59 protein-coding genes and 1 tRNA gene (1 of these 60 running past the window's edge) are annotated in these 54,206 nt (G+C 67.2%); 27 read left to right on the forward strand and 33 right to left on the reverse strand.

Features of this window, described 5'->3' with window-relative positions; translation table 11 throughout:
• Window positions 1-98 precede the first annotated feature (98 nt).
• The 3 genes from ASF81_RS08085 to ASF81_RS08095 all read left to right on the forward strand — a co-directional run bounded on the left by ASF81_RS08085 (window position 99) and on the right by ASF81_RS08095 (window position 2,952).
• Window positions 99-905, forward strand: a complete 807-nt coding sequence (locus tag ASF81_RS08085; protein WP_055807862.1) for a class I SAM-dependent methyltransferase — start codon at window positions 99-101, stop codon at window positions 903-905.
• A gap of 95 nt (window positions 906-1,000) precedes the next feature.
• Window positions 1,001-1,921, forward strand: a complete 921-nt coding sequence (locus ASF81_RS08090; protein WP_055807430.1) for a class I SAM-dependent methyltransferase — start codon at window positions 1,001-1,003, stop codon at window positions 1,919-1,921.
• Entirely contained in the window at window positions 1,918-2,952 is a 1,035-nt protein-coding gene (locus ASF81_RS08095; RefSeq protein ID WP_055807434.1) for an alpha/beta fold hydrolase, read from the forward strand. Before ASF81_RS08090 ends, ASF81_RS08095 begins: the two co-directional genes overlap by 4 nt.
• A gap of 4 nt (window positions 2,953-2,956) precedes the next feature.
• Here ASF81_RS08095 and ASF81_RS08100 read toward each other — a convergent pair whose 3' ends face one another.
• The 3 genes from ASF81_RS08100 to ASF81_RS08110 form a co-directional block, all read right to left on the reverse strand.
• A complete protein-coding gene (locus ASF81_RS08100) occupies window positions 2,957-3,526 on the reverse strand; it encodes a hypothetical protein (RefSeq protein WP_055807438.1) in 570 nt (189 codons plus the stop codon).
• A gap of 75 nt (window positions 3,527-3,601) precedes the next feature.
• Window positions 3,602-4,387 (reverse strand): histidinol-phosphatase, encoded by a 786-nt coding sequence (gene hisN, locus ASF81_RS08105; protein ID WP_055807442.1) that lies wholly within the window; start codon window positions 4,385-4,387, stop codon window positions 3,602-3,604.
• Window positions 4,388-4,458: 71 nt separating this feature from the next.
• On the reverse strand, window positions 4,459-4,839 hold the full coding sequence (locus ASF81_RS08110) for a helix-turn-helix domain-containing protein (protein ID WP_055807445.1): 381 nt from the start codon (window positions 4,837-4,839) through the stop codon (window positions 4,459-4,461).
• A 188-nt stretch (window positions 4,840-5,027) separates the two neighbouring features.
• Between ASF81_RS08110 and ASF81_RS08115 the strand changes: the two genes are divergently transcribed.
• Window positions 5,028-5,282 (forward strand): GlsB/YeaQ/YmgE family stress response membrane protein, encoded by a 255-nt coding sequence (locus ASF81_RS08115; RefSeq protein ID WP_039243891.1) that lies wholly within the window; start codon window positions 5,028-5,030, stop codon window positions 5,280-5,282.
• A 142-nt stretch (window positions 5,283-5,424) separates the two neighbouring features.
• On the opposite strand, the gene ASF81_RS08120 is transcribed toward ASF81_RS08115, so the two are convergent.
• The gene (locus ASF81_RS08120; protein ID WP_055807447.1) at window positions 5,425-5,916 is read right to left on the reverse strand and encodes a hypothetical protein; all 492 of its coding nucleotides are present in this window, start codon (window positions 5,914-5,916) and stop codon (window positions 5,425-5,427) included.
• Window positions 5,917-6,069: 153 nt separating this feature from the next.
• On the opposite strand from ASF81_RS08120, the gene ASF81_RS08125 reads away from it, so the two are divergent.
• A complete protein-coding gene (locus ASF81_RS08125; protein ID WP_055807450.1) occupies window positions 6,070-7,725 on the forward strand; it encodes a GNAT family N-acetyltransferase in 1,656 nt (551 codons plus the stop codon).
• Here ASF81_RS08125 and hemW read toward each other — a convergent pair.
• Window positions 7,722-8,882 carry a radical SAM family heme chaperone HemW gene (hemW, locus tag ASF81_RS08130; RefSeq protein ID WP_055807453.1) on the reverse strand — a complete coding sequence of 387 codons (1,161 nt, stop codon included), beginning with the start codon at window positions 8,880-8,882 and terminating at the stop codon, window positions 7,722-7,724. The two genes, ASF81_RS08125 and hemW, sit on opposite strands and share 4 nt — an antisense overlap.
• On the reverse strand, window positions 8,875-9,477 hold the full coding sequence (gene rdgB / locus ASF81_RS08135) for an RdgB/HAM1 family non-canonical purine NTP pyrophosphatase (protein ID WP_055807458.1): 603 nt from the start codon (window positions 9,475-9,477) through the stop codon (window positions 8,875-8,877). Before rdgB ends, hemW begins: the two co-directional genes overlap by 8 nt.
• Before the next feature lie 453 nt (window positions 9,478-9,930).
• Between rdgB and ASF81_RS08140 the strand changes: the two genes are divergently transcribed.
• The 3 genes from ASF81_RS08140 to ASF81_RS08150 are packed head-to-tail and all read left to right on the forward strand — an operon-like array spanning window position 9,931 to window position 11,378.
• Entirely contained in the window at window positions 9,931-10,536 is a 606-nt protein-coding gene (locus tag ASF81_RS08140; protein ID WP_055807460.1) for a DUF2975 domain-containing protein, read from the forward strand.
• Between the two features lie 24 nt (window positions 10,537-10,560).
• On the forward strand, window positions 10,561-10,800 hold the full coding sequence (locus ASF81_RS08145) for a helix-turn-helix transcriptional regulator (RefSeq protein ID WP_017504942.1): 240 nt from the start codon (window positions 10,561-10,563) through the stop codon (window positions 10,798-10,800).
• The gene (locus tag ASF81_RS08150; protein ID WP_055807463.1) at window positions 10,797-11,378 is read left to right on the forward strand and encodes a Smr/MutS family protein; all 582 of its coding nucleotides are present in this window, start codon (window positions 10,797-10,799) and stop codon (window positions 11,376-11,378) included. Before ASF81_RS08145 ends, ASF81_RS08150 begins: the two co-directional genes overlap by 4 nt.
• 66 nt (window positions 11,379-11,444) lie before the next feature.
• Here ASF81_RS08150 and ASF81_RS08155 read toward each other — a convergent pair whose 3' ends face one another.
• Window positions 11,445-12,086, reverse strand: a complete 642-nt coding sequence (locus tag ASF81_RS08155) for a TetR/AcrR family transcriptional regulator (protein ID WP_055807466.1) — start codon at window positions 12,084-12,086, stop codon at window positions 11,445-11,447.
• Window positions 12,087-12,277: 191 nt separating this feature from the next.
• A complete protein-coding gene (locus tag ASF81_RS08160; RefSeq protein WP_055807470.1) occupies window positions 12,278-14,113 on the reverse strand; it encodes a cation:proton antiporter in 1,836 nt (611 codons plus the stop codon).
• 156 nt (window positions 14,114-14,269) lie between these two features.
• On the opposite strand from ASF81_RS08160, the gene ASF81_RS08165 reads away from it, so the two are divergent.
• Window positions 14,270-16,393: a M13 family metallopeptidase gene (locus ASF81_RS08165; protein WP_055807474.1), complete on the forward strand. Its 2,124-nt coding sequence runs from the start codon at window positions 14,270-14,272 to the stop codon at window positions 16,391-16,393.
• Between the two features lie 364 nt (window positions 16,394-16,757).
• Here the strand turns inward: ASF81_RS08165 and hisS are convergent, their stop codons facing one another.
• Window positions 16,758-18,248: a histidine--tRNA ligase gene (gene hisS / locus ASF81_RS08170; RefSeq protein ID WP_055807476.1), complete on the reverse strand. Its 1,491-nt coding sequence runs from the start codon at window positions 18,246-18,248 to the stop codon at window positions 16,758-16,760.
• 152 nt (window positions 18,249-18,400) lie between these two features.
• Here hisS and ASF81_RS08175 point away from each other — a divergent pair, with 152 nt between their 5' ends.
• Window positions 18,401-18,607 carry a hypothetical protein gene (locus ASF81_RS08175; RefSeq protein ID WP_055807478.1) on the forward strand — a complete coding sequence of 69 codons (207 nt, stop codon included), beginning with the start codon at window positions 18,401-18,403 and terminating at the stop codon, window positions 18,605-18,607.
• Entirely contained in the window at window positions 18,607-19,188 is a 582-nt protein-coding gene (locus tag ASF81_RS08180) for a ClpP family protease (protein ID WP_055807481.1), read from the forward strand. Before ASF81_RS08175 ends, ASF81_RS08180 begins: the two co-directional genes overlap by 1 nt.
• Before the next feature lie 13 nt (window positions 19,189-19,201).
• Here ASF81_RS08180 and hslV read toward each other — a convergent pair whose 3' ends face one another.
• Complete coding sequence (gene hslV / locus ASF81_RS08185; protein ID WP_055807483.1) at window positions 19,202-19,762, reverse strand: ATP-dependent protease subunit HslV; 561 nt, start codon at window positions 19,760-19,762, stop codon at window positions 19,202-19,204.
• Between the two features lie 134 nt (window positions 19,763-19,896).
• On the opposite strand from hslV, the gene ASF81_RS08190 reads away from it, so the two are divergent.
• Together ASF81_RS08190 and ASF81_RS08195 are read left to right on the forward strand one after the other, a co-directional pair.
• Entirely contained in the window at window positions 19,897-20,298 is a 402-nt protein-coding gene (locus tag ASF81_RS08190; protein WP_055807485.1) for a BLUF domain-containing protein, read from the forward strand.
• 54 nt (window positions 20,299-20,352) lie between these two features.
• On the forward strand, window positions 20,353-21,087 hold the full coding sequence (locus ASF81_RS08195) for a molybdopterin-synthase adenylyltransferase MoeB (protein WP_055807487.1): 735 nt from the start codon (window positions 20,353-20,355) through the stop codon (window positions 21,085-21,087).
• A 3-nt stretch (window positions 21,088-21,090) separates the two neighbouring features.
• On the opposite strand, the gene ASF81_RS08200 is transcribed toward ASF81_RS08195, so the two are convergent.
• Window positions 21,091-21,342, reverse strand: coding sequence for a hypothetical protein (locus ASF81_RS08200; protein ID WP_055807490.1), 252 nt, complete (start codon window positions 21,340-21,342; stop codon window positions 21,091-21,093).
• A gap of 119 nt (window positions 21,343-21,461) precedes the next feature.
• On the opposite strand from ASF81_RS08200, the gene ASF81_RS08205 reads away from it, so the two are divergent.
• Window positions 21,462-22,670 (forward strand): DUF6880 family protein, encoded by a 1,209-nt coding sequence (locus tag ASF81_RS08205; RefSeq protein WP_055807495.1) that lies wholly within the window; start codon window positions 21,462-21,464, stop codon window positions 22,668-22,670.
• Here the strand turns inward: ASF81_RS08205 and ASF81_RS08210 are convergent.
• Window positions 22,667-23,653, reverse strand: coding sequence for a D-glycerate dehydrogenase (locus tag ASF81_RS08210; protein ID WP_026108384.1), 987 nt, complete (start codon window positions 23,651-23,653; stop codon window positions 22,667-22,669). The genes ASF81_RS08205 and ASF81_RS08210 overlap by 4 nt on opposite strands.
• Window positions 23,654-23,720: 67 nt before the next feature.
• Between ASF81_RS08210 and ASF81_RS08215 the strand changes: the two genes are divergently transcribed.
• The 4 genes from ASF81_RS08215 (at window position 23,721) to ASF81_RS08230 (ending at window position 27,552) form a co-directional block, all read left to right on the forward strand.
• Window positions 23,721-24,293, forward strand: a complete 573-nt coding sequence (locus ASF81_RS08215; RefSeq protein WP_235551295.1) for an SH3 domain-containing protein — start codon at window positions 23,721-23,723, stop codon at window positions 24,291-24,293.
• 69 nt (window positions 24,294-24,362) lie between these two features.
• Complete coding sequence (gene fabA / locus ASF81_RS08220) at window positions 24,363-24,896, forward strand: 3-hydroxyacyl-[acyl-carrier-protein] dehydratase FabA (protein WP_055754351.1); 534 nt, start codon at window positions 24,363-24,365, stop codon at window positions 24,894-24,896.
• Window positions 24,897-24,962: 66 nt separating this feature from the next.
• The gene (fabB, locus tag ASF81_RS08225) at window positions 24,963-26,180 is read left to right on the forward strand and encodes a beta-ketoacyl-ACP synthase I (RefSeq protein ID WP_055807497.1); all 1,218 of its coding nucleotides are present in this window, start codon (window positions 24,963-24,965) and stop codon (window positions 26,178-26,180) included.
• 328 nt (window positions 26,181-26,508) lie between these two features.
• Window positions 26,509-27,552: an aspartate-semialdehyde dehydrogenase gene (locus ASF81_RS08230; RefSeq protein WP_055807864.1), complete on the forward strand. Its 1,044-nt coding sequence runs from the start codon at window positions 26,509-26,511 to the stop codon at window positions 27,550-27,552.
• 9 nt (window positions 27,553-27,561) lie between these two features.
• Here ASF81_RS08230 and truA read toward each other — a convergent pair whose 3' ends face one another.
• From truA to ASF81_RS08265, 7 genes are all read right to left on the reverse strand, one after another.
• Entirely contained in the window at window positions 27,562-28,305 is a 744-nt protein-coding gene (gene truA, locus ASF81_RS08235; protein WP_055807501.1) for a tRNA pseudouridine(38-40) synthase TruA, read from the reverse strand.
• On the reverse strand, window positions 28,305-29,228 hold the full coding sequence (gene fmt / locus ASF81_RS08240; RefSeq protein ID WP_055807504.1) for a methionyl-tRNA formyltransferase: 924 nt from the start codon (window positions 29,226-29,228) through the stop codon (window positions 28,305-28,307). Before fmt ends, truA begins: the two co-directional genes overlap by 1 nt.
• Before the next feature lie 27 nt (window positions 29,229-29,255).
• Complete coding sequence (locus tag ASF81_RS08245) at window positions 29,256-29,534, reverse strand: hypothetical protein (protein ID WP_017504962.1); 279 nt, start codon at window positions 29,532-29,534, stop codon at window positions 29,256-29,258.
• Window positions 29,534-30,109: a peptide deformylase gene (gene def, locus ASF81_RS08250; RefSeq protein ID WP_055807508.1), complete on the reverse strand. Its 576-nt coding sequence runs from the start codon at window positions 30,107-30,109 to the stop codon at window positions 29,534-29,536. The genes ASF81_RS08245 and def overlap by 1 nt, the downstream gene beginning before the upstream one ends.
• A 57-nt stretch (window positions 30,110-30,166) precedes the next feature.
• Entirely contained in the window at window positions 30,167-30,568 is a 402-nt protein-coding gene (locus tag ASF81_RS08255) for an acyl-CoA thioesterase (RefSeq protein WP_055807512.1), read from the reverse strand.
• 828 nt (window positions 30,569-31,396) lie between these two features.
• Window positions 31,397-31,780 (reverse strand): hypothetical protein, encoded by a 384-nt coding sequence (locus tag ASF81_RS08260; protein WP_055807515.1) that lies wholly within the window; start codon window positions 31,778-31,780, stop codon window positions 31,397-31,399.
• A gap of 1 nt (window position 31,781) precedes the next feature.
• On the reverse strand, window positions 31,782-32,774 hold the full coding sequence (locus tag ASF81_RS08265; RefSeq protein ID WP_055807518.1) for an SIS domain-containing protein: 993 nt from the start codon (window positions 32,772-32,774) through the stop codon (window positions 31,782-31,784).
• Window positions 32,775-32,942: 168 nt separating this feature from the next.
• Here ASF81_RS08265 and otsB point away from each other — a divergent pair, with 168 nt between their 5' ends.
• The 3 genes from otsB to ASF81_RS08280 are packed head-to-tail and all read left to right on the forward strand — an operon-like array spanning window position 32,943 to window position 36,945.
• A complete protein-coding gene (gene otsB, locus ASF81_RS08270) occupies window positions 32,943-33,701 on the forward strand; it encodes a trehalose-phosphatase (RefSeq protein ID WP_235559277.1) in 759 nt (252 codons plus the stop codon).
• Window positions 33,702-33,705: 4 nt separating this feature from the next.
• Window positions 33,706-35,490, forward strand: a complete 1,785-nt coding sequence (locus ASF81_RS08275) for a glycoside hydrolase family 15 protein (RefSeq protein WP_055807524.1) — start codon at window positions 33,706-33,708, stop codon at window positions 35,488-35,490.
• Between the two features lie 42 nt (window positions 35,491-35,532).
• Entirely contained in the window at window positions 35,533-36,945 is a 1,413-nt protein-coding gene (locus ASF81_RS08280) for a trehalose-6-phosphate synthase (RefSeq protein ID WP_055807528.1), read from the forward strand.
• 3 nt (window positions 36,946-36,948) lie between these two features.
• Here the strand turns inward: ASF81_RS08280 and ASF81_RS08285 are convergent, their stop codons facing one another.
• From ASF81_RS08285 to ASF81_RS08310, 6 genes are all read right to left on the reverse strand, one after another.
• Window positions 36,949-37,923 (reverse strand): esterase-like activity of phytase family protein, encoded by a 975-nt coding sequence (locus tag ASF81_RS08285; RefSeq protein WP_055807531.1) that lies wholly within the window; start codon window positions 37,921-37,923, stop codon window positions 36,949-36,951.
• The gene (cobT, locus tag ASF81_RS08290) at window positions 37,920-39,803 is read right to left on the reverse strand and encodes a cobaltochelatase subunit CobT (RefSeq protein WP_055807534.1); all 1,884 of its coding nucleotides are present in this window, start codon (window positions 39,801-39,803) and stop codon (window positions 37,920-37,922) included. Before cobT ends, ASF81_RS08285 begins: the two co-directional genes overlap by 4 nt.
• 41 nt (window positions 39,804-39,844) lie before the next feature.
• The gene (locus ASF81_RS08295) at window positions 39,845-41,089 is read right to left on the reverse strand and encodes a DUF418 domain-containing protein (protein WP_055807537.1); all 1,245 of its coding nucleotides are present in this window, start codon (window positions 41,087-41,089) and stop codon (window positions 39,845-39,847) included.
• A 57-nt stretch (window positions 41,090-41,146) separates the two neighbouring features.
• Window positions 41,147-41,704, reverse strand: coding sequence for a hypothetical protein (locus tag ASF81_RS08300; protein WP_055807539.1), 558 nt, complete (start codon window positions 41,702-41,704; stop codon window positions 41,147-41,149).
• The gene (locus ASF81_RS08305) at window positions 41,701-42,582 is read right to left on the reverse strand and encodes a 3-hydroxybutyryl-CoA dehydrogenase (protein ID WP_055807542.1); all 882 of its coding nucleotides are present in this window, start codon (window positions 42,580-42,582) and stop codon (window positions 41,701-41,703) included. Before ASF81_RS08305 ends, ASF81_RS08300 begins: the two co-directional genes overlap by 4 nt.
• 104 nt (window positions 42,583-42,686) lie before the next feature.
• Window positions 42,687-42,992 carry a YggT family protein gene (locus ASF81_RS08310; RefSeq protein ID WP_017504977.1) on the reverse strand — a complete coding sequence of 102 codons (306 nt, stop codon included), beginning with the start codon at window positions 42,990-42,992 and terminating at the stop codon, window positions 42,687-42,689.
• A gap of 163 nt (window positions 42,993-43,155) precedes the next feature.
• On the opposite strand from ASF81_RS08310, the gene ASF81_RS08315 reads away from it, so the two are divergent.
• Window positions 43,156-43,231: transfer RNA gene (locus tag ASF81_RS08315), tRNA-Ala, on the forward strand.
• Window positions 43,232-43,279: 48 nt separating this feature from the next.
• Here ASF81_RS08315 and uraH read toward each other — a convergent pair.
• From uraH to ASF81_RS08330, 3 genes are read right to left on the reverse strand one after another with little or no spacing between them, the layout of a single operon-like run.
• Window positions 43,280-43,678, reverse strand: a complete 399-nt coding sequence (gene uraH / locus ASF81_RS08320) for a hydroxyisourate hydrolase (protein WP_055807545.1) — start codon at window positions 43,676-43,678, stop codon at window positions 43,280-43,282.
• A 49-nt stretch (window positions 43,679-43,727) separates the two neighbouring features.
• Window positions 43,728-44,282, reverse strand: a complete 555-nt coding sequence (locus ASF81_RS08325; RefSeq protein WP_055807547.1) for a lipocalin family protein — start codon at window positions 44,280-44,282, stop codon at window positions 43,728-43,730.
• 53 nt (window positions 44,283-44,335) lie between these two features.
• Complete coding sequence (locus ASF81_RS08330; RefSeq protein ID WP_055807550.1) at window positions 44,336-44,713, reverse strand: hypothetical protein; 378 nt, start codon at window positions 44,711-44,713, stop codon at window positions 44,336-44,338.
• A gap of 135 nt (window positions 44,714-44,848) precedes the next feature.
• On the opposite strand from ASF81_RS08330, the gene ASF81_RS08335 reads away from it, so the two are divergent.
• Window positions 44,849-45,640, forward strand: coding sequence for an SDR family oxidoreductase (locus ASF81_RS08335; protein WP_055807553.1), 792 nt, complete (start codon window positions 44,849-44,851; stop codon window positions 45,638-45,640).
• Here the strand turns inward: ASF81_RS08335 and ASF81_RS08340 are convergent, their stop codons facing one another.
• Window positions 45,641-46,588, reverse strand: a complete 948-nt coding sequence (locus ASF81_RS08340; RefSeq protein WP_055807555.1) for an aspartyl protease family protein — start codon at window positions 46,586-46,588, stop codon at window positions 45,641-45,643.
• A gap of 211 nt (window positions 46,589-46,799) precedes the next feature.
• Between ASF81_RS08340 and ASF81_RS08345 the strand changes: the two genes are divergently transcribed.
• A complete protein-coding gene (locus ASF81_RS08345) occupies window positions 46,800-47,141 on the forward strand; it encodes a hypothetical protein (protein ID WP_055807558.1) in 342 nt (113 codons plus the stop codon).
• On the opposite strand, the gene ASF81_RS08350 is transcribed toward ASF81_RS08345, so the two are convergent.
• The 3 genes from ASF81_RS08350 to fsa are packed head-to-tail and all read right to left on the reverse strand — an operon-like array spanning window position 47,138 to window position 49,468.
• Window positions 47,138-48,082, reverse strand: a complete 945-nt coding sequence (locus tag ASF81_RS08350) for a tyrosine recombinase XerC (RefSeq protein ID WP_055807561.1) — start codon at window positions 48,080-48,082, stop codon at window positions 47,138-47,140. The two genes, ASF81_RS08345 and ASF81_RS08350, sit on opposite strands and share 4 nt — an antisense overlap.
• Complete coding sequence (locus ASF81_RS08355; protein WP_039243945.1) at window positions 48,064-48,777, reverse strand: DUF484 family protein; 714 nt, start codon at window positions 48,775-48,777, stop codon at window positions 48,064-48,066. The genes ASF81_RS08350 and ASF81_RS08355 overlap by 19 nt, the downstream gene beginning before the upstream one ends.
• Window positions 48,778-48,814: 37 nt before the next feature.
• On the reverse strand, window positions 48,815-49,468 hold the full coding sequence (gene fsa, locus ASF81_RS08360) for a fructose-6-phosphate aldolase (RefSeq protein WP_055807867.1): 654 nt from the start codon (window positions 49,466-49,468) through the stop codon (window positions 48,815-48,817).
• A gap of 168 nt (window positions 49,469-49,636) precedes the next feature.
• On the opposite strand from fsa, the gene ASF81_RS08365 reads away from it, so the two are divergent.
• Window positions 49,637-51,814 (forward strand): primosomal protein N', encoded by a 2,178-nt coding sequence (locus ASF81_RS08365; protein WP_055807565.1) that lies wholly within the window; start codon window positions 49,637-49,639, stop codon window positions 51,812-51,814.
• A gap of 9 nt (window positions 51,815-51,823) precedes the next feature.
• Here ASF81_RS08365 and ASF81_RS08370 read toward each other — a convergent pair whose 3' ends face one another.
• A complete protein-coding gene (locus tag ASF81_RS08370; protein ID WP_055807568.1) occupies window positions 51,824-52,222 on the reverse strand; it encodes a hypothetical protein in 399 nt (132 codons plus the stop codon).
• 135 nt (window positions 52,223-52,357) lie between these two features.
• Between ASF81_RS08370 and ahcY the strand changes: the two genes are divergently transcribed.
• Together ahcY and ASF81_RS08380 are read left to right on the forward strand one after the other, a co-directional pair.
• Complete coding sequence (gene ahcY, locus ASF81_RS08375) at window positions 52,358-53,749, forward strand: adenosylhomocysteinase (RefSeq protein WP_017506126.1); 1,392 nt, start codon at window positions 52,358-52,360, stop codon at window positions 53,747-53,749.
• A 33-nt stretch (window positions 53,750-53,782) separates the two neighbouring features.
• Window positions 53,783-54,206, forward strand: partial view of an NAD(P)/FAD-dependent oxidoreductase gene (locus ASF81_RS08380; protein ID WP_082503503.1) — the start only. Its footprint extends 797 nt past the window's final position; the window shows 424 of its 1,221 coding nt (coding positions 1-424); its start codon is at window positions 53,783-53,785; its stop codon lies off the right edge, out of view.

The following is a 54,206-nucleotide window of genomic DNA, read 5'->3' on the forward strand; positions in this document are numbered from 1 at the left end:
ATTTTGCTTGCGTCAAATCCGCCTGTGTCTCGCGAAGTTCATTTGCGCGGGCGGTCCGCCTGCCTATGGAGAACGACCTGAACCTGGAGCCCTCGATCATGCGCCTTGCCGTCTACGGCCTCGCCGCCGTCCTGCTGTCCGCCGCCCCCGCCCTGGCCCAACAGTCGCCCCAGACCCAGGGCGCGTGGACGCCGCCGCGTTCGGCCCTGTCCAGCGCCATGCCGACCTTCTCCGACGACACGGCCTTGCAGAGCGCCATCGCCGCCGAGACCCGCCCCGCCGCCGACCGGGCGCGCGACGTCTATCGTCATCCGTATGAATCCCTGACCTTCTGGGGGCTGACGCCAGGCATGACGGTGGTGGAGATCGAGCCGGGCGGCGCCAGCTGGTGGCGGCACATCCTCGAACCCTATGCGGCGGCGACCGGCGGGCGTTATGTGCCGGTCAATCGCCCGCTGGAAAGCATGGGCGTGGCGGACGGAACCGCCGACTTCATCCTGGTGGCCCGCGCCTTCCACAACTGGTCACGCGACGGCCGGACCCAGCCGTATCTGCAGGCCTTCTTCAAGGCCTTGAAGCCCGGCGGCGTGCTGGCCGTCGAACAGCACCGCAGCGCGGAGGGGCTGAATGTCGCTGACGTCGCCTCCACCGGCTATGTGCCTGAAAGCTATGTGATCCATGAGGCGCGCAACGCCGGCTTCGTGCTGGAGGCGCGCAGCGAACTGAACGCCAATCCCAAGGACGACCACGATCACCCGTTCGGGGTCTGGACCCTGCCGCCGATCCGCCAGTCGGCCGCGCGCAACGATCCGTCCGGCCGCACCCTGACGCCCGAGGAACGCGCCGCCTTCGACGCCATCGGCGAGAGCGATCGGATGACCCTGCGTTTCCGCAAGCCCGAATAGGCCGTCTTGCGTTTTGACCGGACCTGCGAACCCGATTAAGCCCAAGGCGTCAGGGTGCGTCGGACGCGGGTCCCGGCGTCCTGCGGAGGTTTTGAATGGCTGATCGTCTGGCGAGCGCGAGCGGATTGTCGCGTCGGTTCCTGCTGAGCGGCGCTGCGGCGCTGGGGCTGACCGGCGTGGCGGCTTGCGGGCGCAAGGACGAGGCCGCAAAGGCGCCCGCCGCGCCGCCCACACCCGCAGGGCCGCCGGAAGGCTCGCTGGAATGGGCGGTCGAGGGGTCGTGGCGCTCGGCCCAGGACAAGGCGCGCGACGCCTTCCGTCACCCGATGGAGACGCTGCGGTTCTTCGGACTTCAACCCAAGATGACGGTGGTGGAGTTCTGGCCCGGCAGCGGCTGGTACACCGAAATCCTCGCGCCCTATCTGGCCAAGGGGGCGGGGACTTATGTCGCCGCCCTGTTCCCCGAGGGACCGACCGCCGATCCGGCGCAGGCCATGCTGAACACCGCCTTCCGCACGCGCTTCTCCAGCGACAAGAAGCTTTATGGCGAGCCGCAGTTTTCGGTCTTCGGCGCGGGGTCCGGCCCGGTGACCGCAGCGGGTACGGCCGAGATGTGCCTGTTCATGCGAACCTTGCATGGTTGGATGGCGGCGGGCATTGCGGAGAAGGCCTTCGCCGACGCCTTCGCCGCCCTGCGCCCAGGTGGCATCCTGGGTGTCGAGCAACATCGACTGTCCCCCGCGGAGGATCAGGATCCGGTCGCGGCCAACGGCTATGTGCAGGAAGCCTTCGTGCGCCAGTTGGCGGCCGAGGCCGGCTTCGTTTTCGTCGAGGCGTCCGAGATCAACGCCAATCCGGAAGACACCAAGGATCACCCGTTCGGCGTCGACACCCTGGCGCCCACGCGCCTGACGGCGCCGCGCGGCGAACCGGCGGACCCCGCCTTCGACCGATCCAAATATGACGCGATCGGCGAGAGCGATCGCATGACCTTGAAGTTCAGGAAGCCCGAGTGAACCGCGCCCAAGCCTTCGCCGCCAACGCTCCGTTGATGGGGGTTCCCGGCGCCGCCCCGCCGCCCGGCGGAAAGGGCGACTGGTTTCGCGGCGCGGGCGGAATGCGCCTGCGCGCCGGGCTGTGGAAGCCGTCGCATCTCGCTGCGGACAAGGTGCGCGGCACCGTGGTGCTCAGCCCCGGCCGCACAGAGCCGATCGAGAAATACTATGAGGTGATCGGCAACTTCCTGGCGCGCGGTTGGTGCGTGCTGACCCACGACTGGCGCGGCCAGGGGCTGTCGGCCCGTCTGCTGCCCGACCGGCTGAAGGGTCACGCCCGTGCGGTCGAGGAGTTTCTGGACGACTACAACCGCCTGCTGAACGCCTATGAGGACCAGTGCCCCAAGCCCTGGATCATGGTCGGTCACTCGATGGGCGCGTGCCTGAACCTGTTGTCGCTGGAAAGCGGCGAGGACCGGTTCGCCGGCGCGGTTCTGTCCAGCCCCATGCTGCGCATCAAGACCGGCAAACGGTCGATGTGGTCGGTCAAGCTGGTGGTGCGCTGGAACATTCGCCACGGCCAGGCGGGCGACTATATTCTGGGCGACCCCGACGATCCGTTCGATCACAACTTCGCCGAAGACGCCCTGACCTCGGACGAGACCCGCTATGAGATGTGGCGTCAGCAGCTGTACGCCTGCCCGCACCTGGCCATCGGGGGTCCCACCTATGGCTGGCTGGCCTTTGCGCTGGACGCCGGCGAGCGCGCGCTGAAGCCCAAGGCCCTGAAGGCGGTCAAGGCGCCGGTCGTGATCGTCCAGGCCAGCGCCGACGACGTGGTGTGGAAACAGACCAACCAATGGGCCGCTAAACGCATTCCGCGCGGCCGCTACGTCGAGGTCGCCGGCGCCAAGCACGAGGTCATCATGGAGGCTGACGATCTGCGCGCCGTCTTCCTAAACGAATTCGACGCCATGGCCGATCTGGTCGCGCCTGCGGCCGACGCGCTCACCGATCCGTCGGTGAGGACGGCGGACGTAAAGGCGGTCTGATCGCTTAGGCGGCGGTTTCGGCGCGCCAGCGTCGGTCGATCGTCTGGGTGACGCCGCATAGCTGCAGGAAGGCGACGGCGACGCCGGGGCCGGTCTCGGCCTTGATCAGCAGCGGCAGAACGATCCACTCGCGCGGGAAGCGCATGACCATCACGTCGTCGCTGGCGCGCAGGTGCGGGCAGTATTTCATCGAGCGGTCGACGCAGCTGCGGTGCAGGGGCGCGATCGAGCCGGCGTCGATCATGACCCGGTCGTCGGCGATGTCCGCGCGAACCTGACCGCCGCGCGCCCTGAGCTGTCCGGCGCAACGTCGCGCGGCGATCTGGGTCCAGCGATCGCTCTCCTGGGTCGGCTCGCCGCACATCGGACACAGCATGCGCGCGACGGTGAGGCGCTGTCGGACCAGATGGTTCTTCGAATATTGCGGCTTACCGGCGCCGGGCGCGCTGGCCTGCATCAGGGCGAGACGGCCGCCGACGGTTCGGCATGGCGCGGCGCCCGTAATCTCTTCGCCGCTCCAACTCGTGACCCAGGGCACGTCGACGCCGACAACCAGTTTGGACTGCCCAGTCATCGAAATCCGTCCCCTCAACCGTTCGCACCCTGACGCCGTCTCTCGACCTGCGTCAATATGCGCCAGGTGAGAGCTTCATGCGGCCGCGCGTTTCAGCGTCACCAGGGCCTGCTCGATCAGACGCGCGTCGCCGACGGCGAGGACCTGACCCCTGTCGTCCGGCGCTGCGCCGCGCCAGTTCACGACCTTGCCGCCCGCCGCCTCGATGACGGGTACGAGGGCCGACCAGTCCCAGGGCTTCAGGCTGGTCTCGGCGATCAGATCCATCTTGCCCGCCGCCACCATGGCGTAGGCGTAGGCGTCGCAGCCCAGGCGCGCCAGGCGGGCGGTCGCGCGCACTTGGGTCCAGGCGCCCAGTTCGGCGCCGTTGAAGATGTCGGGGTCCGTCGTCGAGATGACGGCGTCGGTCAGCGTCTCGCAGGACCGCACGGCCAGCGGCGTCTCGACATCGCCGCGCAACAGGCGCGCGCCGGACGGGCCGCCGATGAAGATTTCGTCCAGATAGGGCTGGGCGATGACGCCGACGATCGGCTTGCCGGCCCTGCGAAGGGCGATCAGCGTGGTCCACAGCGGCAGACCCGAAATGAAGGCGCGGGTGCCGTCGATGGGATCCAGCACCCAGACGTGCTCGGCGTCCGGTCGGTCCTCGCCATACTCCTCACCGATGACGCCGTGGTCGGGATAGCGGGCCCCGATCAGGCGGCGGATGGCGGCCTCGGCCTGTTTGTCGGCTTCCGTGACGGGATCGAAGCCGGCCGCGCCGCCCTTGTCCTCATGCCCGATGTCCGAGCGGAAGAAGGGCAGGGTCACGCGCGCGGCTTCGCGCGCCAGTTCGATGGCAAAGGCTTCGTATTCGGTCATGGGATTCCCTTACCGCGCTTTCGCCGGCATGGGCGCCCCTTGGAGACGCGCAGATCAGGGAGACGCGCAGATCAGGCGGCGGCCGCCTCGCCCGCATGCAGGGACTTGGCCAGATCCAGCAAACGCCGGCGGGGCCGTTCGTCCAGCTGATAGTAGGCTTGGATCAGATCCAGCGTTTCCTTGCGCGAAAAGACCTCGCCGCCCTTGGGCGGCGGGGCGTCGGCCTCCATCGCCTCGGCCAGACCATCATAGAAATAGGCGACGGGCGTCTCCAGCGCCTCGGCCAACTGCCACAGGCGCGCGGCGGAGATGCGGTTGGCGCCGCATTCGTACTTCTGGATCTGCTGAAAGCGGATGCCGACCTGAACGGCCAACTGCTGCTGGGTCAGGCCCAGCAGGCGGCGACGGCGGCGCAGGCGGCGGCCCAGATGAAGGTCGATGTCGTCGGCCATGACGGTGATCCTCGTCTCAACGTCTGTCCCGATGCGGGACGACACACGTCGATCACGGCAATCGCCGTGCCGGATCGCGCCCGACGCGAATTCGGCCTTATTGCGGCGAGGTTGGAGCCAGGACGCAACCGTATGGCCCGAGCCGCATTTACTGCAACAGCTTGGCTTTTAAAGGAAGGAACCACAGCATGGGTCTCGGAATCATTGGTTGGCTCGTCATCGGCATCGTCGCCGGCTGGCTGGCCGAAAAGGTCATGGGTCGCAATCACGGCCTGCTGACGAACCTGATCGTCGGCGTCATCGGCGCTCTGCTCGGCGGCTTCATCTCGAACAACGTCTTCGGCACGCCGGTCGGCGGCTTCAACTTCGTCACCCTGATCGTGGCGTTCCTGGGCGCCTGTCTGCTGCTGTTCCTTCTGGGACTGGTCAAGCGTCGCGCTTGATCCGACAGTCGGTCGATAAGGAAAGGGCGGCTCTCACGAGCCGCCCTTTTTGCTGCGCCATTGTCGGCGCCGGGTTGCAGACAGACGAAAGGGCGGCCGGGAAACCCGGCCGCCCTTGGTCGTTCAGCCTGAGAGAGCTGTCTTACTGCGGCTCGGTCGGAGCCGGCGTGGCGCTGTCCGGAGCCGGGGTCGCCGGTTCGGTGGTCGCCGGATCGGTCGGCTCAGCCGCAGGCTCCGCGGTCGGCGCGGGCGCGGCGGCCGGATCAGCGGCAGGGGCCGCCGGAGCGCCAGCGATCGGAGCGGCGGCGTCGAACTCGGCCTTGGTGTAGGCCACCACGACGCCGGTTCCTTCCTGACGGATGCCGCTCAGCGGAACGGCGCGAAGCTGGCCGTCGGCGCCGCGAACGGTGAGCTCCTGCTTGCCTTCGGCGTTGTTCTGAACGCCTTCCAGCTTGCCCAGCTCGCCATCAGGACCGGAAACGCTCGATCCGGGGTTCAGCGACAGCGATTGCTGCGAGGACGCGGCGGCGGCAGGCGCGGCGGCGGGAGCGGGCGTGGTTTCTTGCGCGAGAGCTGGCGCGACGGTCATGAAGGCGGCTGCAGCGCCAGCCAGAAGAGCGGTCTTGATGTTCATGGGTCATCCCCAGTTGCACGGGCCCGACGCCCGCACCCCTATATACTCGCTCTGTTACGGATTGTTTCGTGTGCCCTGAAATGACCTTGGCAGCGCCCCGGATGGACGATTCTTGGTCTATGTTCGGGCGATCCGCGATTCGAGAGGCCACGTTTGTCCAGCCGCCCCCGGCACACATCCGGTCTGATCCGCCGACTGGCGGGTCTGGCCTTCGAGCTGACGCCCCAGATCTTTGCGGTGCTGGCCTTTGGCGCAGGCGCGCTGATGCTGGCCTCTGCAGTGACGCCCGAGTTCGACAGTCGGCTGCGTCAGCTGACGGGCGTCGTGTCTCCCATCCTGATCGACCTGTCGCACTTTGTCGGCAGCATCGCCGGTTTCCTTCTTCTGCTCTTGTCGGCGGGTCTATGGCGGCGTCGACGCGGCGCCTACTGGGCCGCCCTGCTGGTTCTGGCGGCCGGAGCTGTGTTTTCGGTGCTGAAGGGTCTGGACTGGCAGCAGGCGACAGATCTGCTGGTCGTCGCCGCCCTGCTGGCGCCCTGCCGCACGGCCTTCAATCGGCGCTCTCGGCTCAGCGAGCCGTTGCGGCCCAGCTGGCTGCTGCTGCTGACGGCGGTGGTGGCGGCCATGCTGTGGCTGGGCTTCTTCGCCTATCGCGACGTCGCCTATAATGACGAGCTGTGGTGGCGCTTCCTGAGTGATCGCCAGGCGTCCGGCTTCCTGCGGGCCGGGCTGGTTCTGGCGATCCTGACGCTGGTGGTGGCCGGCCGTTCGTTGCTGAGCTCGCCCGGCGCCCACAGTCACGGACCGGCCAGCAAGGCCGACATCGATCGCGCGTTGCAAGCGCTGCAGACCGCCGACACGGCCACGCCCGAGGCCTGGCTGGCCATGCTGGGCGACAAGGCGCTGATGTTCAGCCCGTCGGGATCCAGCTTCCTGGCCTATCGCGTGCGGGGGCGGCGCTGGATCGCCATGGGCGAACCGGCAGGACTCAAGAGCGAACGGCTGGAGTTGCTGTGGTCGTTCGCCGAGATGGCCGACAGCTATGGCGGGGCGGCGGTCTTCTATTCGGTCAGCGAAGAGGTGCTGGGCGACCTGGCGACCATGGGGCTGGCGGTGCGCAAGGTCGGCGAGACGGCCGTGATCGACGCCCACCGCTTCTCTATCGAGGGTAAGGGCAAGCAGAACCTTCGCACAGCCATCAATCGCGCCGAGCGTGAAGGCTCCTCGTTCGAGGTTCTTCCGCCCGGTTCGGCCGCAGAGATCGCGGACGAGCTGCGCGAGATTTCGGACGCCTGGCTGGCCATGCACGAGGGCTCGGAGAAATCCTTCTCCTTGGGGCGCTTCGACGTCGACTATCTGGACCTGACGCCGTTGGCGGTGGTCAGGGAGGGCGGTCGGATCGTCGCCTTCGCCAATCTGCTGACCTCGCCCGACGAAGCGGCGGTGGATCTGATGCGGCATCGACCGGACGCGCCGCATGGGGTGATGGACTATCTGTTCATCCGCTGCGCCCAGTGGGCCAAGGCGGAAGGCTTGGCCAGCTTCGACCTGGGCATGGCGCCGCTGGCCGGACTGGAGGATCGACGCATCGCGCCGGTCTTCGCCCGCGTCGGCGCCCTGGTGTTCGAAGAGGGCGGGGCGCTCTACGGCTTCCAGGGTCTGCGCAGCTACAAGGCCAAGTTCGGCCCGGACTGGCGCTCGCGCTTCATCGCTGCGCCGGTTTCGACGCCCCTGCCTCTGGCCTTGCTTGATGTCGCCCTTCTAACCAGCGGCGGCTGGTTGGGGATGCTGGGGCTGAAGAAGGCCTAGGTCAGCAGCGCCTTGAGTACGCCGTCCAGCACCGGACGGCCGCGCTCGGTGGCGATCAGTCGGTCGGCCTTAAGCGTCAGGAATCCATCGCCGATGAGGTCGGCGACCGGCGCGCCTTCAGGCGAAAGGCCGAGCGCCGACAGCAGCGCGACAGGCGCGCCTTCGGTGGTGCGCAGGGCCAGCAGCAGCCGTTCCTCGGCGGCGTCGGCTGCAGTCTGTGCGTCGCGCTCGGACCAGGGCGTGAGGCCCGAGACGCCCGCCACATAGTCGGCGATGCGGCGGTGGGCGACGGTCGCGGTCCTGACGCCGTCCAGCGTCAGCCGGCCATGGGCGCCGGGGCCGACACCCAGATAGTCGCCCCCGCGCCACACATGCAGATTGTGCGCCGACCGGGCGGCGGGACCGCGCGCATGGTTGGACACCTCATAGGCTTCGAAGCCCGCAGCCGCGAGAACGTCCTGGGTGGTTTCGTAGAGGCAGGCGGCCCGGTCCTCGTCCGGCGGGGTCAGGGTTCCGCGTGCGAAGGCCCGACCAAAGGCGGTCGTCGGCTCTATGGTCAGCTGATAGGGCGAGACGTGTTCGAACCCGAGCGCCAGCGCCGCCGTCAGTTCGGCCGCCCAGGCCTGCGGCGTCTGGTCCGGGCGGGCGTAGATCAGGTCGATGGACAGACGGTCGAAGGCGCGGCGGGCCAGATCGACCGCGCGCAGGGCCTCGGCCGCCGAATGGTCGCGGCCCAGAAAACGCAGGGCGGCGTCGTCCAGCGCCTGGACGCCCATCGACAGGCGGTTGATCCCGGCGTCGGCCAGGGCGGCGAAACGGCCGGCCTCGGCGTCCGTGGGATTGGCTTCCAGCGTGATCTCGATGTCGCCAGCGGGCGGGAACAGGTCGCGGGCCGCCGCCACGATGCGCGCGACGGCTTCGGGCGCCATCAGCGACGGCGTGCCGCCTCCGAAGAAGATCGAGGCCAGCCGTCGCGGGCCTGTCAGAGCCCTCTGGGCGCGCAGATCGGCCAGGATCGCCTCGACCAGCGCGGCCTGTTCCTCGGTGCGCCCGCGATCGCGCACGACGTTGAAGTCGCAGTAGGGGCAGATGCGCGCGCAATAGGGCCAGTGGACGTAGAGGCCGACGTCCGATCCCGGATCAAGCGGATCAGTCAATCAGGGCGGCTCTCAGCTTGGCGAAGGCGACGGTGCGGTGGCTGATGGCGTCCTTGGCCGCTGGCTCCATCTCGCCAAAGGTCTGATCGCCGCCAGTCGGAATGAAGAGCGGGTCGTAGCCGAACCCGCGATCGCCGCGTGGCGGGAAGGTCAGCTGGCCGTGAACCTCGCCCTGGACCACCACACAGGGGCCGTCCGGCCAGGCGACCGCCAGAGCCGAGGTGAACCAGGCGGTGCGGTCCGTCGCGCCGATCTCTTCCAGCCGCTCCTCGACCTTCTTCATGGCGGCGGCGAAATCCTTGCCCGGCCCGGCCCAGCGCGCAGAGAAGATGCCCGGCGCGCCATCCAGCGCCGCGACCGACAGGCCGGAATCATCGGCCAGAGAAACCTCGCCCGACAGTTCGGCCGCGTGACGCGCCTTCAGCATGGCGTTGCCGGTGAAGGTGCTCTCCGTTTCGTCGGGTTCAAGCAGGTTCAGCTGGCCGGCGGTGACGAGTTGGTAATTTTCGCCTAGCAACGCCGAGATTTCGGGAACCTTGCCGGCGTTATGCGTCGCCACGACGATCCGCATCCCTTTGATAAGCTTGAGATTCATCGTCGATCACGCTCCTGAAACAGTCTATTGCCAAAGTTTAATATCGTTAAACGATATGTAACGTGCCTTTTTCGCCCGCACGGCCTATCTATTGATCGTCAGGAACGAGGTCGCAGCGTTCAGGACTTCCGGAAAACCGGGAACGATCATGCGGCTAACAAATCCAAACGGCGATAATCGCCCAAACAAGAAAGACGGAGAACCACAATGCATACGATGAACACCTCGATGTGGCTCGACAAGGTCGGCGCTGCTTTTGTCAGCACCGTTCTGATCGCCGCCCTGCCCACCGCCCTGGTCGTCACCCTGTTCCAAGCCCTTTGATCCCTCGCTTTTCGATCACTGGAGCTTTGACGACCTGCATGAAGACCGCGATGTATAGAGCCGCGCGCGGGTTCGCCGGACCCCGCGTGGCCATCGCCCCGCCTTCCCCGGCTTGAGATCAAAAAGACCATGCGCCTGCCCCTGCCGCCAAATCCGCTGAAGCGAGGCGAGGCAAGCGTTCCGAACTGGCTGGGCGCGCCGATCAAAGCGCTCGGCCCGGGTTCGGTGTCCAGCGTGCTGAAGGTGGTTCTGGACGTCGCCTACATCCTTCTCTGGTTGATCACCGGCGTGCTGCTGCTGCTGGTCATCGCCGCGATCTTCATTCCCCTGGACAATGTGAACATCACCGTCAGCGGGGATTCTGGCGGCAAGCAACTGCCGCTGACGCGCACCCTGCTGCTGTTCGGCCTGGGCGCCGCGACCGCCTACTTCGGCGGGTTCATGCTGATCCTGCGCAGCCTGCGCCGCATCATCCGCACCCTGACCATGGGCGACCCCTTCCAGCCCGATAATGTGCGCCGTCTGCGCCAGATCGGCCTGACCCTGGCGGTCGTGACCGGCGGCGTCTGGGTGGCCCAGGGCTTCGTCGCCAAGCGCCTGGCGCCCGGCGTCATGGATCCGCAGGGCTTCGGCGAATTGCTGACCCCCATCTTTTCCGTGCTGATCGTCTTCGTGCTGGCGGAGGTGTTCCGCGAGGGTGCGCGCCTGCGTCGCGAATCCGAACTGACGATCTGAGCCGTTTCGAAGTAGGATTTGCGCATGGCCATCCGCGTCCAGCTCGACCGCGTCCTCGTGGAACGCCGCATGTCATTGACCGAACTCGCCGACCGGGTCGGGGTGACGGTAGCGAATCTGTCGATCCTGAAGACCGGCAAGGCGCGCGCGGTGCGGTTCTCGACCCTGGACGCCCTGTGCCGCGAGCTGGACTGCCAGCCCGGCGATCTGCTGGCTCACGAGCCAGGGCCCGGCGACACGATCGAGGACGACGGCGAGGCATGAGGCGAAAGGGCCCGAGCCGTGACGAAAACGGACTGACGCCCGAAGACCGTCGCATCTGGACCCGCGTCGCCGGATCGGTCGTGACGCCGAGGACGCGCAAGGCCGCCCGCGTCACGCCCGGCGCCGAAATGCCGCCCGAGATCGTGGTGACGCCGATCGAGCGTCCGCGCCCCCTGGTCAAGACGTCTCCCAAACGCACCGCTGTCGCGCCGCCGGCGGAAAAGCGACCTTCGCCGAACAAGCCCAAGCCCGCGCCCGAGGATCTGGAGCCGCGCCGCAAGCAGCGGCTGTCGCGCGAACGCGATCCCATCGAGGCGCGCATCGACCTGCATGGCTTCGGCCGGTTCGAGGCTGAGGATCAGCTTCGAGGCTTCCTGACATCGTGCCAGGCGCGCGGAATGCGGGCGGTGCTGGTCATCACCGGCCAGGGTCGGATGGGCGGCGGGGTGATCCGTTCGGCCTTTGCGGAATGGATGCATTCGCCCGTACTGCGCGGCGTGGTGTCGGGCTTCACCATCGCCCACCAGAAGCACGGCGGAAACGGCGCCTTCTACGTCACCCTGAAACGCCGGACCTGACGCTCACGAAAAAGGCCGGGCCCGCGCTGGCGGACCCGGCCTTTCGAAAAGCGGCTTTGCTCTGGCCTATTTGGCGGCGATGGCGCCGGCCAGGATCACGTCGATCTGTTTGCCAATATGGTCCGACAGGGCCTGCGCGTCCCATTCGTCATAGGCGGCGCGGCGATAGTTCGACAGATAGGCGTCCCAGATCAGCTCGACCAGCAGGCGGCTGTCGGCGTCCTTGGACAGCTCGCCCTTGGCCACCGCATCCTGAAGGATGTTGCTGATGGCGAGCAGCAGGTTCTTGGTCGCGGCGCGGGCGCGCATTTCGGCGGCCAGGGGCTGGAACCACGAGCGGGCCACGATGGCCTGGAACAGGGGCAGTTGGTCCAGCGAGGAGTGGTAGCCGGCGCTCAGCGCGCTGACCAGGCGCTGGCGGACGGGCTCGCCTTCGGGCGCCGCGGCCTCGACCACCTCGGCCAGACGCGTCATGTCCTCGGTCAGGACGGCTTCGAACAGTTCGGCCTTGTCCTGGAAGTTGGCGAACACGGCGCCGGTGGACATGCCCGCGCCCTTGGCGATGTCGCGGATCGTGGCGGGCTCATAGCCGCGCTCGGCGAAGAGCGAGCGGGCGGCGTCCAGAACCTTTTGTCGCGTGCGGATCTTGGCAGCCTGGCGGCGGTTCAAGCGGGGCTCGACAGCGAGGGAGGCGACGGTATCTGTCATATAATCAGGCTTTTACTCTACTTTCGGTCTCTGGTCGGGGCGAGCCCGGCATCGACCTCGAATGAATGTCTGAGCCCCTGGATCGAACCGAAAGGGCGCTTCTGCTCCGCAGATGCAGTCATGGAGAGCGGCGCTTGCATCACGGAACCATGACGAAAATGGGTCCGGCGACGGTCTGTAAGGGGCTTCCCTTACTCCGGCGCGGGGTCGACCCGCGCCGGGCGCAGCGTGCGGCGCAGTGCGCGGCTGGGGCGATTGCGACGCTCGATCGGGATGGCCGACTGGAAGGCCTTGCGAAACTGATCGCGACGTTCGTGGACCGAGGCGAGCACCAGGCCCATGGGCACGCCCAAGTCGACCAGGGTGTTTTCGGCGAGCTGCAGACTGGCCTCGGTCGTCTCCGGCACGGCGTCGGTGACGCCCAGTCCATACAGCCGAATGGCGTGCTGATCGTCACGGGCGCGGGCGATCAGGATCAGGTCGTCGCGCATCGACCGCGCCGTGGTGACGACCTCGTCCACTTTCGTCGGCGCGTCCATGGTGACGATCAGGGCGCGGGTGGATTGGACGCCGCAGTGCTGGAGCATCTCGCGCCGCCCCGCATCGCCATAGAAGACATCGAATCCGTCACGTCGGCCCGCAGCGACGGCGCCCGCATCGGTGTCCAGGGCGATGAAGGGCTGATCGTGCGCTTTCAGCATTTCCCCGATCAGCCGGCCGACACGCCCGAAGCCGACGATGATGACCGCGCCGTCGGCCGCCTCCAGCTTTGGAAGCGCGACGGGCTGGCCTGCGGCGGATGACTTGCGCGCCAGCTTCTGACCCAGCAGGGCGAGCAGGGGGATCGAAAAGATGCTGACGGTCGCCGACAAGGCCACGGTGTTGGTCAGTTGCGGCGGCGCGAGGCCTTCGACCAGGCCGGTGGCGAAGACCACGAAGGCGAACTCGCCCGCCGGCGCCAGAACGAGCGCCGTCTCCAGCGCCGGGCGGGCGCCCAGGCCCCAAAAACGCGCCAAGCTGAAGATGACGCCGGTTTTCACGACCGTGAGGGCCAGGGCCAGGCCGAAGACGCCGACCGGATCGGCGGCGATGGCGTCCAGGTCCAGACCCAGGCCGACGCCGACGAAGAAGACGCCCAGCAGAAGCCCCTTGAACGGTTCGATGGAAACCTCGACCTCGCGCCGGAACTCGGTCTCGGCCAGCAGCACGCCGGCCAGAAGGGCGCCGATACTCATCGACAGGCCGCTGGCCTGGGCGGCGAGACCTGCGCCGACCACCACCAGCAGGGAGGCGGCGACGAACAGTTCGCCGCCCTGAGCGGCCTTGCGCGCCTTGGCCACCGATCGGAACATCGGCCGCAGCACCACCCGCCCGAGCAGCACCATCAGACCCAGGCCGATGGCGGCCGGAACCAGGGTGAACAGGGCGCGTCCCAGCACGGCGGGATCCAGCGCGCCGCCCTGCTGGGCCAGGGCCGCCAGGACGGTGACGGTGATCAGGATCGGGGCGACCGACAAATCCTGGGCCAGCAGGATGGCGAAGGTGGAACGGCCGACCGTCCCCTTCAGCCGCCCGCGCTCGGCCAGCACGGGCATGACCACGGCCGTCGAGGATAAGGCGAGGCCCATGCCCAACACGACGGCGCTGACCAAGGTCTGTCCCATCAGCATGAAGCCGCCCGCCAGCACGGCGGTGCAGACGACGACCTGCATCAGCCCCAGGCCGAACACGAGCCGACGCATGGCGCGCAGCCGCTCCCACGACAGCTCCAGACCGATCATGAACAACAGGAATGCGACGCCCAGTTCCGACAGCTGCGCCAACTGGCCCGGATCGCCGATGGTCAGCCACGACAGCCAGGGCAGGCTTTGCGCGAACCGGCCCAGGCCGTCCGGCCCCAGCAAAACGCCCGCAGCGAGGAAGCCCAGGACGGGGCTGACCTTGAGCCGATTGACCAGGGGCACGATGACGCCGGCGGCCGCCAGAAAGACCACCAGATCCTTATAGTCGCCGCCCTGACCGTGCATCCGCCCTCCTCGCGTCGGCGTATCTGACCCTGATCCCCGCCCCGTGGCGAGAGGTCGCATCGGAATCATGAACTTTTTTTAAGGCGACACCCCCCCTCGCCGGACTAGGGTCTGCGCCGAACCATCCAAATGCCGGGTGGGAACAGGGACATAGTGATGAAACGTCTGCTTATCGGGGCCGCCGTCGGCGCCCTTCTTCTGCCCGCCAGCACGGTTCTGGCTCAGGATATCGGTCACGACCACGCCTGCATCGACGACGCCTGCACCATCGTTTCGCTGTTCTCGGGCGAAGAGACGGCAGCCGGCTGGCAGGGCACCGAGGCGCCCCGCTACGGAACCTGGGGCTTCGACATGGCCGGCCGCGACACCTCGGTGAAGCCGGGCGACGACTTCTTCCAATACGCCAACGGCAAGGCGCTGGAAAAGCTGGTCATTCCGTCGGACCGCACCAGCTATGGCTCGTTCGCCCTGCTGCGTGAACTGTCGGACAACCGCATGAAGGAACTGGTGCTGGGCTTGGCCAACCGCACCGACCTGGCGCCCGGATCGGACGAGGCCAAGGTCGCCGACGCCTATCGCTCCTACATCGACGAGGCGCGAATCGAGCAGTTGGACGCCCAGCCGCTGCAACCCTATCTGGCCGCGATCCGCGCCGCCGACAGCCATGACAAGATGGCCGTCTATATGGGCCAGACGGCCGGTCGCTTCGGCTCGTCCTTCTTCGGCACCGGCATCACGATCGATTCCAAGCAACCGACCCGCTACGTCGTCTCGACGGGCCAGTCGGGCATCGGCCTGCCGAACCGCGACTATTATCTGGACGCCCGTTTCGCCGACAAGAAAGAGAAGTATCAGGCCTATGTCGGCCGGATGCTGGAGATGATCGGCTGGACCAACCCGACCGAAACCGCCGCCCAGATCGTCGCACTGGAAACCAAGATCGCCGAGGCCCACTGGACCCCGGTGGAGAACCGCAACCGCGACCGGACTTATAACGAGTTCACCATCGCCAAGCTGGCCGAGGACGCCCCGGGCTTCGCCTGGCAGGCTTACTACGATGCGGCCAAGCTGGGCGGCGTGCCGCGCCTGATCGTGCGCCAGGATACGGCCATGCCCAAGATCGCGGCCATCTACGCCGAGACGCCGGTCGAACTGCTTCAGGCCTGGCAGGCCTTCCACACCGCCGACGACATGGCGCCGCTGATGTCCAAGCGCTTCGCCGACGCTCAGTGGGAGTTCCGTTCGCGCGATCTGTCGGGTCAGCCTGAGCAGCGCACCCGCGAAAAGCGCGCGATCTCCTTCGCCGAAGGATCGCTGGGCGAGGCCACGGGCCGGCTCTACGTCGCCCAGTACTTCCCGGCCGAATCCAAGGCCAAGATGGAAGAACTGGTCGCCAATCTGCGCACCGCCCTGTCGCACCGGATCGACAACCTGACCTGGATGGGGACCGAGACGAAGGCGGCGGCGCAGGAGAAGCTGCGCAAGTTCACCGTCAAGATCGGCTATCCCGACAAGTGGCGCGACTACTCCGGTCTGGATATCCGCGCGAACGACCTGGTCGGCAACGCCGAGCGCCGCGGCCTGTTCGAGTGGAACTATGATCTGGCCCGTCTGAACGAGCCGGTCGACAAGTCGGAGTGGGGCATGACCCCGCAGACGGTCAACGCCTACTACAACTCGGCCAACAACGAGATCGTCTTCCCGGCCGCGATCCTGCAGCCGCCCTTCTTCGATCCGAATGGCGATGCGGCGGTCAACTACGGCGGCATCGGCGGCGTGATCGGCCACGAGATCGGCCACGGCTTCGACGATCAAGGGTCCAAGTCCGACGGCGACGGCGTGCTGCGCAACTGGTGGACGCCGGAAGACAAGGCGAACTTCGAGGCCCTGACGGCGCGTCTGGGCGCGCAATATGCGACCTATGAGCCGATCGCCGGCTATCACATCAACCCTGGCCTGACGATGGGCGAGAACATCGGCGACGCGTCTGGCGTGGCCGTCGGTCTCGAGGCCTACCACCTGTCGCTCAACGGTCAGCCGGCGCCCGTGATCGACGGAACGACCGGCGACCAGCGCTTCTTCTACGGCTGGGCTCAGGTCTGGCAGTCGAAGTACCGCGACGAGGCGCTGAAGCAGCAGGTCGCCACCGACCCGCACTCGGCCGCTCAGTTCCGCGTCATCGGCCCGCTGCGCAACGTCGATGCCTGGTACGACGCCTTCGACGTTCAGCCGGGCACGAAATACTATCTGACGCCCGAGGAACGCGTCCGCCTCTGGTAGGGCGACGCTTGTTCGAGAATGGAAAGGCCGGGGTTCGCTCCGGCCTTTTTCATATCGAGACACGGCTGCTCGATTTCGACGCCGTATCGAGAATTTGTCGAGGTTTCATGGGAGTTTGTCTGGACTCCAGACGCGAAAAAGCCCGCTGCGGGGGATACATCGCAGCGGGCTTTCGCGCTCTTTAAAGAGCGGACGTTTCCTCCCCGAAACGCCTTCGAGTGCTGCGCGCTTGAGCAACGCTTGCCCTCGAGTGAGGTCATTTGACGCAAGGGCCGGTCGGTCGTCAACGGCCGGTTTCGCGAGAGTCGAACTTTCTTCGACTTATCACTGATAACCCATTTCAGGGGCGAGCCATTATCGAAGCTTATTCGATAATGGACTTTATGGCGGCGACCAAGCCTTCGCGGGCGATCTTCATCTGGCCGGGACGTTCGGCCTTCCAGGCGTCGTTGTCCGTAATTGCGGCGGCGGCGGCGCGGCCGGCGTCAAGATCCTTGATCGTGACCTCGCCAGCGGCGATCTCATCGCCGCCCAGGATGACGACAACCGGAGCGCCGCGCCGGTCGGCGTATTTCATCTGCGCCTTCATGCCGGCGCGACCCAGATAAAGCTCGGCGGCGATCCCGGCGGCGCGCAGTTCGGCGACGGCGGTCAGATAATGGGCCATGTCGTCCTCGGAGAAGACGATGACGACCACGGGCCCGCGCACGGCGTCCTCGGCGCCCCGTCCCGCCGCGCGCAGGGCCGAGGCCAGACGCGAAACCCCGAAGGAGAAGCCAGTCGCCGGCGTACTCTGGCCGGTGAAGCGGGCGACCAGATCGTCGTAGCGACCACCGCCGCCGATGGAGCCGAAGCGGACGGGGCGGCCCTTGTCGTCAACCGTGTCGAGCAGCAGCTCGGCCTCAAAGACGGCGCCGGTGTAATATTCCAGGCCGCGCACGATGGTCGGATCGAACTTCACGGCGTCCTGGCCGACCGACATGGCGGCCAGCGCCCGGTCGATGGCGGCCAGTTCGTTCAGCGCCGCCTCGCCCGCCGCGCCCAGATCACCGGAACGGGCGACGGCGTCCAGCGTCTCGGCCCGCGACAGGTCGGGCGTATTGGCCGACGCCAGGAAGGCCTCGATGGCCGCCGTCACCTTGGCGGGCAGTTGTGCGCCCTTGGTGTAGTCGCCGGACTCATCCAGACGGCCCTCGCCCAGAAGCTGGACCACGCCGTCCCAGCCCAGACGGTCGAACTTGTCGATGGCGCGAAGGGCGGTCAGGCGCTGCCCTGCCTCGGTCACGCCGCCCGCGTCGAACAGGCCGTCGAACAGTTTGCGGTTCGAGACGCGGATCTGGGCCTGGCCCGCATCCAGACCGGCCCCGCGCAGACCTTCGCAGCCCATGGCGATGATCTCTGCGTCGGCCTCAGGCCGGTCCGAGCCGACGGTGTCGGCGTCGCACTGCCAGAACTCGCGGAAGCGACCTGGGCCGGGCTTCTCGTTCCGCCAGACCGGACCATAGGCATAGCGGCGGAACGGCTTGGGCAGGGTCTCCCAAGTCTGGGCCGCGAACCGGGCCAGGGGCGCGGTGTGGTCGTAACGCAGGGCCATCCATTCGCCCGGCTCGTCCGATCCGGCGTCGTCCTGTAGTGCGAAGACGCCCTCATTCGGCCGATCGGCGTCGGGCAGGAACTTGCCCAGCGCATCGGCATATTCGAAGGCCGGCGTCTCCAGCGGCTCGAAGCCCCAGCGCTCATAAACCTCGGACACGCGCGCGACGATGCGCCGCTCGGCGGTCAGGTCACGGCCGCGCTTGTCGGCGAAGCCGCGCGGATTGCGGGCGAGGGGGCGGGGAGGCGCGGCGTCGGTCATGGCGCGCGCTTAAGCCAAGGCGCCCTTGATCGCAAATTCTGCACGGCGGCTGACGTGAAGACAGCGTCCGTCGGCGCCATGCAATGGTCTGTTCCTAAAGACGAAATCCTGATCTCGGCGGAACCGCTGTGCGGATTTTTCGTTGATGGCACATGACGCCCCACGCCCTTCTCGTTCCGCGCACCTGCAACACCTCAGATCGCCGCACGATCCGGTGGTGGGAGTGCGAACTGATCGATGACGCCGGATCGCGCCGCTTGCAGAACCAGGCCTTCTTCTCGATCCGTGAAGCCCGGTCCTGGGCGTCGGCGCAGGGCTATCCCGTCAGCGACGACGCCGCCTCTGCGGCTGAGCTTTAATGTCCGACGCTGCGCCAAGCGGCATTCTGACCGCCGAAGCGTTCGATACGCCACGTATCCTGCTTGCCGGCGCGGTCGATTACGCCATGTATGACCGCTTTCGCCAGCAGATGGCGGAAGCGCCCGACACCGGGCTGACCGTCATCGAACTGTCGACCTTGGGCGGTGATCCGGAGGTGGCGCGCATGATGGGCGAGGATGTGCGCTTTCAAAGCGACATCAATCCGTCCCGCCGGCTGGTCTTTCTGGGCAAGGCGGCGATCTATTCCGCCGGCGCCACCTTCATGAGCTTCTTTGCGGTGGAAAACCGCTATCTGACGCGCGGCGCCCGGGTGATGATCCACGAGCGCAAGATGGACACGCAGCTGCACGTCACGGGGCCGCTGACGACCTGCATCGCCTCGGTTCGCGCCATGCTGAACGAGCTGGAACACTCCATCGCCATCCAGAACGAGGGTTTCGAGAACCTGGTGCGCGGATCGTCGGTGACGATGGAGGAAGTGCTGAAACGCGCCCCTGCCAACTGGTACATCGAGGCCCAGGAGGCAAAGGCTCGCGGTCTGATCGCAGAAGTGATTTGACCCGCCCACCGGATCAGACCTGGAGCGTTTCCACGGTCAAATTTCCGTTGGTGTAGACGCAGATTTCGGCCGCGATTTTCATGGCCTTGCGGGCGACCTGTTCGGCGTCCAGATCGGTTTCCTCGATCAGGGCGCGGGCGGCCGACAGGGCGTAGTTGCCGCCCGACCCAACGGCGGCGACGCCATACTCCGGCTCCAGCACATCGCCGACGCCCGTTACGGTGAAGATGGACGACTTGTCCGCCACCAGCAGCATGGCCTCCAGCCGGCGCAGATAGCGGTCGGTGCGCCAGTCCTTGGCCAAGTCGACGCAGGCGCGCGCCAGTTGATCCGGATACTGCTCCAGCTTGGCCTCAAGCCGCTCGATCAGGGTGAAGGCGTCAGCCGTGGCGCCGGCAAAGCCGGCCAGCACCTTGCCGCCAGCCAAGGTGCGCACCTTGCGGGCGGCGCCCTTGACGATGGTCGGGCCCATCGAGACCTGGCCGTCGCCGGCGATCACGGTGCGTCCGTTCTTGCGCACCGCCAGAATGGTGGTGCCGTGCCAGTCGGGGAAGTTGGATGCGGTCTGGGTCATGACGATCAGATGGCGCGGCTGGGGGCCGGCATCAAGTCTGTCGCGCCTTGGTGTAACGCTGTCTTATTTTGACCCCAATATTGGCTAGAAGGCGCAATCCACTTTCGCGGTTCTTTGAAATCGAGGGCCAGGTTTTGCTTTATCGCGTCGTTTTCGTGAGTGAAATGATCGGTGGCGCCAACCACACGATCCAGTCGCTTGCCGAAATCCTCGGCGCGTCGGAGCGAAACAATCGCCGCGACGAGATCGGCAGCGCCATGCTGTTCTACGAGGGCGAGATGGCCCAGGTCATCGAGGGCGCCCGTGCGGACCTGGATCGCTTGATGTCTCGCCTCTGGAAAGATCCGCGTCATCACAACATTCGCGTCCTGGATGATCGACCCGTCATGCAGCGGCGGATGCGCGAACCCGCACGGCTGTGCGCCCTCAGCACCCAGCAGGCCGCCGACATTCTGCGCGGACGGCGCCTGAGCGATCTGTCCAGCGCGGGTCTGGAAAAGCTGCTGTCGTGCGAACACGTCCGGATGGCCGCCTGAGGCGCTAAGCGACAGGCCCCTCGCGCCGGAACCTCTGCGGCGCTAAATAGGGCGGTGATCTTTTCCGAAGACGAAGTCGAACGCTATGCGCGCCATCTGGTCCTGTCCGAAATGGGCGGGCCGGGGCAGCAGGCGATGAAGCGCGCGCGGGTGCTGATCGTCGGGGCGGGCGGCGTGGGATCGCCGGCGGCGCTCTATCTGGCGGCGGCGGGTGTAGGGGCGCTGGGCCTGATTGACGACGACGTGGTGGGCCTGTCCAACCTTCAGCGGCAGATCGCCTTTTCGACGGCGCAGGTCGGCCGGTCAAAGGTCGAGGCGGCGGCGGAACGGCTGGTCGGCCTCAATCCGCATGTCGCGATCGAAACCTTCGCCGAGCGGATCACCGCCGAGAATGCGGCGGCGCGGATCGCAGCCTTCGACATCGTTCTGGACGGGACCGACGATTTCCAGACCCGGCTGTGGGTCAATGCGGCCTGTGTTGCGGCGGGCAAGCCGCTGGTGTCGGGCGCGCTTGGCCGCTGGAACGGGCAGGTCGGGGTCTTTGAGGGCCAGCCCTGCTATCAATGCCTGGTGCCCGAGATCCCGCCGGATGCGGAGACCTGTGCGCGCGTCGGCGTCGTGGGCGCTCTGACCGGCGTGATCGGGTCGATGGCGGCGCTTGAGGTCGTCAAGCTGATCACCGGCGCGGGCGAGGCCCTGACGGGACGGCTGCTGCTGTATGACGGTCTGGCGGGCTCGGCGCGGACCGTGCGGGTCGCCGCTGATCCAGAATGCCCGGTCTGCGGCTGACGCTCAGGCGGCCGTCGCGAAACGGATGTCGGCCAGATCCAAGTCAGGCAGCGGCGGAGCGAAGCCCAGCGCCGGGTTGCTGAGCACCGTCACCAGACGTTCGCCGCAATAAAGATACAGGGTCTCGAACCCGACCCAGTTGCGGGCGATCGCCTCCAGCGCCTGATTGGCCGCCGTGTCGTTCGCCGCGTCGAGGACGCAGATGTCCCGCACCGGAACGCCGGGCAGGTTGACGATGCAGTAGTAGGAGTCCAACGCACACTTCCTCGATCAGGACGCCGGAAACGAAGCGCGTTTACGACGGTTCCTCCCCTGCCAGCGGTTTTCGACAGCCGTGTGAGTTCGGTCCGACAGACTTGTGAAAAGGAGGCCTGATGGCCCGACGTCCCGCCTCGCCCAAACGCCTGAACGCCGCAAATCTCAGCGGCTTAGGGGCTGAGCGTCTGGGCGAACTGCTGATGCAGGCGGCGGATGCGGATGCGATCCTGAAGCGGCGGCTCAGGCTGGTGATGGCGGCCGAGGCGGGGCCGGATCTGCTGGCCCTGGAAATCGACAAGCGCTTGACGACCATCGCGGCCAGCCGCGCGCGCGTATCGTGGCGAAAGCGGCCGGACCTGCTGCGCGATCTGGAGATTCTGCGGGCTGCAATCGTCGAGGATTTGGCCGAGGCCGCGCCGGCGATGGGGTTGGAGCGATTGATCGGCTGGTTCGACCTGTTTCGCGGCCTGGCGTCGCGGGTCAAGGATCAGAAGGGCGAATTGGCCGACGCGTTCGAAACGGCGGCTGCGGATTTGTGGCGGATCGCCGAGGATGCGGTTCGGAGGGACGACAGCACAGTGGGTCTGCTGGCGAAGGCGGTGGCGCGACAACCGCTCGAATACGCCCGTTGGATCGGCGCGGGCGGCGTCGATTTGACGGCTGACCTGGCCAAGAGGCTGCTGGGTCGGGTCGATGCCGCATCCACCGCGCGCGGCATGCGAACGGTCGTGCGACGGCTGGCCGACCGGGCGGGCGATCTGGACCTGTGGCTGTCGATGACGACGCCGGAGGAGCGGGGCTCGCCGGATTTTGCGGCGGTGATGGCCAAGCGGCTGCTGGTCGCTGATCGCATTCCAGAAGCGCGTCAGGCGCTGGAGGCGGCGCTCAAACCGTCGGCAGGCAACCGGCGTTGGACCTTCGGGCGATCCCCGCAGGCCGGGCCGCCGGTCCTGACGCCGGCGTGGGAGGCGACCTCGATCGACCTCTTGGAAGCCGAGGGCCGCAAGGAAGAGGCGCAGGATCTGCGCTGGGCGATGTTCGAGCGCGACCTGTCCGCGCCGGTGCTGCGGGCCTATCTGGCGCGCCTACCCGACTTCGACGATGTGGAGGCGCTGGACCGCGCGCTGGCCCATGCCGCGACCTATGCCGACGTCAAGACGGCGCTGGGTTTTCTGATGGACTGGCCCGCCCATCGCGAGGCCGCCGCCCTGGTCGAACGCCGCATCCGCGAGGTGCGCGCGCCGCTGCCGCTCAAGGCCGACTGGGCGGCGCGGCTGGCGCAAAAATATCCCGACGCGGCCGAGCGGCTGCTGGCGGCAGGCTAGAGCATTGCCGGGATGACGCGGTCAGGCGGGCGATGGCCGTTCTGGTAGGTCATGACGTTGGCGATGACGCGGTCGCCCATATCCTGGCGCGCCTCCAGGGTGGCGGAACCCAGGTGAGGCAGCAGCACGACATTGGACTGGCCCAGCAGGCCATGATGGATCGCGGGCTCGTTCTCGAAAACGTCCAGGCCGACGCCGGAAAGGGCGCGCATGGCCACCGCCTGGGCCAAGGCCGCCTCGTCGATCAGCTCGCCGCGGGCGGTGTTGATCAGGATGGCGTGGGGCTGGAGCCGAGCCAACCGCTCGGCCGACAGCAGATGGTGGGTGTCCTTCGTCGCCGGACAGTTCAGCGAGACGATATCCATCCGCGCCAGCATCTGGTCCAGATCGTCCCAGTAGGTCGCGCCCAGTTCTTCCTCGATCAGGGCCGGGACGGGCTTGCGATTGTGGTAGTGGACCTGAAGCCCGAAGGCCTTGGCGCGCCGGGCCAGGGCCTGGCCGATCCGGCCCATGCCGACGATGCCCAGCCGCTTGCCCCACAGTTTGCGCCCGCACATCCAGGTCGGGGTCCAGCCCTCGAACCGGCCTTCGGCCACCACCTGGGCGCCCTCGACGATGCGGCGGCTGACGGCAAGGATCAGGCTCATGGCCAGGTCGGCGGTGTCCTCGGTCAGGACGCCGGGGGTGTTGGTGACGATGATGCCGCGCGCCACGGCCGCGTCGACGTCGATATGGTCCACACCGGCGCCGAAGTTGGCGATCATCTTCAACTGCTCGCCTGCGCCATTGATCAGGTCGGCGTCGATGACGTCTGTGATGGTGGGCACCAGAACCTCGGCCCGCTGGACGGCGGCCTGCAACGCGGCGCGGTCCATCGGCTGATCCTTCAGGTTCAGCTCGGCGTCGAACAGCTCCCGCATCCGCGTTTCGACCGCGTCGGGCAGGCGTCTGGTTAATACGACCTTAAGCTTGCGGGGGGACATTCTCGGCCTTGGTTAGCGGGCGGCGATTCAGACGGATCAAAGCCCGCGCGACGGGTCGTTCCAATCAGTGTCTAGCAAAGCCGCCGCCATCTTCCAAAGCCTGCGACGCCGCATCGCCATCGTTGGAGCCATTCTCGGCCTCGGCGTGATGGCCAGCGCCGGCGCGACCATGCCCGACGGACGCCCGACGCCCACCGGGCTCGAGGTGCCGCGCTGGATTTCGCTGAAGTCCTCGCACGTCCGCGCGCGCCAGGGGCCGGGTCTGGATTATCCGATCCTGTGGGAATACCGGGCCGCCGGCCTGCCGGTTCAGGTGATCGCCGAGACGACCGAATGGCGCAAGATCTGCGATCCCGACGGCGCCGTGGCCTGGATCCACCGCACGGTGTCGTCGGGCCGGCGTTACGTCTTCAACACGACCGCAGAGGAAGTGCCGATCCGGTCGGGCCGATCCGAGACGGCGTCGGTGCGCGCGCGTCTGTCGCCGCGCGCCCTGGTGATGCTGGACGAATGCGAAGAGGGCTGGTGCAAGGTCCGGGCGCGACGACTGGAGGGTTTTGTGGCCCAGCGGGCGGTGTTCGGAACCCAGGAGCGGGCGCTGTGCAACGCCAATCGCCCCGCGGGCACGGGTCGCAACTGACCGCACGCTGTTGAGCGAAGCGGCGCGGTCGTGTAACCCGCGCGCAACGTATCAAGAAACGGAAGCGCCTTGACCCAGTCCCAATATCCTTCGTCCTTCGATCATGAGGCCCTGCTGGCCTCGGGCCGCGGCGAGCTGTTCGGTCCCGGCAACGCCCAGCTGCCCGCCCCGCCGATGCTGATGTTCGACCGCATCACCACGATCAATGCGGACGGCGGAGAGCACGGCAAGGGCTATGTCGAGGCCGAACTCGACATCCATCCCGACCTCTGGTTCTTCCAGTGCCACTTCATCGGCGACCCCGTCATGCCGGGCTGCCTGGGCCTGGACGCCATGTGGCAGCTGGTCGGCTTCTATCTGGGCTGGATCGGCGGTCCCGGTCGCGGCCGCGCGCTGGGCGTCGGCGAAGTCAAGTTCACCGGCCAGGTCACCCCGGACATCAAGAAGGTGGTCTATAAGATCAACCTGAAGCGCGTCATCAACCGCAAGCTGGTCATGGGCATCGCCGACGGCGTGCTGGAGGCCGACGGCCAGGTCATCTACACCTGCAACGACATGCGGGTCGGCCTGTTCGGCGCCAAGGATGAGGCGGCGGGCGGTTAACGCCCCTATATAACCGCGAACAAGGCGGACGGTCCTCGGACCAGGAAGCATCAAGAAGGAAACACCATGCGTCGTGTCGTCGTCACCGGCCTGGGCATCGTCTCTTCCATCGGCCACGGCGCCGAGGAGGTCACCCAGTCCCTGCGCGAAGCCCGTTCGGGCGTCGTTCATGCTCCCGACCACGCCAAATACGGCTTCCGCAGCCAGGTCTGGGCGCCGCCCAAGATCGGCCCGTGGGAAGAGCTGGTCGACCGTCGCGCCGCGCGCTTTTTGGCCAACGGCACCGCCTGGGGCCACATCGCCTTCGAAGAGGCGCTGAAGTCGTCGGGCATGACGGCGGACGAGATCAAGGATGACCGGATCGGCCTGATCGTGGGCGAGGGCGGTCCTTCGACCCAAGTGATCTTGCAGGCGGCCGCGACCACGATCGAGAAGGGCGCGCCCAAGCGCATCGGCCCGTTCGCGGTGCCCAAGGCGATGGCGTCGGGCCCGTCGGCGGTGCTGTCGACCTGGTTCCAGATGCGCGGCATCAACTATTCGATCAGCTCGGCCTGCGCGACGTCGGCCCACTGCATCGGCGCCGGGGTCGAACAGATCCAGTGGGGCAAGCAGGACGTGGTCTTCGCCGGCGGCTGCGAGGACATCGACTGGTCCATGTCCAACATGTTCGACGCCATGGGCGCCATGTCTTCGGACTTCAACGACAATCCCTCGGTCGCCTCCAGAGCCTATGACGCCAACCGCGACGGTTTCGTCATCGCCGGCGGCGCCGGCATCGTGGTGCTGGAAGAGTATGAGCGGGCCAAGGCGCGCGGCGCAACCATCTATGCCGAAGTCACCGGCTATGGCGCCAATGCCGACGGCTACGACATGGTCGCCCCCTCGGGCGAGGGCGCCCAGCGCTGCATGAAGATCGCGCTGGAACAGGCCGGCAATCCGAAGATCGACTATCTGAACCCGCACGGCACCTCGACGCCCGTGGGTGACGCCAAGGAGATGGAGGCCGTGCGCGCCGTCTTCGGCGACCAGATGCCGATGATCTCCTCGACCAAGTCGCTGACCGGCCACTCGCTCGGCGCGGCCGGCGCCCAGGAAGCCATCTACTGCCTGCTGATGATGCAGAACGGCTTCGCCGCCGAAAGCGCCCATATCGAAAATCTCGATCCGGCGTTCGAAGGCATGCCGATCCTTCGCCAGCGCCACGACGGCGAACTGACGCACGTGATGTCCAACAGCTTCGGCTTCGGCGGCACCAACGGCACGCTGATCCTGTCGAAGGTCTGAAACTTTCACCCGTCATCCTCGGGTCAAGCCCGAGGATGACGGGTGGGAGGGTTTGGGGCAGCGGCTTTATTGCGTGTGCAGGGCCATTCCCCATCTCTTTGCGTGAATTCTTTCGTCACTGCCCGTTTACACGACCGTTTCTCACCCTTAGAGAGCGTCGCCGTGACCAAGCGCCCGATTAAAGCGATGACCTCGAAAACGACCGGCTTCGGCGGGGCGGTTTCGGGTGCGCGCGTGGTCTAGCGACAACCCGATCCAAGCCCCGCCGATGCGCGGGGCGGTCGATCCGGCTGAACCCCGCGCCTCCATCCTTTCAGGAGACGCCTTCATGTCCTTTTCCCCGTCCAACCCGCCCCACGTGGGTATCGTCGGCGCCACCGGTCTGGTCGGCGAGATGATGCGCGGGTTGTTGGCCGAGCGGAACTTCCCGCTGGCTTCGCTGCGCCTGTTCGCCTCGACCCGGTCGGCGGGCAAGACGATCCGCTTCGGCGAGACCGACATCGTGGTCGAGGATGCGGCGAGCGCCGACTACGCTGGTCTGGACATCGTCTTCTTCTCGGCGGGGGGCGAGACGTCCAAGGCCCTGGCGCCCAAGGTGGCGGCCGCCGGCGCCGTGGTGATCGACAATTCCTCGGCCTGGCGGTCTGACCCGCAAGTGCCGCTGGTGGTCGCCGAGGTGAACCCGCACGCTTTGGCCAACCTGTCCAAGGGGATCATCGCCAACCCCAACTGCACCACCATGGCCGCCATGCCGGTGCTCAAGCCCCTGCACGACGCGGCGGGGCTGAAGCGTCTGACGGTCTCCACCTATCAGGCCGTCTCGGGCGGGGGGATCGAGGGCATCCGCGTGCTGGAGGACCAGTCGCGCGCCACCGTGGGGCAGGGTGCGGCCCTGGCCCGCGACGGCGGGGCTGTGGACTTCGGCGCGCCCGAGAAGTGGGTCGTGCCGATCGCCGCCAACGTCGTGGCCCTGAACTATACGCTCGGCGAAGACGGCTATACCGACGAGGAGCTGAAGCTACGCGACGAAAGCCGCAAGATCCTGGAAATCCCCGGCCTGCCGGTTTCTGGCACCTGCGTGCGGGTGCCGGTCTTCACCGGCCATTCGCTGTCGATCAACGTCGAGTTCGAGCGCCCGCTGTCGGCGGCTCAGGCGCTGGACCTGCTGGCACAGGCGCCTGGCGTGGTGGTGACGGCGGTGCCGAACCCGCTGGAGGCGTCGGGTCAGGACCCGGTCTTCGTCGGGCGCGTGCGCCTCGATCCGACCGTCGAGCACGGCCTGGCGCTGTTCGTCTCGAACGACAATCTGAGGAAGGGCGCGGCCCTGAACGCGGTCCAGGTCGCCGAGGTGCTGGTCCAGCAGCGCGGCTGACCGGCGAGGTTAGTCGTAGCGCACGCCGCTGAGATAGAGCCCTGCCGAGGGGGCGACGGGGCCGCACCGCGCGCGGTCCTTCGCCTCCAAAGCGGCCTTGACGTCGTGGGCGCTCCAGCGACCCAGCCCCACCTCGACCAGGGTTCCGGCCATGGACCGGACCTGGCGGTGCAGGAAGCTGCGCGCCTGGAACACCAGATGCACTTCTTCGCCGAAGCGCGACACGCGCGCCACGTCAAGCGACTTGACCGGCGATTTGGACTGGCAGCCGACGTCGCGGAAGGTGGTGAAGTCGTGGTGGCCGACCAGGACTTGCGCCGCATGGTGCATGGCCTCGGCGTCCAGGGTCTTCTTGACCTGCCAGACCCGGTCGCGCTCCAGCACGGGCTGGGGGCGACGGTTCAGGATGCGGTACAGATAGCCCCGGCCAGTCGCCGAGAACCGGGCGTGCCAGTCGGGATTAGGTGCGTATTCGGCCGACAGGACGCAGACGTCCTGCCGCACCAGATGGGCGTTCATGGCGTTCAGCACCGTATCGACGGGCCAGTCGCGGTCCAGATCGGCATGGATGACCTGGGCCGTCGCATGGACCCCGGTGTCGGTGCGGCCGGCGGCGGCGATGCGGATCCGTTCGCCCGAGAAGGCGTGGATGGCGGTTTCCAGCGCCCCCTGGACCGTCGGCTGGCCGTCCTGGGCCTGGAAGCCGTTGTAGGCCGTGCCGTCGTATTCGATCGTCAGCTTGTAGCGCGGCATCAGCCGAGCACGGTCCCGGCCGGCAGGGGGAAGCCGCGCAGCATCTCCTCAGCCGATTGCGCCGCCTTGCCTTCGCGCTGGACGCGGATCAAACGCACCGCGCCGTCGCCGCAGGCCACGGTCAGGGCGTCGTCCAGCACGGTTCCGGGCGCGCCCGATCCGTCCGCCAAGGCCGACAGCGGCGCCTTGATCCGCACGGGGCCAGCCTCTGACGGGGCCTCGAACCAGGCGCCGGGGAAGGGCGACAGGCCTCGGATATGCGCGTCCACCTCGGCGGCCGGGCGGGTCCAGTCGATCCGGGCCTCGGCCGGGGTGATCTTCTTGGCGTAGGTCGGCTCTCCCACCTGTTCCGAGGGGGTGACGCCGCCCCGATCGATGGCGGCCAGCGCGCGGGGCCACAGGCCCGCGCCGACATGGGCCATCCGTTCGGACAGGCTGGCGGCCGTGTCGTCGGGTAGAATGTCCATCCGTTCGCTCAGCAGGATGGGGCCTTCGTCCAGACCCAGGCTCATCTGCATGATCTGGACGCCGGTCTGCTTGTCCCCGGCCATGATGGCCCGCTGGATCGGGGCGGCCCCGCGCCAGCGCGGCAGCAGCGAGCCATGCAGGTTTAGACAGCCCAGGCGTGGCGCTTCCAGCACCTCGGTCTTCAGGATCTGGCCATAGGCGACGACGCAGGCCGCATCGAGATCCAGACTTCTGAAAGTGTCGATCGCCTCGGCGTCCTTCAGGCTTTCGGGCGTGAAGACGGGCAGACCCATGGTCTCGGCGAAGGCGTGGACGGGCGACGGCGTAAGCTTCTGGCCCCGGCCCTTGGGGCGTGGCGGCTGCGAATAGACGGCGACGATTTCGTGACCCGAGGCGATCAGCTCGGCCAGGGACGGCACGGCGAAGTCGGGAGTTCCCATGAAGGCAAGGCGCATGGGCACGCCTTTAGAACTTTAGGCGGCTTACTGCCAGCGGGTGAAGACGCCGCCGCCCTCGTCCCACTCGCCGCCTGCGTCCAGCGCGTCGTCGAAATCGAGCAGGCGATCCAGCAGCAGGCCGGCCACGACGCCCAGCAAGGCCACGCCGGCCAGGGTGGCGACGCCGGCGACGCCGACCTTCTGGCTGCGCGTCAGGCGACGACGGCCCGAGGCGTCGATGATCAGCGAGCGGCCGCGCGGAATGGACGGCGCGATCCGGCGCGCAGCGCGTTCTATACGTTCGGGGCGGACGATCTTGGTCATCAGGCGGCGATCCTGTCGCGGGCGGCCTTCTTGACCTTGGTCACGGCGCGGTCCCGCTTGAGACGCGACAGATGGTCGATGAAGAGCACGCCGTTAAGGTGGTCCATTTCGTGTTGGATGCAGACGGCGTAGAGACCCTCGGCCTCTTCCTGCACCGACTGACCGTCACGGTTCAGATAGCGAATGCGGACGCGGGCCGGGCGTTCCACCTTGTCGAAATACTCGGGGATCGACAGGCAGCCTTCCTCGTAGGTGTAGAGCTCGTCCGAGGTCCAGAGGATTTCAGGGTTGGCGAAGAAACGCGGGTTCTTGCGCGCCTCGGCGTTCTCGGCCGCCTCTTCCTCGGTCTCGCAGACCACGCCGTCCTTGTCGCCTAGATCCATGACGATCACGCGATCCAGGGCGCCGATCTGCACGGCGGCCAGGCCGATGCCCGGCGCGTCGTACATCGTCTCCAGCATGTCATCCATCAGGGCGCGGACGGCGTCGTCCACGGCCGCGACGGGCTTGGATACCTGCTTCAGGATCGCCAGGTCGGCGGCGTTGTCGATGGTGAGGATGCGTCGAATGGCCATGGCCGGGACGTAGGCCCGCCCCGGCGATAGGTCAAGATTTGCGCCCCTTGCCGCGCTCTACGCCTTGCCGGGCAGAGCGCGGGGTTTGCGGTTCTCGTCGATGGCCACATAGGTGAAGACGCCTTGGGTCACGCGCACCGACGCGGCCTGGGGCTGGCCCCGCGCTCGCTTCCAAGCCTCGACCTGGACGCGGACGGAGGTGCGGCCCGAGCCGATGACATGGGCGTAGATGCTGACCTCGTCGCCGACCGAGACGGGCTGGTGAAAGACCATGCCGTCTAGCGCCACGGTGGCGCAGCGCCCGCAGGCCAGTTCGAACGCCGGGGTCGCGCCCGCAAGGTCCATCTGCGCCAGCAGCCAGCCGCCGAAGATGTCGCCCTCGGGGTTGGTGTCGGCGGGCATGGCGATGATGCGACCGACGGGCTGATCTTCGGGCGGATATTCGGGGGCGTCGGACATGGAAGGGCCTGCGGTTTGGGGAGGCGGGCTCTCTAGCGCGGCTTCGGCGGCTTGTCGCCCTTCAGCGCCTTGGGACGGGCGGGCTCTGGGACAGCGTCGGTCAGGGTCATCAGACCGAACGAAATATGACTTGTGCCACGGCATCCTGGCGGAGAGGCGATGGGAGCCCGTATGGACATCGTTTACTTTGTCGCGTTGCAGGCGCAAATTGTCCAGAAACTTACTTCGTCACCGCCGACTAACGTAATTCCCCGACCCACTGAAGAAAAGAGCAAGCAGCCGTCAAGGATTGTGACGATGGCAAGCGGCAGGCTAGTGGACGGCAGAAAGGTCGAAGCCCTCTGTGTAGCACAGGGCTGATATACTGAGCGCCGTGCATCATATTAGCCAATACGGCGTCGAACAGATTTGCCGAAGGGAGAGTAACCACTTGCAGATTGGGCGAGAATTGAAGCTGGTCCAACATTGCCTTGTTCTCTCAGCCGCAGCACCACCAGCACTAGGGATGCCGTCTGATCGCCCATTTATCCTTCAGTTGCCGCCATAGCGTCAGCAGCAGGCCAGATTCTCGCGAGCCTGGATCGCGCCGACATGGATGAAGTCCGGCGTGAAGCCTCAATTGGGTCGCTGGTGAAGGAGTCCGGCTGCAGCTCAAGATGGGTGACGTGGACCGAAGTCAGGAGCACGCCCTTGCGCTCGGCGAGGGTGCGGGGTTCACGGCCGGTGTCGGCGAAGTTGACGAGGACTCGTCTGGCCAGACGCAGGGTGTTTCAGACCCGCGTCTGTCGCCATCGCCGGGTCGACAAAGTTCAGGTTGGGTGGCGGAGATCAGATCGTGCGGCAGGACGACTCGCTCAATCTCGGCAACCCCCAAGGTCTTGAAGCGGCGTCTGCTCGTGCAGGGTTGTGTGACCGACGATTAGACACAGATCGGCTTGCCGTCAGGGCGGCGAGCAGCCGCTGTTCGTGCGCCAGATCGGCCGCCGTGCTGGCGGCGCCGTTCCACTTGGCGCGCAGGTCGGCCACGAACCGCCGGAACCAGCCGATCTCGACCGCGACCAACCGGTTCTTGCGGCCACGCACCGGGATGGTTGTGATATCGGGCGAGGCGAGCAGCCATTCGGCATAGGCCAGACACACCCGATCCACGCCCGTCGGCGCCGACCTTTCGGCCCGGCTCATAAGCCGGCTGGCGTCGTAGAGAATGCGCATACTAGGCGACGTAGCCGGCCTGCATCAGTTCGGCGATATGGACGATGGCCGTGGGCTTGCCGTCTTCGACCACGAACAGATTGGCGATCTTGTTGGCGGTCAATAGATCGACAACGTCGCTCATCCGCGCATCCGGATCCACGGTGATGGGATTGGCGCTCATGATATCGGCCGCCGTCAGATGGGTGGTGTCGCGCTGGAAGGCCCGGCGCAGGTCGCCGTCGGTGACGATGCCAGCCAGCGCGCCATCGGCGTCCAGTACGGCCACCGCGCCCTTTCGACCTTCGGTGATCGCCGAGACCACGTCGCTGAAGCTGGCGTTCAATGCGACGCTGGCGGGGACGGCGGCATTGTCGCCCATCCATTCGCGCACGCTTTGCAGGCTCATGCCCAGGGCGCCGCCGGGGTGGTGCAGGCCGAAGTCCATGGCCGTGAATTCGCGGCGATCCATCAGCACCATGGCCAAGGCATCGCCCAGAGCGAGGGTCATCAGGGTCGAGGTGGTGGGCGCCAAGCCGTTGGGGCAGGCCTCCGCGACCTTCGGCATGGTCAGACAGACCGCTGCGTTGCGGCCCAGAAAGCTGGCCGGCCGCTGTGTGATGGCGATCACGGGAATGCCGTTGCGCTGGCAATAGATCAGCGGATCGCGCAGCTCGCGGCTCTCGCCCGAGTTGGAGATGGCCAGCACCGTCACGTCGGAACGCAGCATCCCCAGGTCGCCGTGGCTCATCTCTGCCGGGTGGACGAAGAAGGCGTTGGTGCCGGTGGAGGCCAGGGTGGCGGCGATTTTGCCGCCGATATGGCCCGATTTGCCCATGCCGGTGACGACGACATAGCCCGGCCGGCTCATGATGACATCGACTGCGCGGGCCAGCGAAACGTCGATCGAGCGTTCCAGCGCCTCCAGCGCCTCGATGTTCAGGCGCACGACCTCACGAGCGCGGTCGGTCATCACGGCGATGTCGTCGGGGGTCGAGTGAGCGATCTCGGTCATAGTGTTCTGGCCCGCAGCCGGGCTCTCCTTCTTTGACGAGCGCGATCCGCCATGAGTGCGTTTCGCGCGCCGCCTCCCTTTCAGACGACTTTGTCGGTTTCTGGTCAACCTTTGCCGCTCTGGCGCGTTACGCCGACCGGGGAACTAAAACAAAGAGTTTGATCGTCAATGCCGTCTCATGCCGGAGCCGTTTCGCTATTGCTCCCGACACCGCCCGTCGTCGCCGACGGAATTGCGCTGTTCCTGGACATGGACGGCGTGCTGGCGCCGATGGCCCCGACGCCCGACGCCGTCGTGCCGACTGCGCGTCGTACGGCGGCGCTGAAGGCGGTCGAGGCGCGGCTTGAGGGCCGCGTCGCCATCGTCAGCGGCCGCACCCTCGCCGAGATCGACCGCATTTCCGATCATGCCCTTGTCTCCGGCTCGGGCGTGCATGGCCTGGAGCGGCGTCTGAAGGACGGCTCCATTGAACGCAAGACCCCCGACGTTGGCGTCGCCCAGGCGCTGGATGCGTTTGAGGAATTCGCCGCCGATCGCCCCGGCGTGATCGTCGAGGACAAGGGCGTCTCCGTCGGTCTGCACTATCGTCAGGCGCCGGATGAAGCCGGCGCCGCCAAGGGGCTGGCGGCCGAGCTTCAGGCCGAAACGGGACTGACGCTCCAACCCGGTCATATGGTGTTGGAGCTGAAAACGCCCGGCGCCGACAAGGGCACGGCCGTCACGGCCTTTATGCAGGAGGCGCCGTTCAAGGGCGCCGTCCCGGTCATGCTGGGCGACGATCTGACCGACGAATACGGGTTCGAGGCTGCGGCGGCGCTGGGCGGATACGGCGTGCTGGTCGGCCCCGAGCGCGAGACGGCGGCGCGATACCGGCTGGACGATGTGGATGCCGTGCTCACCTGGCTTGAAGCCGTAGCGAAGGCCTGAACCGATGAAGCCCAATCTGGACCTGTTTCCCATCGGCAACTGCGGCGTCAGCGCCCTGATCGACCGTCAGGGCCGCTTCGTCTGGGCCTGCGCGCCGCGCGTGGACGGCGACCCGGTCTTTTCCGCCCTGATGGACGGCATGGCACCCAAGCACGGCTTCTGGGCCATCGAGATGGAGGACGTGAAGTCGATCAATCAGGCCTATGTCCGCAACACGCCGGTTTTGCGCACGGTGATGACGGCCGAGGACGGATCGTCGGCCGAGATCATCGACTTCGCCCCGCGTCATCCGAAGCACTCGCGCACCTATCGGCCGCTGGCCTTCGCCCGCATCGTGCGGCCGCTGTCGGGCACGCCGCGTATTCGTGTGCGGTTGCGGCCTTCGACGGATTGGGGCGCGCGCCGGGCGCCGCACACCTCAGGATCCAACCACATCCGCTATATGTGCGCCGACGTCACCTTCCGGCTGACGACCGATTGTCCCGTGTCGCATGTGCTGGAGGAGCGCGTGTTCCGGCTGGAGCGGTCGCACGCCTTCTTCCTGGGCCCGGACGAGGGCTACGATCAGGATGTCGGTCACGGCGTGCAGGGCGCGCTGGATCGCACAGTGGCCTATTGGCAGGACTGGGTGCGCAAACTCTATCTGCCGCTCGACTATCAGGAGGCGGTGATCCGCGCGGCGATCACGCTGAAGCTGTGCGCCTATGAAGAGACTGGCGCCATCGTCGCCGCCATGACGACCTCGGTGCCCGAGTTCAAGGAGAGCGGGCGCAACTGGGACTATCGCTACTGCTGGATCCGCGACGCCTATTACACGGTGCGGGCGTTGAACCGTCTGGGCGCGGTCGACATCCTCGAAAACTACCTCGTCTATCTGAGAAACCTGGTCGACGATTCCGCCGGCGGCCATGTCCAGCCGGTTTACGGCGTGGGTCTGGAGCCCGGGATCGGCGAGAGCATCGTCGACAGCGTCGAGGGCTATCGTGGCATGAAGCCGGTGCGGATCGGCAACCAGGCGCACGAACATCTGCAACACGACGTCTACGGACAGATCGTGCTGCCGCTGGTCCAGGCCTTCTATGACGCACGGCTGCTGCGTCCGGGCACGCTGGAAGATTTCCATGCGCTGGAGGCGATCGGCGAGCGAGCCTTCGCCATGCACGATCAGACCGACGCGGGCCTGTGGGAGTTCCGCACCATCGCGCGGGTCCACACCTATTCGTCCGTCATGTGCTGGGCCGCCTGCGACCGTCTGGCCAAGGCGGCCGACCATCTGAACCTGCTGGATCGGGCCGCCTTCTGGCGTGAGCGCGCGCAGATCATCCGTAAGCGGATTGAGGCGGAGGCCTATCTGCCCGACGAGGGTCGCTTCGCCGCCAGCTTCGGCGGCCGCGAGTTGGATGCCTCCCTGCTGCAGATGACCGATCTGGGCTTCCTAGAGGCGCACGATCCGCGTCAGGTCGCCACCTTCGACGCCATCGAGCGCGATCTGAAAAAGGGCAGTCACCTGTTCCGCTATGTAGAGCCGGACGACTTCGGGGAGCCGGAGACGGCCTTCAACTTCTGCACCTTCTGGTTCATCGAGGCCCTGCACCAGAACGGCCGCATCGAGGAAGCCCGCACCATCTTCCAGGAGATGCTGAGCCGGCGAACGGCCGCCGGGCTGTTGAGCGAGGACATCTCGATCGACGATGGGGAGCTGTGGGGCAACTATCCGCAGACCTATTCCCTGGTCGGCATCATCAATTGCGCCGTGCTGTTGAGCCGTTCGTGGACCGATGTGCGTTAATGTCTGGACCCCGGGGCTGGGGTCGCCGTGTGAAGTGAAGTCATGAGCCGCCTGATCGTAGTTTCGAACCGGGTTTCGGCCCCGACCGACCCTGCCGCCGGGTCCGCCGGCGGCTTGGCGATGGCCCTGTCCGCCGCCCTTAGAAAATACGACGGCCTGTGGTTCGGTTGGTCGGGCGAGCGGGTGGATCACTACACCGGCGAGGTGAAGATTGAAGACCGGGCCGGCGTCACCGTAGGGCTCGTCGATCTGGAGGGGCAGGACGTTGATGAATACTACAACGGCTACGCCAACAAGACGCTGTGGCCGCTGTTCCACCACCGCATCGACCTGGCCCAGTATGAGCGGTCCTATGGCGAGGGCTACGAGCGGGTGAACCGCCGCTTCGCCGAGGCGCTGGCGCCGTTGATCCAGCCCGAGGACATGATCTGGATCCACGACTATCACATGATCCCGATGGCGCGGGATCTGCGCCGCCTGGGCATTCGCAACCGGATCGGCTTCTTCCTGCACACGCCCTGGCCGGCGCGGCAGTTGCTGGTGACCCTGCCGCATCACCGGCGGCTGGTAGAATCGATGTTCGACTTCGACCTGATCGGTTTCCATACCCAAGAATGGAGCGATCTGTTCACCGACTATGTGGTGTCCGAGGCTCAGGGCGAGTTGGACGGGACCGGCGGGCTGGAGTGTTTCGGGCGCAAGGTTCAGACTGGCGTCTTCCCCATCGGCATCGATGTCGACGGGTTCCTGGCGGCGCGAAATTCGGCGCTTGGGGCGCGGACCTATGACCGAATGGCGGCGTCGTCAGCCTTCCGCTCGATGATCGTGGGGGTGGACCGGCTGGACTATTCCAAAGGGCTGGAAGAGCGGCTGCTGGGTTACGAACAGTTCCTGCACGACAACGCCTCGATGCGGGGCGAGGTCTTCCTGTTGCAGGTCACGCCCATCTCGCGCGACGACGTGGACAGCTATCAGGACATTCGTTCGCGGCTGGACGCCCTGGCGGGACGGATCAACGGCGCCTTCGCCGACATGGACTGGCAGCCGATCCGTTATCTGAACCGCACCTATCGCCGGGATCAGCTAGCGGGCATTTACCGCGCGGCGCGGGTCGGTCTGGTGACGCCGCTGCGCGACGGTATGAATCTGGTGGCCAAGGAATATGTCTGCGCCCAGAATCCGGACGATCCGGGCGTGCTGATCCTGTCGCGCTTTGCCGGGGCGGCCGAACAGATGGGCGAGGCGCTGCTGGTCAATCCCTACAGTCGCGAAGAGCTGTCCGACGCCATCCAGAAGGCGCTGACCATGCCGCTGGCCGAGCGGATCCGAAAATGGGAAGCTCTGATGGATGTGGTTCGCGCCACCGATGTCGGCATCTGGCGCGATGATTTCGTGCGCGCCCTGCAAGCCGATGAATCGACTTCGCAACCGACGCAGTGGGCCGGCGCGGCCTGACGCCTAGCGGAGGTCGAAGGCCAGCATCAGGGTGCGCTGGGCCGGATTGAAGTTGTCGTCGGACAGGATGTAGAGGCGGGTCCTTCCGTTGCGCGTCTCTGCGGCGATACCCTCGAAATTGTCGGTCGTGCCGGGCAGTTTCAGCTCGATCAACACCGGCCCCAGCGTTCCGTCGGGGGCCATGCGGCGCACGCGCGCGCGCATGTCGATGGGCGCCCGGTACAGGCGCTGGACCACGAACCATCCAACGCCGGACGGATCGCGATCCAGACCGGTGATGCGGTATTCGCTGTCGGGAATGGGGGTTGCAGGCGGCGCGCTGACGACCGTGCATCTTGCCGCCGTGCAGTCCCAGATGCCGCCCGCCTCGCCAGAGACGCGCCAGCCGCCGGGTGCAACGGCCAACCCCTCCATCCCGTCGTTCTCCGTGAAGGCGAAGTCGGGCGACCGCACCGGCGTCGGATGGGTCTTCAGCGCCGACAGGCGACCGTAGTTCCAGATCCGGTGACGCCGCTCGAAACTGACCAGCAGATCGCCGGAGGGGGTGATGGCCAGGCCCTCGGCGTCGCCGTCCGACTTGTCGGAAATCGCGGCGCCGTCCTGAAGGGTCAGCCGACGCGAGCGGAAATGATCCAGCCCGACCAGCCGTCCCGGGGCGTCCAGGCGAATGTCGCCGCGCACCAGATCACCGGTGTCCGATACCGTGACGAAACCGCCGTCGCCGGTCAGCTTCAGGTCCGACAGGCTGTGCAGCGGGGAGGTCGGCGCGGCGCTAACCTGCAGGCCGCCGGCGAACGTCACGCCGTCAGCCAACTGCGTGCCGCCGGGCAGGCCCAGGCTGACGCTTCGCAGTTCCGCGACCTGGGGCGTCCAGCCGTCCGATGACAACGGATAGGGACGCGGCGCGCCCAGCGAGGCTGCACAGGCCGACAGCGACAGGGCGATCCAGACACTGGCCAGGCGGCCGAAGCGGCTCATGCCGCCAGCTTTCGCTTGGCGCGACGGGTGAGACCGGCCGCGCCCTCGTTCTCGAACAGTTCGGCCAGCTTCTCGGTCATGGCCCCCGCCAGCTGCTCCACATCCACGATGGTCAGGGCCTTGCGATACCAGCGGGTCACGTCATGGCCGATGCCGATGGCCAGCAGTTCGACCGGCGAGCGGTCCTCGATCTCTGCGATCACCTGGCGCAGGTGCTTGTCCAGATAGAGGGCCGCATTCGCCGACTGGGTCGAATCGTCGACCGGGGAACCGTCGGAAATGACCATCAGGATGCGGCGCTGTTCGGTGCGGGCCAGCAGGCGACCGTGGGCCCATTGCAGGGCCTCGCCGTCAATATTCTCCTTCAGCAGACCTTCGCGCATCATCAGGCCCAGGTTCTTCTTGGCCCGGCGCCAGGGCGCGTCTGCGGCTTTGTAGATAATGTGGCGCAGGTCGTTCAGGCGGCCTGGATTTTGCGGCTTGCCGGCGGTGATCCAGGCTTCGCGGCTCTGTCCGCCCTTCCAGGCGCGGGTGGTGAAGCCCAGGATCTCGACCTTCACGCCGCAGCGTTCCAGCGTCCGCGCCAGGATGTCGGCGCAGACCGCCGCCACCATGATCGGTCGCCCGCGCATCGAGCCGGAGTTGTCCAGCAGCAGGGTCACGACCGTGTCGCGGAACGGGCTTTCGCTCTCGGCCTTGAACGACAGGGGGGCGGTCGGGTCGGTGACGATCCGGGTCAGCCGCGCCGTGTCCAGCATACCCTCTTCCAGATCAAAGACCCAGGAGCGGTTCTGCTGCGCCAGCAGGCGCCGTTGCAGCTTGTTGGCCAGGCGCGACACGACGCTGGACAGGATGGCCAGCTGGCCGTCCAGCAGGGCGCGCAGCCTGTCCAGTTCGACGGGGTCGCACAGGTCGGCGGCGTCCACCACCTCGTCGAAGGCGGTGGTGAAGACGCGGTAGAAATCAACGGCGCGGCCGTCGTCGGCCGTCTGGTGACGGTTCGGCTGCTGGCCTTCCTGAAGTTCCGGGCCATCGTCGGCGCCTTCGCCGTCGGGATCGGCGGGCGCGCCCTCGGGGCGACTTTCGCGCTCCTGCTCGGAAGACTGATCGTCGGCGTCGCCCTCCATCGACTGGGAGCCTTCGCCGCCGTCCTGCTCTTCCTCCTCGTCCTGATCGTCGTCAGCCGCGGGGTCTTGGGGGTCCGGTTCCTCGTCGCCGGGATCTTCGGACGTATCTTCGCCGCGCCCGTCGCCGGGGTCGAGGTCCAGCGCGCGCAGAACCTCGCGCATCTTCAGCGCAAAGCCCTCCTGATCGCCCGCCGTGCCGGCCAGGGCGTCCAGCTTGGCGCCGGCCTTGGCCTCGATGTTGGCGCGCACCAGATCCAGCATGGCCCGGGCGCCGTCGGGGGCGGGGCGCCCGGTCAGCCGCTCGCGCACCAGCAGGGCCACGGCTTCGGACACGGGCACGCGGTCGGCGTCGCTGATCCGCAGGGCGCCCGTCTTTTCCAGTCGCGTGATCAGGGCGGCGCCCAGATTGTCGCGCACCCCGGCCAGATGTTCCGAACCGAAGGCCTCGACGCGCGCCTGTTCGACCGCATCGAACACCTCGGCCGCCTTGGCGTCCGCCGGCCGCATCCGGCTGTTCACCGCCGGATCGTGATTGGCCAGACGCAGCGCCAGCCGGTCGGCCTGACCGCGCAAGGACGCGCTCTCGGGCCCGGACGGATCGCGCGGCGGATGGGGCAGGGTCAGGACGCCGTTCGACAGCTTGGGCCCGTCGGACCCGAACACCACCTCCAGCTCGGGCTGTTCGGCCAGCGCCCGCGCGGCATGACCCAGCGCGCGCTTGAAGGTTTCGGCGGGAGTATCCGGGGCGGCCATGGCCCTCAGTTAATCGCTTCGCGCCTGCGATAAAAGCGCCGTCAGCCGCCTTTTGAAATCGGCACGCGACGGCCGTAGGTCAGACAGCGCCAAACCCACTCCAGCGGCCCCATGCTGAACCGCGACAACCACAGTGGCGACCAGATCAGTTGCAGCGCCCAGACCGCCACGACCAGGCCCCACATCTGCACATAGTCGGCCCGTCCGAACAGGCGCGGCCCCCATGGCATATAGAAGAGGGTGCTCATGATCAGGGTCTGGGTCAGGTAGTTGGTAAAGGCCATCTGACCTACCGGCCGCAGCGCCGCCGTGATCCAGGCCGCCCCTCGCGTCGTCGCCAGCACGATCAGGCTGACATAGGCAAGGGTGACGAAGACGGGGAAGGAAGCGACGACCTCCGCCAGGCCGCGCGTCGGGTGGGTTCCGGCCGGGGCCAAGGCCTCGCGCCATTCCAGCACGCCCAGCAGGGCCAGTACGGCGCCGCCGACACCGATCAAGGCGAGATAGACCCGGTTGGGCGCCCGGCCGCTGAACACGCCGGCCTTGAACAGACCCAGTCCCAGCATCATCAGGGCCACGGTCGAGAAGACGAACATCGTCAGGCTGGCGCCCTGCAGCAGCAGCCAGTTCTCAAGGTTTTGGCCCATCGCCCCGGCCCAGCCGCTGCGATAGGCGGCGATCGATTCCGCCACCATGGCGGCGGTGTAATGCGGCCCGCCCTGATTCATCGCCTCGGTGATCGCCGGCGGCCCCGCGACCATTAGCCAGGTCGCGCCCGCCTGCATCGCGCCCAGCAACAGGGTCACGCCCAGGCCGATCCCGATCAGCGTTCCGGCCCGCATCGACCGCATCAGCATCACGAACAGGCCCGACCATGCGTAGAGCAGCAGCACGTCGCCATACCAGAAGGCCAGGCCGTGGATCAGGGCGATGACGGCCAGCCAGAACAGGCGGCGCCGCAGCAGTTTGCCACGCGCCGCATCGTCCCGCTCGCCCCCGACCAGATAGATCGAGGCCCCGAACAGCATCGAAAACAGGGTGATGAACTTCTGATGGAAGAAGACGTCCATCGTCCAGCGCGCCACGGCGTTGGCGCCGGTGACCGGAAATGGGCTGAGGCTGGCGTCCTGATAGACCATGACCGGCAGGCCGAACGAGACGACATTGACCGCCAGGATGCCCAGCACCGCCAGCCCCCGCATGACGTCCAGGCTGGCGATGCGCGAGGTCGCTGCGACGGGCGACAGGATTTCCGCCGCATCCTTGTCCGTGTCGTCCATTGTCATTCTCGGATCCCCCAATCCTCGAACTCAGGCGTCAGGCGCGAATGCCAACCCTGCGTCTCAGCCCTTGGGCATCAAGCCCAGCCGGTCCTTGACCGCCGGCCGCGCCTCGAAGGCGATGAAGGCGGCGCACAACCCGGCCCACAAGGCGTAGCTGACGCCCACGATCATGGCGATGGGCAGGCCGCCGACGCCGAAGATCAGCAGGGTGGTCTCGGTCGCGCCCAGGGCCTGCATGACGTCGCCGGCCTCGAACCAGCCCATCACGCTCATGCCCAGGGCGACGACAATCTGGACTAGGGCCGCCGCCAGGCCGCCGTACATCATTAAGCGCCAGACGACGCCCAGCCGTGTCCCGGGCCGGCCGTCGCGCTTGCGCTCGTTCAGCACGCGATAAAGCGCCAGCGGCACGGTGATCAGCCCGATCAGCATTACCACCAGCCGCCAGTCCATGTCGCGACCCGGCAGATAGGCGTGCGGCCGCCAGAAGGGCAGGGTCAACCACAGAGGCGGCCAGGCCGCGCCGGCCAAACAGGCCAGAATCCGGGGCGTCCGCCCGGGCCGCGCGGCGATGGTCGCCTGACCGGGCAGGTCGGAATAGCTCTCGAACCGGCTCATCGCGTCGGCGCCGGCGCAGCGCCGGAATAGTCATAGAAGCCGCGTCCGCTCTTCCTGCCCAGCCAGCCGGCCTCGACATATTTCACCAGCAGCGGACAGGGGCGGTACTTGCTGTCGGCCAGCCCGTCATACAGCACGTTCATGATCGCCAGGACGACGTCCAGACCCATGAAGTCCGCCAATTCCAGCGGGCCCATCGGATGATTGGCGCCCAGACGCAGCGCCTTGTCGATCGAGGCGACGTTGCCGACCCCTTCGTAAAGGGCGAAGATGGCCTCGTTCATCATCGGCACCAGGATGCGGTTGACGATGAAGGCGGGAAAATCCTCGGCGTCCGTGGTGGTCTTGCCCAGGCTTTCGGCGAAGGCGACGGCGGCGGAATGGGTCTCGGCCGAGGTGGCGATGCCGCGGATGATCTCCACCAGCTTCATCACCGGCGCCGGCTTCATGAAGTGCAGGCCGACGAACCGGTCCGGCCGGTCCGTCGAGGACGCCAGGCGGGTGATCGAGATCGAAGAGGTGTTGGACGCCAACAGGGTTTGCGGTCCCAGGTGCGGCACGACCTGCGCATAGATGGCCTTCTTGACGGCCTCGTCTTCCAGCGCCGCCTCGATGACCAGATCGGCGCCGGCGACGGCCTCGGCCATTCCGTCGCTGGTCGTGATGCGGGTCAGGGCCGCATCGGCGGCGGCCTGATCGACCAGGCCGCGGCCGACGTGACGCGCCAGGCTGGCCGCGATCTCGCCCTGCGCCATCGGCAACCGGTCGGCGACGACGTCATAAAGGCGAACCGAATAGCCCCCGAGCGCGACCGCCTGCGCGATGCCTGCGCCCATCTGTCCGGCGCCCAGAATGGCGACTGTGGTGATCGTGGTCATGAACCGTGGTCGAAAGTGGTCGGGCGGGCACCTTTAGAAAGGAAGGCGCGCGGCGCAAGAGCGGATCAACCCTCTCGCATCAGATTTCCGCCCGCCGTGTCGCCTCAGCCGAGCAACTGGATCAGGGCCGGCGCCGCCGTGCGGTTGAACAGCACGCTGATGAACTGCAGCAGCAGGATCACCACGATGGGCGAGATGTCGATGCCGCCCAGGTTCGGAATGATGCGGCGGAACGGCTCCAGCAGGGGCGCGGTGACCCGGTCCAGGAAGGTCCCGACCGAATAGACGAAGCGGTTGCGATAGTTGACGACGTCGAACGCCACCAACCAGCTCAGAATGGCCTGGGCGATGATGAACCAGATCATCAGACTGATGATGGTGTTGATCAACCAGACGAGCGCATAGCCCATGAACGGTAACTCCTGCTTGGATCGGCGCTTCTAGCCTGTTCGCCCCTGCTCCGACAACGGCCGTATCCGACCTGCGCGCTTTGCGCGCACAAGCCCGTTGACACCACGCCCGCCCGCCTTCTATGTCCGCCACGCCTGTGAAACCCGATCCCACGCTGGAAACGGGGCCGTAGCTCAGTTGGTAGAGCGCGTCGTTCGCAATGACGAGGTCAGGGGTTCGACTCCCCTCGGCTCCACCAGGCGCTCCTGATCATATCCTCAACGACAAGCCGCGTTCGGACACCCGCTCAGTTGCCGCGGTAGGTGCTGTAGCCGTAGGGGCTGACGACGACGGGGACGTGGTAGTGGATGCTCGGGTCGCGGACCTGGAACACCACGTCGATCTCGGGGAAGAAGGGCTGGGCGTCTTTGTCGCCGTATTGCGACATGTCGAACGTCAGCTTGTAGGTGGCGACCTGGGTTGTGACCTGATCGCCGAACGAGCGGACGCGACCGTTCTCGTCGGTGCGCGCGGTCGCCAGTTGTCGCCAGCCGCCGTCGCCGTCCTTGATCGCCAGGGTGACGGGCACATCGCGGCCGCCCACGCCGCGCGCCAAATCCAGGACGTGGGTCGAAATGGTCTCGGCCGAGGCCGATCCTGCAGAGATCAGAAAGGCCGATAGGGCGGCAAGCGCTGCAATACGCATGGAAGATCCTTGGAGACGGGTTGGCTTCGGGGCGGCGTGAGCCGGGCGATCAGTGCTGGGTCGGCCGGACCAGGGTCAGGTCATAGCCCAGGGCGCGGGTGCGGTTCAGGATGGTTTCGCGGGTCTGGGCCGAGGGTTGCGCGGTGCGGCTGAGCAGCCAGAGGTAGCGACCCGACGGCTCGCCGACGATGGACCATGAATAGTCGTCGGCGTGGTCCAGCACCCAATAGTCGCCAACGTAGAAGGGGCCGAAGAAGGATACCTTCAGCTTGGCGTTGTCGCTGCCCTCGACGATCTTGGCCTTGCCCTCGGAGGTTTTTTCCGGACCGGCGACCGCACCCTGTCGGCAGGTGTTCAGCACCCCGACTAGACCGTCATCGCGCACCGTATATTGAGCGGTCACCCCTTCGCAGCCGCGCTCGAACCCGTTCTCGTAGCGCCCGATTTCATACCACAAGCCGGCGTAGCGGTTCAGATCGACCGGCTTGGCGGGTTGGGGCACGGCGGCGTTGCCGACGGGACCGCGTTGCAGGGTGGCGCAGGCGCCCAGCGCTAGGGCGGCGCCGACGATCAGGGCGATGGAAGCGGTGCGAGCGATTTTCATGGCCGCAGAACGACAATGAGGGCGCCCGGTTCCGGACACTCGGTCTCGGCAGATCACCGCAGCGCGACGTAGCCCCGTTCGATGACCCGGCGCAGAGCCTCGTAGGCTTCGGCCAGTTCGTCGTAGGCGGTGCGAGCGGCGGTCAGGCGGGCGACTTGGTCCGGCGTGACAGCCGAGCCGGAGTGGGCCAGGCGCAGCGATTCCGCGACCCATTTGGCGCGGGCCGTGGCGGTCATGACCGCCAGCTTTTGCAGCGAGCCGGCGTCCACGCCGCTCAGGGCGTGCCCGATCACCTCCTTGTTGGCGACGTAGGCGGCGTAGTCGATCTGCTCCAGCTGCCCGCGCAGGCGACGCTGTTCGTGCGGATCGGTGTCCTGCGGCTCGAAATGGTCGCTGTGGCGGCGGGTGCTGGACGTCATCTTGGTCGACATGGGCGAGCCCTCCCCGGCCTGTCCTGGCGGTCTCGGCGGCCGCTCGACAAAGAAGGTGCGCCGTCTCGGTTAACGCCGCGTTGCGCTTGGGACCCACGCATCCGATATCGGGGCCACACAGGATCGGAGAAGACCATGGACCTGAAACTCGACGGCAAGCGCGCCCTGATCTGCGGCGGCTCATCCGGCCTTGGCCGCGCCGTGGCGACGGCCCTGGTCGCGGAGGGCGCGCACGTCGCCCTGCTGTCGCGCGATGAAGGCAAGCTTCAGGCCGTGGCGGATGCGTTGAATGCGGCCGGGCCTGGCCGGGCGGTCATGGTAACAGCGGACCTGGCGGACCATGAGGCGCTGTTGAAGGCGACGGACCGGGCCGAGGATCTGCTGGGCGGGCACATCGAAATCCTGTTGAACAACACCGGGGGGCCGCCGCCGTCGGGCGTGTCGGGGCTTGAGCCGGCGGTGTGGCGCGATCATTTCGAGTCGATGGTGCTGTCGATCTTCCGCCTGACGGACCGGGTGCTGCCGGCCATGCGGGCGGCCGGCTGGGGGCGCATCCTGAACGTCGCCTCGATCACAGTGGTCGAGCCGTCGGCGGCGTTGGGCGTGTCCAACACCCTGCGGGCTTCGGTCGCGGCCTGGGCCAAGACCCTGGCCAATGAGGTCGGACCAGACGGGGTGACGGTCAACACCCTGCTGCCGGGGCGGATCGATACGCCGCGGATCGAAAGGCTGGACCAGGCGACCGCTGAGCGCACCGGCACGACGCCGCAAGAGGCGCGAGCTGAATCCGTCAAATCGATCCCGGTCGGCCGTATCGGCACGACCGAGGAGTTCGGCGCCACCGCCGCCTTCCTGGCCAGTCCGCTGGCGGCCTATGTCACCGGCTCGCTGATCCGACTGGACGGCGGGGCGATCAAGGCGATCTGATCAGTCGGGCGCACGACGGCGCAGCACGCCGCCGAAGGCCACGCGGCTGCGCCCGTAATCCAGAGTGATGCGGCTGAACCGGCTCAGGATATCGGCGCCCAGCAGCAGGGCGGGCTTGTCAATCAGGTCCATGACCTGAAACACATGCAGATCGGCGAACAGCAGCGGGGTCGGGCCCAGCGATCGTCCCGCGATGTGCAGGGCGGGCGTCGTGCCTGTGCGGGCCGTCACCGCGCCGCCGACGATGCCGACCATCCGCACGGGCTCGGACGGGCAGGCGGCCTGACCGATGTCGATCGCCTGCATCAGGGCCAGATTGCCGATCGAATATTGCGCGCCGCTGTCGATGAAGGCGGCGACCTCCACGCCGGCGACCTCGATCCGGGTCAGGATCAGCTGACCGAAGCGACCGCGACGACCGGCGACCAGCACGTCCTGTTGCTGTGGCCGGGTAGAGTCGGGGCTGGTCGTCAGCGCGATGCTGGTCGACCCTGACGGCGACAGGGCGACCTGGCGGGCGTTGACGTCCAGCGTCAGGCGAAAGCGGGACAACAGGTCCAGACCGAGCAGGCCGTCGGCGCCCAGGGCGTCGCGCGGGAAGACCGGCAGGGTCAGGTCGCTGAAGCGCCGCCGCCCGATCTCGATCTGCGCCAGTTCGACGGTCGGCGTGACCTCAGCCGCCGTGATCCCGTGCACCACGACCGGGCGGCCGGGCGGCAGGGCCAAGGCCTGGGCCAGCTCGGCCGAGACCGCGCTGCGCTCGGCGCCGGTGTCGATGACGAAGACCTGCTGGACGCTTCCGTTCAGACGCACGCCGACGCCCATCCGCGTCAGCAGATTTTGCAAGAGCCGCACCTGATCGGGCGGGTCTGCTGGGATGGCGGTCTGGGCGGACACAAACGGAACAGCCGCCAGCAGGCCCAGCGTCTTGCGCCGCGACGTTTTCACGCTCGATCCTTCGCCAAACCCTGGCCGCAATTGCCTGTCCTCCTCGGGCCTTCGTCAGGGCAGGGCAGGCTACGCGCTTTTGGCGAAGAGCCTGAGACATATTCTTGTCCGTCGTGTCTCAGCGCGGCTGCGCCTTCTCGCCCAGCGTTCGGCGCGGTCTGGCCAATCGGGGGTTGTCGACGTATCGTCCCAGCCGAAACAGGAGGATGCGATGCTGACCTTGCTTATGCTGGCCCTGGCCGACCCCGCGGCGGCGTCTTCCAGCGCGATCACCAGCCGTGATCTTGTTGTTTCCGCACCAAGGGCGGACACGCAGCGTTGCGGCGATCCGCTGATGCAGGCTCGGCAAGGCGGCGCCGGCGCCATGACGCTGGATCGATCGCTCGATGACGGACAGGTCCGGCGCTATCTGCTGCTGGACCGGCGCGATCAGAACAACTGCCCCCTGCCGATCAGCTACGCCGTGCCGGATCAACGGGCGCTGGGTCGAAACCTGATGCCGGCGCAGCCCGATGTCGGCGTGCCGCCGGCTCCGCCCGCGCCGCGTCGCTAGGCGCGGGGATGGGCGGCCGCATAGGCGTTCAAGAGGCGATCCGCGTCGACGCCGGTGTATTTCTGGGTCGTCGACAGGCTGGCGTGGCCCAGCAGTTCCTGGATCGACCGCAGGTCGGCGCCGGCGCCCAGCAGGTGGGTCGCGAAAGTGTGGCGTAGGGCGTGAGGCGTAGTGCGCTCCGGCAGACCTAGCCGGCCGCGCAGCCGCTGGACCGAGGCCTGGACATGACGGGGGCTTAAGGGGCCGCCGCGGCGGGCGCGGAACAGGGCGTCGGCGGGCTGGAGCGGGAAGGGCAGCAGGGCCAGATAGGCGTCCACCGCATCGCGCACGGCGGGCAGGATCGGCGCGATCCGCGTCTTTGACCCCTTGCCGACGATACGCAGGGTTTCGCCCAGCGGCGCATCGGCGCGGGTCAGGGACATGGCCTCGGAGATCCGCAGGCCGCAGCCGTAGAGCAGGGTCAGGACAGCTCTGTCACGCGCGGCCTCCCACGGTTCGGCGTCGGGATCGGCGTCCGGTTCGGCCAGCAGGCCGCGCGCCTGATCTTCGGTCACCGGCCGGGGCAGGGACGGCTTGACCTTGGGACCGCGCACCAGGGCCAGCTGCGGGGCGGGCGTGTCCAACCGCCGGTCGAGGAAAGCGTGAAAACCGCGAATGGCCGACAGGCTCTGGCTAAGCGACCGGGCTGCCAGCGGGTGATCGCCTGAGCGCCGCTCGGCCATGTGGGCGCGGACCTCGGCGGCGGTGATCGTCCCCATGTCCTTCAGCGACAGGGTCTCGCCGCGATGGTGTTCGAGGAAGGCGACATAGAGCCGACCGATATGGCCATAGGCCTCCAGCGTGCGCGGCGACAGCCGACGTTCGTGCGCCAGGTGATCGAGCCAGGCGCGCAGGGCGTCGGAGGCGGTCAGTTCAGGGCTTTTCAGTTCAGGACCGGCCATCGCTCGGCCATCCGCTCCGTCACCCGCGCCAGGAAGGCGGCCAGTTCGCAGCCCATATTAGGCGTGAAGCCTTCAGGCTCGGGCGAGCCGAAGGCGCAGATGCAGGGGCGCGGCGGCCCGCCCGGCGTCAGGTGCGGGGCCATGCGGACCAGGGCGATGGACCGCACCTGATCCTCGGCCGCGCCGAAGAAATTCAGTCCCGAGATCATCGGGCCCAGCCAGGTCAGGCCGTGCTCGCCCAGCAGATTGTCGACATCGCCCTCTTCCAGGGCGCGCCAGCCGAAGGGTACGCCGCCCGGTTTTTCCAGAGCGATGGCGGCGCCGGCCAAGCCGAACCGTCCCTGCGCCGCCGCATCCAGTCGTCGGGCCAGGTCGGAATGGTTCTTGGCCTCCATCAAATCCAGGGTCGCGACGTGCGTCTGGGTCTGGGCGGCGAAGTTGGCGCGGGCGACCAGTTCGATCTCGCGCCGGGCGCCGGTCTCGCGCTCGACCACGGCCTCCAGCCGCGTCAGGGCGGCGGCCCCGAACTCGACGACGTTGCGGCCATGCGGCCGCAGACCGATCTCTTCCAGCAGGGAGCGATCGTCCAGCAGGGTCTGGGGATGGGTCTGCAGCCAGCCGCGCACGTCGGGCCAATGCAAGCCGTCGCCGATATGGGGCGTTGCGTCCGATTCCGACGTTTCGAAAAGGTCCAATGAGCCGCTCAAACAGACCTCTCTGGGAACCGCGATGCTACAGAATAGACTGGCCTGTCTTTGCCCAGTCCGACACGAAGGCATCAAGACCCTTGTCGGTTAACGGGTGGTTCACCAAGGCCTTGAATGTGTCGGCGCCGAAGGTGGCGGCGTCCGATCCGGCGACGGCGGCGGCGGCGACATGGCCGACATTGCGCAGGGACGCGGCCAGGATCTGGGTCTCGAAACCATGCACGTCATACAGGACGCGGATTTCTTCAAGCAGGCCGATGCCGTCCGCGCCGTTGTCTTCCAGACGTCCGACGAACGGCGAGACGAAGGTGGCGCCGGCCTTGGCGGCCAGCAAGGCCTGGGCGGCCGAGAAGCACAGGGTGACGTTGGTCTTGATCCCCTTGTCGGAGAAGACGCGGCAGGCGCGCAGACCGTCCCAGGTCAGAGGCAACTTCACCACCACGTTCGGCGCGATGGCGGCCAGCTTGTCGCCTTCCTTGACCATGGTCTCGAAATCGAGCGAGACGGCCTCGGCGGAAATCGGCCCCTCGACCAGGGCGCAGATTTCGGCGATGACCTCGGCGATGTTCCGACCCGACTTGGCGATCAGCGACGGATTGGTGGTGACGCCATCCACCATTCCGGTGGGGACCATGTCCTTGATGACGACGACGTCGGCGGTATCGAGAAAGAGTTTCATGGGCAGGGCTTTTAGCGTCACCGAGGCGGCGAGGCGAGCCAAATCCTCCCCCATCGGGGGAGGGGAACCGCGAAGCGGTGGAGGGGGCCAGCCCCAGACACCCAGTTCGCGATCCGCCCCCTCCACCACCCTTCGGGCGGTCCCCCTCCCCCGACGGGGGAGGATCAAGTGAAAGTCGCCTCGGTCCTCATTCCACTGCCGGTGCCGGAGGCCTTCGACTACGAGGTTCCCGAGGCGCTGAGCCTGGCCCACGGAGATTTGGCGCGGGGCGATCAGGTCGCCGTGCCGCTGGGGCCGCGCCTGATCCGGGGCGTGGTGTCCGAGGTGTTCGAAACCACAGGCTCAAACCGGCGACTGAAGGCGATCGACAGCCGCCTGGATGATCCGCCCCTGCCGGCGGGCGTGATGGATTTCGTCGAATGGGCCGGACGCTGGACCCTGTCGGCGCCCGGCGAGATGGCGGCGACGGCGCTGAAGGGCTTGCGCGCTCCTCGGCCCCGGCCGGAACGCCGGGTGCGACGCTTGGGCGAGCGGTCGCCGTCGCGCGCCACCCCGGCGCGGACGGGCGTGCTGGAGGCCCTGGGCGATCGCGCCATGCCGCCGGCCGATCTCGCGCGGGCGGCAGGCGTGTCATCGGGCGTGGTCAAGGGCCTGATCGACGAAGGCGTATTGGAGATCATCGAGATCGCGGCCGAGGCGGCGTTCGACCGGCCCGATCCCGACCACGCCCCGGCGTCGCTGAACGGCGACCAGGCGGCGTCGGCGTCGGCGATGGCGGATGGCGTGGCGGGTGGCGGCTTCCGCCCCTTCCTGCTGGACGGGGTGACGGGGTCGGGCAAGACCGAGGCCTATCTGGAGGCGATCGCGCGGGTGCTGCGGGCCGATCCGGCCGCGCAAATCCTCATACTGCTGCCCGAGATCGCTCTGACCCAGGCCCTGATCGAGCGGATCACGGCGCGGTTCGGCGCCGCCCCGGCCGAATGGCATTCCGGCGTCGCCCCGCCGCGCCGTCGCCAAGTGTGGGAGGCGGTGGTCGCCGGGCGCTGCAACATCGTGGTCGGGGCGCGCTCGGCCCTGTTCCTGCCCTTCGTCAACCTGCGCCTGATCGTGGTGGACGAGGAGCACGACGGCTCGTTCAAGCAAGAAGAGGGGCTGGTCTATCACGGCCGCGACCTGGCCGTGGCGCGGGCGCGGATCGAGGGGGCGGCGGTTGTCCTGGCCTCGGCGACGCCGTCTCTGGAGACGCTGTGGAACGCGCAGAGCGGGCGCTACGACTGGCTGAAGCTGGGCGCGCGGCACGGGACGGCGGTCCTGCCGGACATCGCCCTGCTGGACCTCCGTCAGAACACGCCCGATCCTCAGACCTGGCTGTCGCAGCCGCTGAGGCTGGCCATCGGCGAAACCCTGCTGCGGGGTGAGCAGACCCTGCTGTTCCTTAACCGGCGCGGCTATGCGCCCGTGGTCCTGTGTCGCGTCTGTGGTCATCGGCTGACGGCGCCGGACACCGACAGCTGGCTGGTCGAGCATCGCTACACCGGGCGGCTGGTCTGTCACCTGACCGGCTTCTCTATGGCGCGGCCCAAACTGTGTCCCTCGTGCGGGGCCGAGGATTCGCTGGTCTCGGTCGGGCCGGGGGTCGAGCGGGTCGAGGAAGAGGTGCGCCAACTGTTCCCCGAGGCGCGCACCGCGGTCTTCAGTTCCGACACTGCGCCCGAAGCCCGATCGGCCCGCGCCCTGATCCAGAAGATGACGGACGGGGAGATCGACATTCTGGTGGCGACCCAGGCCGCGGCCAAGGGCCACAACTTCCCGCGCCTGACGCTGGTGGGCGTGGTGGATGCGGATCTCGGGCTACGCGGCGGCGACCTGCGCGCGGCCGAGCGGACCTATCAGCTTTTGGCCCAAGCGACCGGGCGAGCAGGGCGTGCGGATCGGCCGGGGCGGGCGCTGCTTCAGACCTGGACGCCCGAGCACCCGGTGCTGATGGCGCTGGCAGCCGGTGATCGTGACTCCTTCGTGGAAGCCGAGATGGCCGAACGCGAGGCGGCGTCCCTGCCGCCCTATGGCCGGCTGGCGGCGATCATCCTGTCCAGCGAGAATGCGGCCGCCGTCGAGAAGACGGCGAACGACCTGGCCCAGGCCATTCCCAACGCCGAACGGCTGGAGGTCTATGGCCCCGCCGATGCGCCCCTGGCCCTGGTGCGGGGGAGGCGGCGCAAGCGGCTGCTGGTGCGGGCCGACCGGGACGTGAACCTCCAGGCCTTCCTGCGGGCCTGGCTTCAGCGGGTGAAGGTGCCGGGCTCCGTCCGCCTGACGGTGGACGTGGACCCCTACTCGTTCCTCTAGAGGCGGAAGTCAGACCGCCATGACGGTGCCGAGCAGCAGGCGGGCGCCGGGGCGGCCCAGGGTGGCGTTGGTCGCCGCCTGAAGCGCGGCCGACAGCTGGTCGATGTCGGGAACGACGCCGGGACGCAGGCCGTTGGCAAAGCGCTGGGCGGCGGTGTTGTAGGCGGCGCGGAGGCGCGGCGCGGACTGCTGGGCGCGGGTGCGAAGGGTCGCATCGGGCACATCGACGCCGGTTTCGATGGTCAGCACGCCCCGACGACCGTTCGCCTGAAGGATCGAGGCGGTGATGACTGGCAGCCGGATATAGGTGTCGGCCGACGGCGCCGCGCCGCCGCTCGAAGCGCGGGCGGAGGTCGAGGCGGCGGCCGTTGCGACGACGGCGAGACCGAGAAGAGCGCGGCGTTCCATGATGAGGTCTCTACCGGCCAGGAATTAAGAAACTGCTGAGCCTGGATCGCATAAGGATATCTTTATGTGTTTGTTGATACTCGGCGCGCGCCGGGCTATGAGGGCCCAAACTCATTGCGGCCGGGAGCCCAAGCCATGACCGACTACATCGTTCGCGACATCACCCTGGCCGATTGGGGCAACAAGGAAATCGAGATCGCTGAAACCGAAATGCCGGGCCTGATGTCCCTGCGTGACGAGTTCGGCGCCAGCCAGCCGCTGAAGGGCGCCCGCATCGCCGGCAGCCTGCACATGACCATCCAGACGGCGGTCCTGATCCAGACGCTGGAAGCCTTGGGCGCCGAAGTGCGCTGGGCCTCGTGCAACATCTTCTCGACCCAGGACCACGCCGCCGCCGCCATCGCCGCCAACGGCACGCCAGTCTTCGCCACCAAGGGCGAGACGCTGGAAGAGTACTGGGACTACGCCCACAAGATCTTCGAATGGGCCGACGGCGGCTATCCGAACCTGATCCTGGACGACGGCGGCGACGCGACCCTGCTGTGCGTGCTGGGTCCGAAGGCCGAGAAGGACATCTCGGTCCTGGCCAATCCGCAGAACGAAGAGGAAGAGGCTCTCTTCAAGGTCATGAAGCGCTATCTGGCTGAGAAGCCCGGCTTCTATTCGGCCATCCGCGACGCCATCGGCGGCGTGTCGGAAGAGACGACCACGGGCGTGCACCGCCTGTATCAGATGGCCGAAAAGGGCGAGCTGCCCTTCCCCGCCATCAACGTCAACGACAGCGTCACCAAGTCCAAGTTCGACAACCTGTACGGCTGCCGGGAATCGCTGGTCGACGCGATCCGTCGCGGCACCGACGTCATGCTGTCGGGCAAGGTCGCGGTGGTCTGCGGCTACGGCGACGTGGGCAAGGGCTCAGCCGCTTCGCTGCGCCAGGGCGGCGCCCGCGTGATCGTGACCGAGATCGACCCGATCTGCGCCCTGCAGGCCGCAATGGAAGGCTATGAGGTCCAGACGCTGGACGACACCGCCGGCCGCGCCGACATCTATGTGACGACGACCGGCAACAAGGACGTCATCACCGTCGATCACATGCGGCAGATGAAGAACAACGCCATCGTCTGCAACATCGGCCACTTCGACTCGGAGATTCAGGTCGCCGGCCTGAAGAACTTCAAGTGGGACGAGATCAAGCCGCAGGTCCACCACGTCGAGTTCCCGGACGGCAAGAAGATCATCCTGCTATCGGAAGGCCGCCTGGTGAACCTGGGCAACGCCACGGGCCACCCGTCCTTCGTGATGTCGGCGTCCTTCACCAACCAGACGCTGGCCCAGATCGAACTGTGGACCAACGCCGACAAGTACGAGAACAAGGTCTACACCCTGCCCAAGCACCTGGACGAGAAGGTCGCCATGCTGCACCTGGCCAAGCTGGGCGCCAAGCTGACCGTCCTGACCAAGGACCAGGCCGATTACATCAACGTGCCGGTCGAAGGCCCGTTCAAGGCGGATCACTACCGTTACTAAGCTCTCCCCGAGGCTGGAACCGCGAGGTTCCAAGTGACGAGGGCGTCTTCGGACGCCCTCGTCGACGTCTTGGTGGTCGGGGCCGGCGCGGCCGGGATGATGGCCGCCATCGAGGCCGGGCGACGCGGGCGGCGGGTCAGGGTCGTGGACCATGCCGACCGGCCGGGCGAGAAGATCCGCATCTCGGGCGGCGGGCGCTGCAACTTCACCAATCTGGGCTGCGGACCGGCGAATTTCCTGGGCGAGAACCCCCGGTTCGCGACCTCGGCCCTGCGCCGCTACACCCAGCACGACTTCGTCAAGCGCATCGATAGGGCCGGGATCGCCTGGCACGAGAAAACGCTGGGCCAGCTGTTCTGCGACGACAGCGCGAAGCAGATCGTCCGTATGCTGACCGACGACATGGCGGCGGCGGGCGTCGTCCTGAGCCTGAAGACCGGCGTGACGCGGATCGAAC

Origin of the sequence: Brevundimonas sp. Leaf168 (assembly GCF_001423685.1) — a bacterium.
GTDB classification, from domain to species: Bacteria; Pseudomonadota; Alphaproteobacteria; order Caulobacterales; family Caulobacteraceae; genus Brevundimonas; species Brevundimonas vesicularis_C.

Excerpts from the sequence above, each read along its gene's own strand:
- ASF81_RS08085 (WP_055807862.1), top strand. The coding sequence starts at position 99 with ATGCGCCTTGCCGTCTACGGCCTCGCCGCCGTCCTGCTGTCCGCCGCC.
- ASF81_RS08310 (WP_017504977.1), bottom strand. The coding sequence starts at position 42,992 with ATGGGCTATGCGCTCGTCTGGTTGATCAACACCATCATCAGTCTGATG.
- ahcY (WP_017506126.1), top strand. The coding sequence starts at position 52,358 with ATGACCGACTACATCGTTCGCGACATCACCCTGGCCGATTGGGGCAAC.
- ASF81_RS08370 (WP_055807568.1), bottom strand. The coding sequence starts at position 52,222 with ATGGAACGCCGCGCTCTTCTCGGTCTCGCCGTCGTCGCAACGGCCGCC.
- ASF81_RS08205 (WP_055807495.1), top strand. The coding sequence starts at position 21,462 with ATGGCCCGACGTCCCGCCTCGCCCAAACGCCTGAACGCCGCAAATCTC.
- ASF81_RS08090 (WP_055807430.1), top strand. The coding sequence starts at position 1,001 with ATGGCTGATCGTCTGGCGAGCGCGAGCGGATTGTCGCGTCGGTTCCTG.
- ASF81_RS08305 (WP_055807542.1), bottom strand. The coding sequence starts at position 42,582 with ATGACCACGATCACCACAGTCGCCATTCTGGGCGCCGGACAGATGGGC.
- ASF81_RS08115 (WP_039243891.1), top strand. The coding sequence starts at position 5,028 with ATGGGTCTCGGAATCATTGGTTGGCTCGTCATCGGCATCGTCGCCGGC.
- ASF81_RS08150 (WP_055807463.1), top strand. The coding sequence starts at position 10,797 with ATGAGGCGAAAGGGCCCGAGCCGTGACGAAAACGGACTGACGCCCGAA.
- ASF81_RS08210 (WP_026108384.1), bottom strand. The coding sequence starts at position 23,653 with ATGTCCCCCCGCAAGCTTAAGGTCGTATTAACCAGACGCCTGCCCGAC.
- ASF81_RS08230 (WP_055807864.1), top strand. The coding sequence starts at position 26,509 with ATGTCCTTTTCCCCGTCCAACCCGCCCCACGTGGGTATCGTCGGCGCC.
- cobT (WP_055807534.1), bottom strand. The coding sequence starts at position 39,803 with ATGGCCGCCCCGGATACTCCCGCCGAAACCTTCAAGCGCGCGCTGGGT.
- ASF81_RS08175 (WP_055807478.1), top strand. The coding sequence starts at position 18,401 with ATGACGCCCCACGCCCTTCTCGTTCCGCGCACCTGCAACACCTCAGAT.
- ASF81_RS08295 (WP_055807537.1), bottom strand. The coding sequence starts at position 41,089 with ATGACAATGGACGACACGGACAAGGATGCGGCGGAAATCCTGTCGCCC.
- def (WP_055807508.1), bottom strand. The coding sequence starts at position 30,109 with ATGGCCATTCGACGCATCCTCACCATCGACAACGCCGCCGACCTGGCG.
- ASF81_RS08145 (WP_017504942.1), top strand. The coding sequence starts at position 10,561 with ATGGCCATCCGCGTCCAGCTCGACCGCGTCCTCGTGGAACGCCGCATG.
- hisN (WP_055807442.1), bottom strand. The coding sequence starts at position 4,387 with ATGACCGAATACGAAGCCTTTGCCATCGAACTGGCGCGCGAAGCCGCG.
- ASF81_RS08265 (WP_055807518.1), bottom strand. The coding sequence starts at position 32,774 with ATGACCGAGATCGCTCACTCGACCCCCGACGACATCGCCGTGATGACC.
- ASF81_RS08280 (WP_055807528.1), top strand. The coding sequence starts at position 35,533 with ATGAGCCGCCTGATCGTAGTTTCGAACCGGGTTTCGGCCCCGACCGAC.
- ASF81_RS08120 (WP_055807447.1), bottom strand. The coding sequence starts at position 5,916 with ATGAACATCAAGACCGCTCTTCTGGCTGGCGCTGCAGCCGCCTTCATG.
- ASF81_RS08180 (WP_055807481.1), top strand. The coding sequence starts at position 18,607 with ATGTCCGACGCTGCGCCAAGCGGCATTCTGACCGCCGAAGCGTTCGAT.
- ASF81_RS08140 (WP_055807460.1), top strand. The coding sequence starts at position 9,931 with ATGCGCCTGCCCCTGCCGCCAAATCCGCTGAAGCGAGGCGAGGCAAGC.
- ASF81_RS08165 (WP_055807474.1), top strand. The coding sequence starts at position 14,270 with ATGAAACGTCTGCTTATCGGGGCCGCCGTCGGCGCCCTTCTTCTGCCC.
- ASF81_RS08330 (WP_055807550.1), bottom strand. The coding sequence starts at position 44,713 with ATGTCGACCAAGATGACGTCCAGCACCCGCCGCCACAGCGACCATTTC.
- ASF81_RS08160 (WP_055807470.1), bottom strand. The coding sequence starts at position 14,113 with ATGCACGGTCAGGGCGGCGACTATAAGGATCTGGTGGTCTTTCTGGCG.
- ASF81_RS08255 (WP_055807512.1), bottom strand. The coding sequence starts at position 30,568 with ATGTCCGACGCCCCCGAATATCCGCCCGAAGATCAGCCCGTCGGTCGC.
- hisS (WP_055807476.1), bottom strand. The coding sequence starts at position 18,248 with ATGACCGACGCCGCGCCTCCCCGCCCCCTCGCCCGCAATCCGCGCGGC.
- truA (WP_055807501.1), bottom strand. The coding sequence starts at position 28,305 with ATGCCGCGCTACAAGCTGACGATCGAATACGACGGCACGGCCTACAAC.
- fsa (WP_055807867.1), bottom strand. The coding sequence starts at position 49,468 with ATGAAACTCTTTCTCGATACCGCCGACGTCGTCGTCATCAAGGACATG.
- ASF81_RS08100 (WP_055807438.1), bottom strand. The coding sequence starts at position 3,526 with ATGACTGGGCAGTCCAAACTGGTTGTCGGCGTCGACGTGCCCTGGGTC.
- ASF81_RS08285 (WP_055807531.1), bottom strand. The coding sequence starts at position 37,923 with ATGAGCCGCTTCGGCCGCCTGGCCAGTGTCTGGATCGCCCTGTCGCTG.
- ASF81_RS08110 (WP_055807445.1), bottom strand. The coding sequence starts at position 4,839 with ATGGCCGACGACATCGACCTTCATCTGGGCCGCCGCCTGCGCCGCCGT.
- hslV (WP_055807483.1), bottom strand. The coding sequence starts at position 19,762 with ATGACCCAGACCGCATCCAACTTCCCCGACTGGCACGGCACCACCATT.
- ASF81_RS08260 (WP_055807515.1), bottom strand. The coding sequence starts at position 31,780 with ATGCGCATTCTCTACGACGCCAGCCGGCTTATGAGCCGGGCCGAAAGG.
- ASF81_RS08350 (WP_055807561.1), bottom strand. The coding sequence starts at position 48,082 with ATGGCCGGTCCTGAACTGAAAAGCCCTGAACTGACCGCCTCCGACGCC.
- rdgB (WP_055807458.1), bottom strand. The coding sequence starts at position 9,477 with ATGAATCTCAAGCTTATCAAAGGGATGCGGATCGTCGTGGCGACGCAT.
- fmt (WP_055807504.1), bottom strand. The coding sequence starts at position 29,228 with ATGCGCCTTGCCTTCATGGGAACTCCCGACTTCGCCGTGCCGTCCCTG.
- ASF81_RS08345 (WP_055807558.1), top strand. The coding sequence starts at position 46,800 with ATGCTGACCTTGCTTATGCTGGCCCTGGCCGACCCCGCGGCGGCGTCT.
- ASF81_RS08245 (WP_017504962.1), bottom strand. The coding sequence starts at position 29,534 with ATGACCAAGATCGTCCGCCCCGAACGTATAGAACGCGCTGCGCGCCGG.
- uraH (WP_055807545.1), bottom strand. The coding sequence starts at position 43,678 with ATGCGTATTGCAGCGCTTGCCGCCCTATCGGCCTTTCTGATCTCTGCA.
- fabB (WP_055807497.1), top strand. The coding sequence starts at position 24,963 with ATGCGTCGTGTCGTCGTCACCGGCCTGGGCATCGTCTCTTCCATCGGC.
- ASF81_RS08275 (WP_055807524.1), top strand. The coding sequence starts at position 33,706 with ATGAAGCCCAATCTGGACCTGTTTCCCATCGGCAACTGCGGCGTCAGC.
- ASF81_RS08155 (WP_055807466.1), bottom strand. The coding sequence starts at position 12,086 with ATGACAGATACCGTCGCCTCCCTCGCTGTCGAGCCCCGCTTGAACCGC.
- ASF81_RS08325 (WP_055807547.1), bottom strand. The coding sequence starts at position 44,282 with ATGAAAATCGCTCGCACCGCTTCCATCGCCCTGATCGTCGGCGCCGCC.
- ASF81_RS08300 (WP_055807539.1), bottom strand. The coding sequence starts at position 41,704 with ATGAGCCGGTTCGAGAGCTATTCCGACCTGCCCGGTCAGGCGACCATC.
- ASF81_RS08335 (WP_055807553.1), top strand. The coding sequence starts at position 44,849 with ATGGACCTGAAACTCGACGGCAAGCGCGCCCTGATCTGCGGCGGCTCA.
- otsB (WP_235559277.1), top strand. The coding sequence starts at position 32,943 with ATGCCGTCTCATGCCGGAGCCGTTTCGCTATTGCTCCCGACACCGCCC.